This window comes from Leptolyngbya sp. UWPOB_LEPTO1, from assembly GCF_017302695.1.
GTDB classification, from domain to species: Bacteria; Cyanobacteriota; Cyanobacteriia; order Leptolyngbyales; family Leptolyngbyaceae; genus Leptolyngbya; species Leptolyngbya boryana.
In genome coordinates this window covers 1-57,671 of sequence record NZ_JAFLCJ010000025.1, presented here as the reverse complement: position 1 = coordinate 57,671, position 57,671 = coordinate 1, and the positions used below count along the sequence as shown (strand labels likewise).

The window sequence follows — 57,671 nt, the reverse complement described above, 5'->3', positions numbered from 1 at the left end:
ATCAGCGCGGGTTTGAGCACTGTTCGCCCAGTTGCTTAGAATTGTAAAAATTTCTTTGAGTGTGTCTTTCATGATTAGTGATTGCTCCAGGGGTTTTGCTTGGGTCTAGCGCTTCAGAACGTACCGATATTCAGGGCAAACAGAACTTAGCGCGATCACATCTACTGCTAGGTAGAAATCAAGTATTTCAAGCTGCCCTTGCCGATCAAGCTTTTGCATGGTGGTGAGCCGAATACTTGTTAAATTTTCCAAGGAGCCTTCAATTTTTGCAGCTTGGCAAGTCGAATCAATTGCGTCTGCGATCGCGTCTTCCCTGGCAAAGTATTTTGCGTAATAGCGTTTAGCAATTCTGCGAGTTTCAGCGATTTGATATCGATTGGCTTGAAACCCCCTGGTTTCTTGTGCAGAAATTGCGGGGGCTGTTAGACCGATTGCAAGGGCAGTTAAAGAGACAATTGATAGTTTGGTCTTCATTGTGATTAGTACTTTGTTTTAGTTTGTGGCTAGTTAGTCAAGAATTTGAGAGCCAGAATCAATTTACAAACCTTTTACCCTCGATCAGTTCAAAAATCTTCTGAGCACTTGCACCATAGATTTGATGTTGCCCTCCAGAGCACAGAATTAACCCCAGAAATGGTTCCGGTTTTCTCACAGGTAAATAGATGAAAATCTCGCTTTGGTCTAGGTTGATCCAGCGTATTTAAGCCTAATAAAGCCCTCATCTCCATTTACAGGGCATCCTAGAGAGATGTATTAGTTGCTCAACACCTAAAAAGTTACTTTTAGAATTCTGATCACACCTACCCCCCCCTGGAACTTTGAGAACCATTGCGATCTCTCTTGAAGTTCCAGGGGACGCTCTACCAGTTTCTTTTATATCCATGCAAGGCTGCAAACTGCTTTAGGGTAGCTCTTGTTACGCTCCCCCCCTGGGAATTGACCCAACTGTGATAAGCCTTGTGGATATCTTCACAGATAGCAATCAAGTTTTTCGGGTCAGTTGCTAGATCCGGTTGTTCACTAACACCTTCGATATGGTGAACGTGGCACTCTACACCTTGTCCAAATGGTTTCCCAGACAGTGCACAATGAGTCGCCTTATTTCTTACAGACTGCATGGCGCTGATCTTTTTCCGGTCTAATTCTTGCCCTGTCAATTGAGCATCCTTGAAGACTTCAGGGTTATTGGCTAACCAGGCTGAAATATAGGCTCTAGCTGCAAGGTATTGAGTCTTCTTCTTTGGACTCTCCTCACCGAGTTGTTCTAGAAGAATGTCTATCCCAATATGCTTTAGATACTGATCATCATTTTCCTGCCAAATGTACGGCTGAACGAATCTCAGGTGAGCTTTGATGATGTTCAAAGCGTTTTGCTTACTATGTGTTAGTAAAACACCATGCATTTCACTTGTAGGAAAATAGGCTTTTCCATCTCTTAGCTGCATCTTGGCAAAAAGGCTTTTGAATTTGTTTAGTTGCCCCGGACTTAGATCAGTCTCTATTTGAATAACGGAACTCACTTATCCAATCCCCCGTTGGATTTTACGAAGGTTCTGCCAACTTCATAGGCATTGATAAGGTTGTTCATTTGAGCTTCAGAACCCCCGTTGTCAGGGTGATAGCGTTTCGCTAAGCGATAATAACGGCGTTTGAGAACCGATTCAAAGTATGCCCAGTCATCTCTACCTGTATCTTCTGGCTCGTTTTCTAGCGCTTCAGGAGACTCGAAAACTTCATCAGACCCAACCCCCCGTGGATACACTAAGTCAGTTAGTAGTACGTCTAAATCACTTTTCGCTGCCGTTTTGGACAATTCTGATCGCAGTGCTTTAATTTCCGTTTCGAGCTTACGGATTTGTGCGTCTTTCTGAGACTCTGCATTTAATTTGTCACAGAGTTTCTGCCAACTTCCAGCCTTAATCTGGAAATGATCCTTAGCCTCAGAAAATTTCTTATATTTACTCTTCAGGTCTTCAACGGTATACATTTTTATGCCTAAACTCCTACATTTTGGGACAGTGCAATGTCTAAAAGCCAGTCAAAAATAACTAGACTTTGTATCTGAGGGAACAATTTCTGCTCTATCTTTCACAAATAACTACAGAAATTATTCCCATAACAAGGGGATCTCAAGAAGATTCTCTGAAGCTCCAGGGGGTATTATGATTCCCCTAATTCCCTCCCCCTAATTCGCGATCTCTTCTCCGGGGTTTGTGCTGATCGCCACGATCACTGGCGAAACCTCAAAAACGTTCAAAGGTTTCTCGAAACGGCTCCAGAAATCATTACTAAGCAACAGCGGGTCAGGTGTAGGGATTTGAGGGGTGTTATCAGAGGGTGTGATTGCTCCAGGGGTGATGCTGCTAAGGTCAATAATCGAAGCGTTACCCCCTGGAACCCATGAGGGGGTTGAAGGTTGATTTTTGGGTTTGAAAAACTCATCGGCAGCTTTTTGGATCTCAGGGTCGATCGGTGTGGTTGGAAAGAGTTCTTCCCCAGGGGGTAGAGTGGATTCAACTCGGGTCGCTGTACTCCAATCAAACGGTGTGGGAGTTCCTAAAGACTCCCACCAATTACCCGATGGTGGGGGAGTCTCCGGAGCAATTTCTAAAATCGACGGAAGCACTCTACAGAAAGGCTCAAGGTTTTGTTCTGAATCCTCAAAGCCCCCTGAAGTCACGTCAATTGGATTAGGGGATAGTGGGGTTTCTGTAGGAATGTATCCCCCCTGGTAATAATTTGGGATTGTGTTCGAGGGAATGTTTACAGGGTTATAGATTCCTCCAGGGGGTGGTGTGTGGTCTGGGGGAACCATAGCCCGTTGAGAATCTGCCTTCTCAAAAACTCTCCCCTGCAAGTCCATTTGGATCGTCACGAATTCTTTATCAGCTAAGTCAAAAGCTCTAAGACTCCCCCCTGGAGTTAATTGAACCCCTGGGTCATAAAGGCTTTTAGAAGCCAATTGCTGCATGGTGTAGGGCACGTAAACGCCATTTGTGAAACTCTTGTAAGCGCTCCCCAGGGCATAATCCGTAATGTCTTGAAATACAGCAGATCCAGGAATACTGTAAACCCCCTGGGAATCCATAGAGTAATTCTGAAAAGCCCTGGCAATGATCACCCGACCATCCTCATATTCAAACTTATAGTTCTGGGCATTGCGATCGGCTGTAGGAGTTCTTACGAGATCCCTAGAAACCATCCGACCATGTATAGGAGAATCTGAAAGGGTGAAATCAAAGGGGTTTCTGAAGTTACTTACAGTAATCTGTGGATCGATTAGAGATGCACTTCTGGAGTAACCTAAATCCGGTGTGAAACTGCTCATAAGACACTACAAACTCTGTAGAGCAGTTTTAACACCCTGTCAGTGTTTACCCTGAACTGTTGGGAACAGGTTCATACAATCTTCATACTGATAAAGAATCGTTAGGGGGCGTTGTATTCAGTATTCTCTAGAACTTTCAAGCAATGACAAGACACTCTGATAAGGCTGCAGGGGGAGTATCTTTGATTACCCTAGATTCCCATCGAGATCCTCAACCTCCCTGAATTTTTCGGAGCGGCGGGATTTGAACCCTCGATCCCTACTACCCCAAAAACTTTTGATAATTTGTCGCGCTTTCGACAAAGGAGTATACAAATTTGTTTACAGTGTGTTATTGTGAGAACCGCGACTCAGAAATTTGGTAGAAATTTGGTAGAAATGCCTTTCGACCGAACTTTAAGAGCGGTAGAAACAGTTTGCAGGTCTTTCAAGAATTGACCGCAAAGAGTATCGGGGCGTAGCGCAGCTTGGTAGCGCACTACTTTGGGGTAGTAGGGGTCGTGGGTTCAAATCCCGCCGCTCCGATTAGATGAAAGCCAGTCATTGACTGGCTTTCATTGTTTCAAGACATCTAAGAATTAGTGGTATGTGTGCTGGGAGTTTTGTTCGTTCTAGCACGCTTTGATGCGGTTTCCACCGGGATCGTGGTATATGATTTGGTATACCAATTAATCCATGAATTGAGCCGTATACCAGGAATGGCAAAGGACAAGGTTGAAATCAGGATTGAAGACATGCGCGGGAATTTGCGCCTGCGGTGGACGCATGAGCGTAAACGGTATTGTTTAAGTTTGGGTCTTCAAGATAACGCTACAAATCGCGCTCTGGCACAAATGAAAGTAGCGGATATTGAGCAGGATATCAAATACGGAATGTTCGATCCAACGCTGTTTAAGTACCGCTCAGGAAAACATGGCAACACACCAATCAAGGTCTATGAACTTTTTGAGAGACATATTGAGTTCAAGAGCAAAAAACTCGCTAAGCAGTCTCTAGACAAGTATTACGGAACACTCAGCAATCTTAAGACTTACTTCCGAGAACGCTATGCAGGAAATTTAACAGAATCCGACTGTGAGAAATTTAAATCTTGGTTATCAGAGAAACTTGCACCAATCACCTTAAAGCAATATCTAAGTGCAATAAAATCTGCCTGGGAATGGGCGATCGCTCGAAAAATGATTACTGAGAACCCTTGGGTCGAGATCGTTAAAAACCTTCCACGAGGAAAAGTGAAAAAGCCCCAGCCTTTTACGGTTGAGGAGGTTCAGCGAATCATCCAGCATTTCAGAACGCATCCAGAATATAGCTATTATGCAGATTACGCAGAATTTCTTCTTTGTACTGGATGCCGAATTGAGGAAGCGATCGCGTTGACTTGGGGTGATGTGACAGAAGACTGTTCCCAAATCTGGTTTGGCAAAGCCTACAACCGTGGGGATTTACGACAAATTAAGGCAGGGGAAGCAGGGTTTGTCCCGCTCAGTAAGAGTCTTCAGCAAATGCTTTTAAGAAGACGTGCGATCAATGTAAAACCAGAATCGCTCATCTTTCCATCGCCTCGAAAGGGCGGATATATGGATAATGCAAATTTCCGAAACCGAGCTTGGAAAACTGTTCTAAGCGAGTTGACCATTCCCTACCGCAAACCAAACACCTCTCGTCATACCCTCATCAGCTACTGGTTGAAACAAGGTGAAGATCCTGCTACAGTTGCGAAGTACACGCGTACGTCTCTCAAAATGATTTTTGAGCACTATGGTCACTATATTCCGAGCAAGGCGACTTTACCGGATATCTTAGGCGAGATTCTTCCTCCTACCTCTGGTGGGGACGGCTCCGGGGTGTAGTTCCTGAAACCGCTGGATTGCAGTCATATGCAAATCTGGATCCTTCTGGCATTTCGCTGTCAGCCATACTTCAATCATCCGCTTATTGAATGTGACTTTACCTTTGGGAATCGGTTGGAAATAGTGAACACCATTAATCCACATGAATGGGTCACCCTTGAGTCCAATTTGCTCCCACATTGCAGTGGTTCCCCAATCTAGGTATGACAGCAGTTGCTCTTGACTGATAACTTCGATTAACTCAAAAAATTTGTGTTCAGTCGTCATGATTTCGATTCGCCTTGTATTCTGCGTAAAGATTTAGTTCTTTCTCTGCGAGGTGCAGCAGTTTCGCCGTCCCCGGTCTACGTGCAATCGCGTCAATCTTCCGATGACAACGCATCCGCAACTTGTTTAGGTCAATAGACTTCTTGTGTGAATGGCAAATTAGGAAGTTCAAATTATTAGAAATTCGTGCCAAAAATCGATAAATCGATTCATGCAAAAAGTCTAATGTGTTCAGTTTTAGAAGTCTCAGGTAACACTTGGCTCACGCCATACCTCCTGAGGTAATCCAATGGTAAGTAGTGCAGCGATAAATCGCCTGCGGTATTTCCATACGATCGCTTTCCAGATTCTTCTAAATCCGTTCGTTCCTAGGTCTTCAAAGAATTCGGAGACGGCTTCTAAAACCTGTTCGGGGTTGGTTGCCTCGTCGATCGCTATTGGCAAAACTTCTGCGATTACAGCTTCTGCTGGCTCAAGCTGTGATCGATATTTCTCAATATCTTCTACGGGCTCACCAAGAAGTAAATCGCGCCAATATTTCCAACCGCCACGAGCATCGAACCACTTACTAACAAATCCTTGAGTGACTCCTGCAAGCTGAGCGATCAGCGCTTGGGTGAGTTTCTTTCCGTTTCGTGCAACTTCTACGATCGCCTCAAACACTGATTTAGCAATCCGTTGTGACTTCGGAGCTGCTTGATAGGAGATGTCGATCGCTTCGATTTGCTCAGCTTCAAAGGGCATTGAATCTTCGTTCACCCAATAAATCGAGAATTGCTTATGGCGATATTTCGGTCGCTCGCTTCTCTGCCGTCCCGCCAACTGCTTGATTTCGGCATCAACTCGATATTGATAATACTGCTCGAAAGTGAAGTCAGGATTAGGTAGGCAAGCATATTCGTCCTCGATCGCGCCCTGATTCGGCTTAGGTAATCCGTGAACGATTAGTACCGGAGAACCTTCGATTTCATTGGAGCCTCTCGAGTTGGATAAATGGCGGATTTTAGCCTCAAATCTATCTACACTCTTGTAATCAGCAATTTGAATGTTGTGGGTAGCCTCTCTTGCTTTAACGCCTTCATGCAGCATTGCCAAGCGTTCATTTGTGGACTCAGCGCGATTTTTCGTGCAGCGTCCGAAGCCAATCACTTGATAGTGCTTCAAATTGTGGGATTCTTCCTGCTCAAGTTCACAGATAAGTATGTCCTCAATTCCCAGAGAGGCTTTAATGACCTGTTCCTTGACAGTCGCGTCCAAAAACAGATTCAATGATGCTGCTTTAATGAGTTGACTTACACGCTCATCCGGCAGTGTAACCGTGATTTCTCCTTCGTGAATTCTGAAGTTCCCTACCCCTTGCTGTGGAAAGAACAAGATGTTCAGAATGTGCCAGAGAGCTTGTGTAGGAGCCTTCTCAAGACAATTCAGCGCTTCGTCTCGACGCTCACCTTGAAGCTTTCTAGTGTTGCTTTTTGCCCTCTCATAACGCTCTGAGAATTCGGCTTCTGCGGCTGTGGCATCAACGAACTCGACTTGTAATTGCTCTCTTCTCTCCGTCAACTTCCAATATTCTCGGATCTTTGTCTGTAATCCTTGAGTCTGCCTCATTAGGCGAAAAGACGGATCATCAATGCGAGGAATGTCTGTTGGTAACTCATGCGTAAGTACTGCAATTTTGCGATCGCGGTCTTCAATCTTCCGAAATAGTGACTCGATACGATTCTGTGCGGCATCTCGCTCCTTTCTCAGTCCAGAGTTGTCAGATGATTCAGTTTTGATAAGCTCCGAAAGACTTGGGCAAAGAATTGGGCGAAGCTGCTCAAGAATAGTTGCTCGTTCTCCCTCTGAGAGCCGCAGGTCTAATGCTTCTATGAAATGTCTCGCAACTGTCCCCCAATGCTCGGACGGCGTACTCATCTCGCTGGAGAGAAGCTTGCGAATTGAAAGCAGTTGAGTATAAATCTTCGGCGCTTCCGACTCGATCTTCCACCATTCAGTGTTCAGTTCTTGCGCTGTTGTCTTGCGAGTTATAACCTTTAGTTGCGCTGAAATTTCCTCCCAAACCATTGCAATGTGATTGGGAATATTTCCTGGAACCGATTGAGAATTGAGCCGTAAACGGCTTTCTTGCATCGCTTGCCGACGTTGATATCGAAATCCGTAGCCTTCGCCCTCATGGTTAGCACACTGAGAGCCTTTCTCCCCCGGTAAAGGGATATTGAACGGGCATTTCTGACAGATAGCGTTATTTTTTGCCTCCATATCAGCATCAAAACCCTTCTGACTAGCAAGCAGAAATAGATGGGCGTTCTGACAGTTGCCCCTACCAGATCTGTCGAACACAGGTTTCATCACTGGGTATTCCGTCGGAGTTGTTTTCTCCGTTGCCTGCATACCGTGGTTTCTTACAGGCAGTGCCTTGAAGTTTGCTTCGATCGTCTTAGTCGCAGGATTTCTGGATTCGTTTGTCAGATACCAGGTCGATGCTTCGCCTCCAAACTCGAACCGCTCAGGCTCTAGCAATCCCGCGTAGTGGGATTTCCCACTCCCAGTTCCAGATTGATCGAGAACGTGCTTCCAACCCTTTTCAGCAGCCTCGTAAACCAATATGTTGCGATCCCTCATTGTTTCGAGCGTGAACACCGGAAGCTTAACGCCCTGCTGGTATTTTGGCAGGAAACCGGGAACATAGCGCTGCTTCTCTGCAGTGCTCGATGCAATTTCAGGAGCGCGATTGCGAATCTTCTGCCGCTTATCCACGCGGATTTTGTTGCAAAATCCTTTGAAACGATTCAGATTACGTTCTCTTTCTTCTGCTTCCTCAGCACGATCTTGATCTCGATCTGCCCTGAGATACGCTTGGTAGCTAGGATCGTCGATCGGATCGTACTTCTTGAAAGTTTTGTTTGACTTCGGGTATTGCCAACCATGTTTTTCAGCCAGCCAGAAGATAGTTCTATAGGTAATACCGCTCTCATGTCCACGTAGGAAAGATCGCACCTTCTTGTCAACATTCCAGGTTGTCCCTAGGATAGACGGGCTCCAGCTTTCAGCGATCGCAACCGCACCAGTACCGTAGTAAGAGGTTAATCCTGCGATGACATCCCGGCATTCATCATAATTACCAGAGCCTGGCATCCGAGGTGGGATATAGCTCAGCGCATTACGGATAAGTGTGTCGATGTTCCAACCTTCCGATTGAGCCAATGACTCGAATTCGGCTTGTCGCTTCTGCTGCTCAATAATTCGCTGTTGTCTTGCCTGCTTTTCGGCTTCTCCAAGCGAGATAGCACGTTCCATCCAATTTGGCGGTAGCACAGCTTGTGGCTGAATTAAGGGGAATTCCGCTTCTGTAGAGCCGTAGAACACTCGCGAGGCATCTTTACAAGATGGATCGTGCGGCAACTGTTCCATAAGCAAGCGCACCATCGATTCATAGATATCGATATCGCTAACGTACTCAGGAAGTACAAAAATTAGGCGAAATTTATGCCAGACTGGGCGGTGTGAAGCTGTTGTGTAGATGAGGGCACAATGTTTCTGGATGAATGGGTGTGCCAGCGCTTCATCCAACGTCAATTGATGCTCGTAACCCCTGACTGTTTTGCTATCGGCATCCTTGCCGCTCTGCCCATCGGCATCCTTCAGAATCGCGGAATTATCAATGTCGATCAGAATCCAAGAGGAGCCAGCAAAGTTCGACTTGGAGCGCCACTTTCCATTCAGTAGCCCCGCGCATAGAGCATGACCTTGCTGAACTTCGTCGATGACGCGATAGATATCGCCTTCAACATCTCGAAAGTTGCCTGCAAGCTTCTTGTAATCCCAATCTTTGTTTCTTCCAGAGCGGTTGACTGCAAATTTGAACTGCCGTTGTGACTCTAATTGATCCAACGCAGGTGTGACCTGACCTTCAATCTCTAAGGGCTGCTGCCGTGTTTGGTGCTTGCGCTCGTGCTGCAACTGGCAACACCGAGACCCAGTAAGAATCATAATGTCCTCCCTACCGAGAAGTGCGAGTCAATAAAGCCCGCTTGTTCACCGCCCAAACCCTTTTTTGAGGCAGGTTTGAAAGTTGCTGTTTTGTGCTTGCGGTAGTTGCCGCATGATCAATATGAAGAAGTGCTGGTGCTTCCGGTTGCCATCTCGTTATATGGCAAAGGGATTGAGCGAGAACTTGCTCTTGGTTTCTCTTACTGAAAAACCGGGGGGGAGATGCTACACTTAGATTAAATGTTGGCATAGTTTTTTTTGGAATACCCGATTCGGTGCCTTGGGTGGAACTTCGACACTGATCGGTGGGACAGTGAGAGACCCTAGCTCACGCTAAGGTCTTTTGCCGTATAAAGTGTCTGAGGTTAAACAGCCTGAAACTTTTACACAGCTTGGATTACGTCTCATCTTTTATAGGAATGAGTTGTTCTCTTCCTATGTTCAGAATTGCAGAAAAAAAAGGGCGGAACCGAGCGCAGAGTTAACTTAATATTTCTTTACATCCTTTTCGGTGGGATGCGCTCTCGCTGGTTTTGTTTGCGAATTGGCTGGAAGTTCTTGCCTCGCACTTGTTCGCGATTCCAAGCTGTGCAAGCTGAAAGGTAGGGCTTGAAATATTGGCGATCAAAGGTTGTGTCCCGCTCGGCATACTCTCTCGCTGCAGTTTCGACAACGGTATCGAAGCGAAACAGCAACTTGTCTAAGCCCTGGGATGTTTGTGTTTCTAAGGGGCTGTCAAATGCGTTTAACGCATGAATTTCTTCTATTCGGCTGTCATAGAACCGGTTCTTCGGCGTGTGCATATCGAGGCTGTAGAGCCGCTGGCGACAACAAGCAACCTCAGCTAGGAGCCACGGCAGTTCAGGGCTCGGGAAGATGTCTGGCGATAGTTGACGCTCATCGACGAGCTTGCGAATCATCTGATAGCGCAGTTCTGCAATTCTTGCGCGTGGTTCATAGCTTTTCCAACCCTGATCAAGGATGGACTTGAGCGGTTCTGACCTCTTTTCCCAAAAAAGTAACCATCCAGCAATCCCAATCCAATAATTGCTTTCGTGAGCCACTTCGGGTTCGGTAACATCAGAGGGCATATGGTGCCGCAGAGGATGTGGAAGTGTTGCCAGTAACCGATAGGCTTGTCTTCTTGAGAGATAAGCAAGCGACCGCAGTGCTGTCAAACGATTAATTTCAGGTATGGGTGTATGGTGCAACAGCGCAAGAAGAACAGCACGCTCCTTGGTCTGGCACTTTGCCCAATCGGAGCCGAACGCTTGTAATAACGCCTTATAACCTTCAATGCCGACTTCATGCAGGGTTTGGCGCTTGATTTTCCGCTTGTCTTCTGGTGTGATAGTCAGAATGTTTTGCAGAAATTTTCGTGGTTCCGCTTGACTCATATTTGCCTCACTTCTAGCGATTGGGAGAAGTCCAGGAAGGCGAAGTGCTAGCTCTAACAAGTTGAGATTGTGTAAAAAATCTAGCTCCCAGAATCCTGAAATTAATGATGCTAGGAGAGATTGCTGTCATGCTTTGCCTCCAAATCCTCTGGAATGTACTCCAGCAGATCGTAGGGGCTTACTCTCTCATTGATTTTTGAAAGTCGAGTAATTCCAACACAAATCTGCTCAAGCCTGTTTCCGTCAATTCGAGGCATTACCTCAGCTTTCCGTAGACTTGAGACAGCATTATCACTAACACCTAAATAGTCAGCAAGATCTTTAGCTTGGACGCGATGTCTAGCCATTACCTCGCTGAGCCTCCAACGTATCAAGGTTTGGGTCATGTAACTCAATACCTTAACTTTACTACTAGAAGTGTAGCACGGATTATTCACATTTAAGCTGTATTAATACAAATTAAACTTTGATAATTTTCGGCTTCAAGCTTGACTAATACAAGTTAGGCTTGTAAAAATAAGGCGTGAGAAGAAACAAACTTCTCTAAATCAAAAGCCGCCGAACCCCAGATTTTTCAGGTCAGAAGGGTAAGGCGGCGCAACCACTAAGATAGGTTTGAAACAATCATGACACAACTTCTAAGCTCGATCGGACGTGCAAAGGCTAAACAGCTCAAAATTGATGCTTATCGTGTATCTGGTCGGATTGAAGCCGAAACCGATTTAATCTTCTACGGCTCCAATCATCCCCGCCTGAATCGCTGCAATCCTGCGAATCTCTCGCCTATCGAAAAAAAGTCGAAAGGATATCGTGATGGCTTTGCTGGTGTGTCTTCAGCCGCGCTTTCTCAAGATCCGCACTATTCAAGCGGTTGGAATGTAGGATACGCCGATCACCAAATTTACCTTCTCCAGCAGGACGGCTTAAGCATCGTCTTTGGTGATCCCGACCTCGACAAAGTTCTCACAGGCTTGTCCGTTTGGCAGGCAAAAGCAATCGGAGGTGAAACCGTTGAGATTCGCTATTTCGCTACCGAACAGCGCTATGTGCTCTGCACTTCTATTTCACTCCTAGATCGAGAACTCGATTTCTAATTTCCCAAAGTCTTGCTGTGTCTCGGCAGATTCAGGTGCGAATCTGCCTTTCTTCTTCAAATTCAACGGCTGCGGAATTTCAATGAAAAGAGACCTTCAGCCACTCATGCGCCAGCCAATCGAAGGGACGGACAGTCCTCATCAATTCTTTGAAAAATCAAGAACGCGATCGAACTCATCAATTCCGAGCTCGCTGCTGCGTTGGATGAATTGATTCTCAGCTAGGAAGCGCTGAGATCACCAACTGCCACTCTTGCATTCCCAGGAATTGGCGAAATGTGAGGCAATCGCATTCCGCAGTTCCATCCAGATCCGACCCAATGTTCAATGCTCAGCGGAGAGCAATTCTGGGACGGCTGGATTCGCGTGTGCATTGGATGAGTGGATCGAAAATTCGAGACCTGACGCTGCCAACCTTTTTGTGGTTTCTACACGCACGACTGCCCAAATCTTGCAATCCGCTCCTAAAGGGTATGAACAGACCGAACCTCTCGGAAGTGGCAATCCTGATTGCCCTCCGCGACCTGGAACTTCTTGACGCGCAGACCTACTGTGATCGCTGGCACGGACTTGATCACCTATCGGACTTAGACCAACTGCAAGCTAGATCAAAATATGGCTATCGAGCTAAGTGTGTGCGGCTCCTCTCCGCAGTCCTGCGCGTGAAAGAGAGCACCGTCACGACTTGGGGAGAACACTTCGAGCGGATGCCAGACCACTACAAACCTGCTCTACTCTATGCCGATGTGCTCCGCCAGACCCTCAGCGCCTCTAACCAGAGTGGCTGGCTCGATCTATACCTCAATCCGCAGGGTCAACAACATTAGTCGTTGGATTCCCAACGACTTTCTAGTTTAGAGCCGTCCAAAATGCTGGGCAGTTTTTTATTGTGTTGATAGTCCAACGCTTGGACTGTGATTCTAACCCTATCTTTTCCAACCCTTGGAACCCCTGGAAGTATGCCGACTGTTGAAGTGACTGCGATCAATGGCTGCCCGGTTCTGAATGTTACACAAGCCCGTCAGTGTCTCGGAATTCAGAGTCCAACCACCTTTAACGCGGATCGCGAGGTGTTCAACTTGCAGCAGGTTCATCACTTCACTCAAGCTGATCTCGTCCAGTTATTCACGTTGCGGCTCTGGCTACAGGCTCGTCCTGGCGTCAATAGTCGTGAGAGCTTCAAGCGTTTCTATCGTCAGCCCGCCCTCCTGAAAATCAAATTCGAGCAGTGGGGCATCCAGCTCGATGAGCGCATCCAACACTTCAAAGAGAGCCTTGACTCATGATCACCCTCGCTCAACTCGAAGCCGAATATGGTGCGGAAGCACTTCTAGAAGCGGCTTCCAATCTCAAGATCGATCTTCAAGATGCTTACAACCCGGATGAGGAACAGCTTTTAGCGCTTGTCTCTGAGATCCAAAAGCTGACCACTTCTGCCACTTCCAGCACTTCTACTGCTGCTGGAAGCGGTGCAAAATCTGATGACCAGAATCTGGAAGTGCGGCGATCTCAGTCGAAAGCGACAGCAAAACGGCTCAATCAGCAGAAAGAATCGCAAGGGGCGATGGTGCAGGCACAACGAGAAGCAGCCCAGACCATCATTACGACCGAGCGGAAAAACGCCTCGCAACTTGCGAACCTTGCGAATCGCGAGTTCACCAAGTCCTTTCTCGAAACGCGAGCGCAAGGGCTAACCGATTTTGCCACTAGCTATCTCGATACGACCGACATTTTCTCGGAAGTGACTGACCAAGCATTCTTAAACGACGAAGGTGAGCCTGACCCTTTCGAGAATACGGGCAGCTTCAATCTGCGCTCGTTCATCACGCCAGAGTTCAAGGAGCCATCGCCGCTCAGCTCGAACTAAAAGCCGAACGGCGAATGTTTTTTGGCTTTTCTACCGGAGCCACGATTGGCACTGTCGTCGCCCTGCTCACAAACGCCCCAATCTTCGTCTGGATGTTGGGGATGGCTGGGGCACTCATCTATCGAGATGTGAAATCATGCAACAGATCAAGCAGACCCGAATTCACCGCTTCTCGTTTGAAACCTACGCCGCGCTCGGAGCCGCGATCGTAGTTCTAATTGGCGTCATCCTTCAGCGAATGGGCAGTGTTCCCAAGCCATCGCCCAAACCGCAGACTCAACCCTCGATCGAAACGGTTCTCTATCAAGCTGAAGCCAAACGACTTTTAGCCGAAGCCTTTGAACAAAATCAAACCCGTGGCACTGGATGCTATCAGCGCGGAACGGATTGCGTTTTAGCCAAGATGAGGCGCGAAGCGATCGCTCAACTCGAAGCAAATTATGCGAGCAATTCCAGCGAAGCGTTAGCCGCCTATATCCGGCTTAGGGCAATTAATACGATTCCAACGCTGCAACAGTTGCCCGAATTAGACGCGCTCGAGCAATTCATCCACACTCAACGGAGGGCGAAATGATCGACCTCAAAGAATCGCCCGATCAAGTCGAAATCAAGATCGAGCAGCTCCCGAATCGCAATGTTATCTCGTATGTGGGCAGCGAGGCTGGCTTCTATACCGTGGCAGATGCGATCCGCGCGATTCCGCAGCCCAGAGATACGACCGCTGACATGATGGTGAGAACGATCGCGATTCTCTCCACCTTGGTTGGCGTGCTGTATCTCACCTATTTCTCTTTCATTACAACTGGAGACAACCATGAAATCCACCGCGATCGTCCCGTTCAAACAAAATAACTCAGCCCTCACCCGCCGTCCTCAATCCCAACGACGTGGGATTCACTCGAATGTTCTACCGCCTGCCGCAAATGTGGCAGGTGCAATTGATCGATACTTTGGAATCAATCTGAACGCGCTCGCCCAGATGAGTGATCAACAGTGGGCTGAATTTGCAGACCGCGCTCGCGAGATGAAACGACTGCGAGAAGTCCTCCCTATTCTGGATCGTCACTTCCAGGAACTGATCGAAGGTCAGCTCGAATACGAGCAATTTGTACAGAAGTTTCTCAAGCTGGGTGGAGCGGCAGCTCAGAAGATTGATAAAGGTATACTGGATGCCTATCTGTTGTCGCTCGGGTACAACAATCATCTCAAGCTGATGAGCCAGCAATCAGTACAAGGCTCTCAAAAGCTCAATGCTGAGTTTCAATCTGCCTTCAGTCTCAATGAGCTGGATTTTCAGACCTCACTCAAACTCGTGCAACTGCGCCGCCAAAATCGCGCTAAGCAAATCCGCGAGCGAGTCCCCAATTATCTCAAACAACAGCAGATTTCAGAGCAGCAACGGCGCGTGAGCCAACAGCGTAAAGAGCTGCTCACAAACGGGACTCAATCGCAGCGCGGTGGCTTCTTCGGTCGAATTGGTAGTTTCTTCAGCGGATGGTAATCGATGCTTCCTCCCTTCTTTAACGACTACGAATCCCATTACTTTTACCACCCGGATCAGACCGAGGAAGAAGACACGCTGATCGCGGTGCTCGCCATCTGTCAATCGGGCGAGTGTTTCTCACTCCTGCTGTTTCTTGCATTTCTAGCTCGATTGTTTCCAGCCTTGACCATGTTCTATTGGCTCATGTTATCGGTTGCGATTGTCAGCTTTGCGATCGCCTTCCTCTCGAGCCGCCGCTTACGATTCCTCTTCCTATTCCTGGCAACTTTTGCATCCGTTCTGGCGGGTCACTGGGATGGATTACAGCTCTGGATTGAGTCTTTCAAACAATGAACAATCGCCGCACCAAAATTACGATCAGCTTGATTGCTGGCTTTATCTTTACAGGCATTGCGACAACTGGACACTTACACGGCAAGTTTGTGAGTTGCTCGGGTGGGCAGTGTTCTGCTATCCCAGACTATCAAGCCCCTGAGGCTGCCGAAGGATTGGAGTATCAACCGGGATGGGCGATCATCAAAGTTCCTGCTGCCCTGCTCGCGGTCGTTGCTTTTGCTTATGCCTGGGCGCAAGCCGAGCAGCTCAAGCTCGATCGCGACAAGGCAGCAATCCGACGAAAAGCGGAGCTAGGCGCTTACGGTGCAGCAGCTCAGATGCAGGCAGCCGAGCAATACTACGAGGAATTCGCCCCCTACCTGGAAGTGGATGCAGCAGAAGTGTCAGACTCATCCACAAACCCATCGAACGACGATGGCAAAACGATTGCCCAGGTGCAAGGCTCGCCCGAATCAACATCAGCTCCGGTTGCAACCGCAACTCAGCCATTTGCCTGGCGTGAGAACTTTTTGGAGTATCCCGCCTTGATCTATGGCGGAATGGGAGCTGGGAAGAGTTGGACCGTACGAGATATTGTGAGGCTCAAAGTCGAGCACGGTCATCAAGTCGTGGTTCTCGATCCTCATGCCGCTTCACGGGAATGGCAAGGGGTGCAACATATTGGCGCAGGCATGAACTATCGTGCGATCGGTGAATATCTCGATCGCTATCTCCACGAAATCGCAAAGCGTTATCAAGATTTCAATCAGAGCAATTTGAGCGAGGAAACCTGGCAAGCTCAACTCCGGGCTAGAGGCGAAGTGATCAGTGTTGTCTGCGAAGAGATGACGAATTGGGCAGATCGCGTCAATACCATCATGAAGCGCGATATTACAGGAGAATTCTTCAAGTGTGGCATGTCGGATTCGCGCAAGGTTCTGATGCCGCCCTTGTTTGTGGCGCACGATCGCACCCTGAGCTGTTTGGGCGATGCGAAAGGATTGGCGAAGCTGAGAGATGCAGCCTTGATGGAACTCGAACTGATTCCGAAGATCGACCCCAGCACAAAAAAGCCGGTTGCCAGTGGTCAAGGATGGCTGAAACTGCCAGGACACAAGGAGCGCCTCGGGATTCAATTACCTCCTCAGTCTCAAAAGATCACTACCTTTACGGCTCCCCCCACTCTGAGCAATTCATCTGCGGTTGAGGAGAGTGATTTGTGGGAGAGGGCGAAGCAGCGATTGCAGCAGGCTTGGAAGCTTCCGCCTGTCGAGCGGGATGCTCCCGCAGTTTTTACTCCCTCTGATCTGGAACGAACCTCAGCACTGGTGAATGCGCTCCAGCTGCTGATGAAGTTCGATCGCATCGATGCGGCAAAGCAGATCAAATCGATGCTGGAGGATGAACCGAATCATGCATTGTGGATTGCCCTCAAGTCCCTGGGGTTAGGTGTAACAGCTGCCAGTCGAGAGGTGTTTGGGTTCGGGTCGGGCGGCAGTAACTTTCAGAACAAGGCTAAGCCTTGGTATGCGGCGCTAGAGAGACAGTTTGGGCAAATCAAAGAGTGACAGAGATTTAGTTCCTCACTGTTACCACAATAGAAGAAAAACTGGATGGCAGTTTGATTCTTAGATGAGTAGTGCGAGGGCTAAACGAGGTTAAACGAACGATGGGTTCTGTTTTATGGCAAGGGTGCAAGGGTGTTAGCGCCACCTGAGTTGGTGGAGATGATAAGAGCAGAAATTATTGGAATGAATGAGCAATATTTGGAGAGCTAGAGCTATGAACTTTCTAGAAATTCAATTTGCGCTGCGGGGTAAAACATTACCTGCAGATCATGGCTATGCACTGTATGCCGCTGTCAAGAAGCGCCTTCAAGAGACAGATGATGAACTCCTACCGAAGGATCTACCGTCTGAAGTTCGGCTGTGTAGCGTATCAGGGTTGCCGGATCGAGTGGGCATGATTTATCTAAACCGAAGGTCGCGGTTGCGATTGCGTTGTCCCGCCGAGCAGATGCAACTCTGGTACCGATTCTTGCAAAATCAGGTCTTTGATATCCGAGGTCATCTCGTTCGATTGGTGCAGCCAAGAATTACGTTGCCGGAAGCGAGTGATACACTGGCAGCACGATTGGTAACGTTTAAGTTAAATTCGATCGACCATGTTGATGTCCCTCGATATTTTCTGGAGTCTTGCCAGAAAGGATTAGAACGGCTTGAAGTTAAGGGTCAGGTGTTTATTCCCAGCGATGCTAATGGTGATTTATCCCGCCGGACTTTGCAGGTGAAGGATAAGAAAATCGTTGGCTATGGCGTGGTTGTCGAAGGATTAAGCTCAGACGATTCTTTGAAGCTGCAATGGCATGGACTCGGTGGACGGCAACACTTTGGGTGTGGTTGGTTTTATCCAGTCCGGGAGGGATGTGATGCCGCCTAAATCAATCGCCCCGAAACTAGAACCAGATATTTTATTAGCTAAGTCTTCAACTCCTGAGGAAGCTGATTGGCAAGGAGCTTATCATCTAGTCGGTCATACTGCTGCTGTTGTGAAATCAGTCACGACTCTCGTCGATTGTTTGGGAGATCGCCTCATCGCGCAATTCGGATTAACCTGTGGATTGCAGACGCTAAGGGCAACAGTACGATTGACAGCCTACCTACACGATTTTGGAAAAGCCAGTAACCAATTTCAAATGATGGTACGGCATCAACGCGATCCACTGAAACAGCCGCAGCTGATCCGTCACGAAATTGCCTCAGTACTTCTCGCCTGGGAATTTCGAGCCTGGCTCCAGCAATGCCCAAATGCAGATTTCATGATGGCACTGGCAGCCGCAGGAGGGCACCATCTCAAACTGGGTGGAAAGCAAGGTAAGGATACCAGTGAGTTAGGAGAGATCCGAGAAGGGACAGGGGATACCTGTTTGTACTGGTATGTTCATCACCCTTATTTTCGGAAGTTGATTCGCTATGGTGTCAAAACGTTTGCCTTGCCAAAGAGTATTCCGCCTCTCAAATTTTTACCACAATGGGAAGTTGGAGAAATTAAGCGAGAGAAGCGACAGGCGATTTTGGATGCTTTTGTCGATTGGGAACCGGATGCTGTGCTGCTAGCAGTGATTAAAGCTCTCTTGATTGCGGGAGATGCGATAGGTTCTGCCTCAGCGCAAGTCTCGATCAACATTTATGCATGGATTCAACACGAATTAGGAGCAACTCTCACTGAAGCCGATCTGCAAAATGTGATTGATACCCGACGGGGTGGAAATCCACTCCGACAGTTCCAAGTTGACCTCAAAGAGAAGTCCACCCGAGTGACAATGGCACGAGCCGGTTGTGGGACAGGCAAGACGCTAGGAGCCTATAACTGGGCACAAAGGCACGCGATCGGGCGCAAGCTGTTCTTCTGTTATCCCACAACTGGCACCAGTACAGAGGGCTTTCTAGACTATGTGCAAGATGAAGTCGAGTCGGTACTGTTGCACTCTCGCTCCGCAGTGGATTTGGAATTAGCAAGGACCGGAGAAGAAGTCGATAACGGTGACGAAACCGTGAACGAGACTGACCAGAAACTTAGCTCCTTTAAGGCGTGGGGTGCAAAAGTCAGCGTCTGTACGGTCGATACAGTACTAGGATTGCTCCAATGTAATCGCCGTCCGATGTACTGCTTTCCAGCGATCGCGAATGCTGCCTTTGTTTTCGATGAAGTCCACTGCTATGACGATGCGCTGTTTGGGGCACTGCTACGATTTCTCAAGGTTGTCAAAGCCCCTGTCCTACTCATGTCTGCTTCATTTCTACCAGCCCAAGTAGAAGCAATCCGAGCCGCCGTGGGTGAACCTGTTGCGACTATTCAGGGACCAAAGGACATTGAGGAAAAGCCGCGCTATCGCTTTAGTGAGGTGGAACAACCAGACTGGGAGCGGGTCAAGGCAGAACTGGCTCAGGGTGGAAAAGTTCTGTGGGTCTGTAATCAGGTGAATACCGCGATCTCAGTTTACGAGCAGGCTAAGAGTCTGGGTTTGAATGCGTTGCTCTATCACAGTCGATTTCGGTATGGAGATCGAGTCAAGCATCATCGTGCTGTCGTGGATGGCTTTAAACCAGATGCGCCTCCTGTCCTAGCGGTGGCAACTCAGGTCGCAGAAATGTCACTGGACTTGTCAGCAACGCTGCTCGTGACCCAGATTGCTGACCCTGCTGGACTAATTCAACGCTTGGGTCGGCTCAACCGTCGCTATTGCGGTCATGCTCTCGAAGCCATATTCTATCCTGAAGATCCGAAGATGGTTGGGTTTCCGTATAGCCAATCCGAACTCGATGCAGGATTGGAACTGGTGAGATCGTTTGCTGGCGAAGTGAATCAGGCGCAACTAGCGACTTGGCTAGAACAATTGAAAATTCAGAGTAACCCGAAGGATCATTTTGTTCTGCTAGACGGTAAATGGCGTACCTATCCTGCACCACTCCGAGAGGCAGGATACACGGTCACAGTTCTGTTAGAACAGGATCTTGCAATACTAGCGAGACTTAAATCTAGCGACTTACCGCGTTACACCGTGCCTTTACCTACAACAAATGTCAAAGGTTGGTTGCGCCACAAGACAGGTTATCTAATCGCTCCAGCCTGTCGGTGGGGTTATTCATCGGAGCTTGGTGCTTACGAATTGAAGAAGAGGTGAGATCTTGACAGAATTTACGCTTTCAATCTTTAACCCGAATACTTTGCTCCCTCATCGAGCCGGGATTGCAGGTTTGGCACTCGCACTTTTGGTGTTACCAAAGGATGCACCGCTGGATTGGGAGGTGACAGACGATGCAGTAAAGCTGACATGGCAGAGCAGCGATTATGAAGCAGTCAAATGGCTGCTCGACCAGACTTACCGAATTACTCCAAATGGCTATCTTGAAGTTCCAGCCCTCAAACTTGATGAACAGGGAAAGTACACCTTTACCCAAGGAGTACTATCAACCTTTTTGCAACACAGCAAACAGCGAAAATTAGATGTTCCAGTTACTCGAAGTTTTACGATCGATGAAGGGCACCCGGAAATTAGAATTGAGGTGCGTCCACTGTTGAACTGCTACTACACCGAAGACATCAAGGAAGCGTTTAATAGTAAAGGCGCATTCAAGAAAGAAATCTCGCTCAAAGGGCATCACTTGCCTGGATTAGTCGAATGTTTTGCTAATGGGGCATACCAAGAATCTCCAGAAGGTTTCTTGGCACTTCTATTTTTGCCGATCTCCTGTGGCTATTACAAACTTCCGGCTCAGTCTATTGGGGGTAAATTAGCAGCGAGATCAGCGGTCGTCATTCCAAACGTTACTCATTTAAGGCATTGGGTCAGAAGTCGTCAGAACCTATCCGGACGAACCTATCGAGATTTTCGGAGCAGCGGAGCAGGCGAATCAGCCCTCCACTTCCTATTGCAGGAGAAAACGCTCGAAGATGCTCAACAATTTCGCGTTGATTACTGCGAAGTTTATCAGCTTGGGAAGCAAGTCTGGGATGCCAATCAGTCGTATCTCAAACAGGCAGTTTATCGAGTGCAGGTCAATGATGCGGTGCTGAAGTTGTACGAAGTTGTACGTCAACTCTTTCCCGCCCAAGTCAAGCACACTGACAAGGGAGAAACCTGGCTCGCTATCTCAAAAATCCTGCCTTGGATTTGTGACAATCTGGTGGCGACAGAACCCTGGTATCAGGGATTTTTTGAATTTCGTAAACGCAACGGTGTCTATGAACACAGAGGGCTAGTGAAAATGACCGAATATCTCAAGGCTGAAGAACAAGTGTTATTTGATGCGGTGCAGGGCGCTTTTAGTAAGTACCTGTCTGGGCAGCATAAACAAGCTGAAAAACAGGGACGCAAGCTGGACTATGGACAGGTCACCGATAAAGTCATTTACCGGATGCAGCGCCCCAGCACTCAACGGGAATTTGCGACTGCACTGGTTAATTTTCTGAGTCAGTTTCGGAGCAAGGCTGGTAGATCAGTCGGTCCGCAGATCTACCACTGGATTCACCGCGAAGCGAATTGGCGACAAGCTAGGGATCTGACGCTACTCGCGATCGCAACCTACACCAGCAAGAAAGGAGATGCTCTCGATGGTATTGACGTGTCAATCGAGTCCTCTGCTGAAACTGATTCAACCGATGATGCAATGTTTTCGAGCACCGTGTAGTTTTTCAAGTTTGTAATTTTTAGGAGAAGTCATGATGTCGAAGCATTTGTTCGCCACGATCGTCACTGCGACTGCTGTTGCTGCCAACAACCGAGGTGAGGGAGATGGGAGGACCCTATCCACCCTACAAAAAATTACTTGCGGTAATGATCAATACACAACCATCAGCGCAGAAGCCATTCGTTGGGGAATGCGCGAGTATTTTCAAAATAGACATGAGTCTATCACGAATCGTACTTTCAATCCTGATGTCAACAGGTACAGCTTTAAGAATGAGCGGTTCAGTGCCGAGGATTTCATTGATGATGACCTATTGGGTTACATGGATGCCAAAAAGGGGAAGGACAACGAAGATGCGACCACTAAGCGTCGGGGTGCGCTAGAAATCAGCCGTGCCATCAGCCTCGATCCCTACTGGGGTGATATTGCCTTTGGCTCCAAAGGGGGTGAGAAAGGTAAAACTTCCCTTCACAGTATTGAAGTGCATTGCACTGCCTATCAGTACACAATTGCCCTGACTCCTGAAAGTTTGAAAGATCCAAACCGGGCTGCTTTAGCACTGGATGCGGTTGGGGCAGTACGGCATGTGGGTGGCAATCATGCTCGCTTTCTATATGACTTCCGCCCTGAGTCGATCGTCATTCGTGTGACAGACGATCCCAGTCCTTGGATTATGAACAGCTTTAAGCGAGTTGGGGATGCCGTCGGGTGTCCTCTTTTAGTGCGTCTGGTAGAAGTGGGCGACGTGAAAGCCGATGAACTCATTGTAGGTGGTGAAATTGCCGATACGCCCTACGGTGAGCACCTGAGCAAGCTAGGTGTCAAGGTCTATCGCGGAGTCAAAGAAGCGATCTCGGCTGCTAAAGCCCAATTACCTACCGGAGTCACTGTCTAATGTTGCTATATCTTGATTGTCCCTGCACTAGCTTTCCTCGTAGCTTTGCACGGGACTACAAAGAAACATACCGCTACCCACCACCATCCACCATCTATGGGCTGCTGCTGTCGCTGGTGGGCGAAGTAGATAGGATGGCTCATGTGGGTGTGAAGCTCGCGATCGGGGTCATTGGCGATGATCCACCGATTTCGCGCATCGTCCGCAAACAACGTCACCATAAATTTGGGGTCAAGCACTTAGGGACTTATCCAACGAGCCAGTTCTCGAAACCCAATCACCATGAACTGCTGACCGATTTACAGGTGGCAATTCAGATTGACTCTAGCGAGGAATTAGCGGCAGCAAAGTTGATCGATCGAGTTGCAATTGCCTTATCCACACCAGAACAAATTACTCGCTTTGGTGGGTTGTCGCTGGGTGAGTCCTGGGCACTGGTCAATGGTGCGAGGCTTTACCGAGAAACGGATGGTTTGATTCGTTGGCTGGTAAAGGATAATCGCGGGTTAATTGCTTTGCCCGTGTGGATCGATCGCACGACGAGTCAAGGAACGTTTCAGCGGTTCTCGTTGAGTGATGAGTTGATTGATGATTGCCTAGTTTCAATTGTGGAACCTGCTCCATCAATCAAAATGAGTAAAGCTAAGTCAGTACGGAAAGCTAAGGGCTAATTGCTTAGCGCGATCGGTGACGTTGAATCACCCAGCGATTCGATCTGTGATGCCGAAAGGCGTTGAGCACTATAATGTGCTGAGTTACTAAATTACTGTTATGGCAGCGATTCGATCTATGATGCCGAAAGGCGTTGAGCGCCAGGGTAAATTCTGGTTTAAGAGCGCGATCGAGAAATGCGATTTGATCTGTGATGCCGAAAGGCGTTGAGCACTTTTCCGGCGGTAAAGATAGCCTTGCCTGTTTACTTGCGATTTGATCTGTGATGCCGAAAGGCGTTGAGCACATTGCAGCAGCCGAAACCTCAATCGATTTGGGCGATGCGATTTGATCTGTAATGCCGAAAGGCGTTGAGCATAGAGAACATTTTCCATCTGGAAAATGTTCTTCGAGGTGATTCAATCTGTGATGCCGAAAGGCGCTGAGCATATCACCAAGGGTTTTATCGATTGTGCGCAAGCTAGTCTCAGGATGAACGGGATCTTCAGTAAGATTGGCACAGTCCTACTGAGGAATAAGCCAAATTAAGACATTTCTAGCTGCTTTAAGTACTCTTCTAGCTAGGATGGTATTCCATACCACAGCACGTGATCGACGCATTTCTTTGCTAAGTGAAACTGGGTGCGAATATTGCGCTCAATGACTTCAGCTAGGAGGGAGTTGCTTCCTTCGTCGCGCCCGTCGTCCGAATTGAAACGGCTCTGATACATGAAAGTGATGTCCGGCGTTGCTGAATCACAGTATGTTTTCTTCGTTTGAATCGGTTGCAGCCCTCACCCCAACCCTCTCCCAATTTGGGAGAGGGAGCAAGAATTCTAGTTCCCCTTCTCCCAATTTGGGAGAAGGGGTTAGGGGATGAGGGCAGAATTCATGCCATCATTCAGCAACGCCTGATGTCCTATAATGATGTGGGCTTGAACTGAGAAAAAGACCACTCAATATTCTCACATTGCTCTTTAAAGCATCTATTTTTCTAAAGTGTCTGGTGAATACTCCACTAAACAGACTGAATTCGCGTAAAAATCAGAACTTTCCCGATTGTAGATCGCACCAAATCGCTAGGGCACCTTGACAGCAGTAATTTTATACCATTTCATGTTGTTGATATACTAACAATCCAACTAGGGGAAAAAACGCGATCGCGCATTCTGGCAGTTCTCACTAAAACAGACGAACTTACCCGCAGCGAATTAGTAGGAGCGCTCCGGTCTCACTTATGAGCAGGTGAGGCGACAGACCCAAAATCTCAGCATCTCAGGCACGATCGAGTCTCGGTTAGTCGATCGAGAGCGGCGTTACTTCATCAAACGAGTAAAGGTGGCGAACTTGCACTGATTGAGTCAGTCAATCTCGTAGCAATAGAGGGAGGCGACCTAGCAGAACAGAGACCGACATTGGAGGAGCCGACCATCGAGAACGACCTGGGCAAGCAGATTTATCGAGAAGCCGCAGGACTGAAGACTTCCGAGCTACTGATGCGACCCGCGATCGTGCGAGGAGTTGCGAACCGTATAACAAAAGACGATCTACCCGAAGACCTCAAAGCCCAAGTGGAGGGAACCGAGGAGGCAATTCGCCCAATTTTTCACCCCAGCTTGATTGCGGACAAACTACTCGATCGGTAGTGCGTCAGACCTATGGATACTTTCGCTTCAAGGCTCGCTGCTAGTCGGTTCTGTAAATCTAATCCATAAGCTTAGCACATCACTGCTTGCCACATACAGCCTTTTGAAATACTAAATTCCTGCAGAGTTTGTCAAACACGCAAAACACGATCGTAATAGAGTTTATGTTTAGAGCAAGGTTAACCCTCTGCTACCAAATCACCAAACTGCCATGCAAAATTAAACTATTAATCTGCTGGATTACTTGTTCCGCCAAACTTTGATTATGAATTAGCACACCCATCTCTATGTTCAGCGACATTGCATACTCAGTCAAGTTTGCACTGGAAACAAAAAGGTGTTGTCGATCGCTCACAGCACATTTGGCATGAAGTGAGCCATATCTACCCTGCTCATCTACGGGGCGCTTTGCTCTCAACCAAACATAGAGTTGAGAACGCCTAAGAACCTCAGCCCCGAACGTCGTCACCAGCCCAAATGAAATTTTGCCATCGCTCGCTTCAGGAGTTTCTGCGATGATGCGAATGTTAACCCCACGATCTAGTGCTGCCATTAACGCCTGAACAATCTCAGGAATGTTATAAATTGCAAAGCTAACGATTAGCAGATCGTGCTGTGCCTCTCGAATCAATTGCAGCAAGGTTTGATCGGTTCGGCGCAATGGAAGAGATTCTGGATTCGGTCCTGTCCAAACCAGTTCAACGGATAGATCTTGGCGCATCTGAGTCTGACAATAGACTGCTGTAGAAAGCGCGATCGCCATCGCTTTGCCATCCAACTCGCTCGTTTCTGTTTGCCAAATTTCGATCAGGTGATTGAACTCTTGCCGCCATGCCGCTCTGGGTAGCAGTTGGAGAAGGTTATGCTTCATCTTTGACAGTTCGCTCTGATTCATTGTCATGAGGACTTGAATCAGGGCATCCAGTGTTGAAGCCGGAACTTCCTGAACGACGCGGCGAATTTGTTCTAGTAGGTTGGAAGAGAACGTAGTCACCGCTCAATCCCCAGGCTTAAAAAAGGCAAGTTGAGCGAGTTCAGTCTTAACCGTTGAGATGAGTACCGTTCGATCAAGATACTTATTCCCCCGTTCACAGGACGTTTCTGGACTAAAGAGGCAAGCGTGACAAGCCGCCCAATGCAGCGAATTCGGGGATTGCATTGGGCTGTGTTCCGCGCAGAGCGGATCAGAGGCACATAAGCACATCTGCTCTAATGCCTGATCAATGTGGCGACCAAGAGTAGACGGCTCTCCTAAGCTGACAAGCCCTCCTAATGTGCCCTCACTATCGGGAGCAGCGGTATAAATGAGAATCCCTGCTTGGGATCCGTTCTCGTCCTGCGGAGCCTTTGAGTAGATACGCTCTCGAAGACTAGCAGCCGTATAGCCACATTCGATCGCGAATTGTCGCATCAAAGCATGAGCAAAAGAATGCAGCAGAATGTATCGAACTCCCGGATAGTGTGTGTCTGGATTGAGCGATCGTGCAGTGCGCCAACGACGATGAGCCTCAATGGTCTGTTTTTCGTAGGCAATGACTTCGGGTAAAGCTTCCCATCGTGCGATCGCAGATTCCTTGAACTGAATGAATAGCCCTTCTCCCCGAACTTCGGTGGCAGGAACCCACTTCGGCTCTTGACGGCTGAGGGGTGCCCAGTAATCTTGTGGTAACTCTCCAGTCTCAGCAAAATCGCCAGGAGATTCGATGCGTGAAAAACCGACTAATGCCCGAACTTCTCGCAAGCGATCGACCAGCACGACCTTCTCAAGATAGGACTCATAGCCTTTGGGAGCTGCAACAGGCGTGAGCCAAAAATCTGGAGAATTCAGGCTCGTTTCTGCGGATGAGAAGACTTGCCACTCTGGGGTTTTAATATCTTTTGCTTCATCGTTTTCGTCGTCGATCGTTTCAGACCGCTTCTGCTGAACTTGTGCCCAAATCTCCGAATCTGAGTACTTAGCAAATTCCTTCAGTTGCCCAATTGAGCGGAAAGCAGCGAGCACTTCTGGACTGACCGCTTTTTCCAGAACTGTCCAATGTTTTTCGACCAGTTGTGCCAGCTTATCGGCTACGGTTGGAATTGAAAGCGCAGAAAGAGTGATGGGAAACCAGCTATTAGAAGCGCCTAATAGAATGCCGACCATTTGTTGGTCACAACCGCCTTCATCGAAATTCCGCAGGTGAACATGGCGACCGCGACACTGAGGCATATTCTTTTTGCCAGGTTCACCAAAGGCATCAGACATTCGACGAGTTGCGCCACAGCTATCACATTTCACCTCAATATCAGCCGCAGAGCCAGATACCCCATACTCGTTCAGCCGTAAGGTTCCTTTTTTACAATCCGCACCGCGATGAACAAAGTATCGCCAAGGAAAGTCATCTAAATGCCCATGCTTACAGGCAACGAGAAAACGAGCCGGAATCACAGTCGGTGGATATTTACCTTTTGGACAGTTCGCATGGACATAGCGGTTTTGATCTGGGCGAAAGCGATCGGTCTTGAGATCGAACAATCGAGATTGTAGCGGCGCGAGTAGACGACAATTTGGGCAGAGCATCCAGGTGGGGAACGGAGAAACCGGAATGCCAATACGGTGACTTTCATCGTGAAAGCTTGGCATTCCATCGGATTCGGGAGGAAGTGGAGGTGACAGTAAGCGCTTCACAGAGGGTGAGAGCGATCGCTTGACTGCTCCGAGCAATCGTTCCTCTCCTAATTCTTTTGCATGGTTAATATCCCAATCGTCGAGTCCCATGACCATTGTGGAAAGATTGGGTAAATCAATCACGGAGCCGATACCAGCCGAAAAGAGAATCTGGCTGGGTCGGAGTTCACCAACTTTATTACGAGGTTGTGTTTGTGCCATAAGAGAGTTCAATCAGAGGTGGGCATGGGTTGAGGAGTGCGGAAATCATCATCGGGAATGCGATCGTCCAGAATTAGCCCGATCGTCGGTTCCACATTGCGAAGCGAATTCAAACAGGTAAACGGTTGCCAATCCCCCTGTCCAGGCTGCGTGAGTAAACCCTGAGTCACGCCATCTCTCTGGGACTGATAGCCCAGCACGGCTCCGCCCACCAAATTCGTGGATTGTTCTAGCCAGTAATCGAGCTTGGCTTCTAATGCCTGTTTGACTAAATCTCGCGTTTTGGGACCCTCTACATTGGCAGCACGAGTGACGATCGCATTCATTGCTTCTTGAATATGCGGATGATTACGATCAATGCGCCCAGCTTTGTCATTCTTGTTGAGTTCCGTTCCCTTCAAACGCACCAGTGCAACGAGCAATGCCGCGAGACCACGATCAATGGCGCGAGGCGCAAAGGGAGTCACCGATAATGCTTCAACGTGCTTGTAGAACGTCGCGTGATAGTGTTCAAACTGCTCATAGTGAGACAAGTCTCTCGGTCGTGCCCAGTTGTAAACGGTGAACACAATGCCAGGAAACGTTCGTCCAACCCGCGAGGTTGCTTGAATATACTCTGCTGTCGTTTTCGGCTGTCCGGTCACAACCATTGCACCCAAGCGCCGGACATCGACACCGACCGAAATCATGTTCGTTGCGAGCAGGACATCGATCGGTTTACGCGGATCTGCTTTCTTGTCTCGATTTGGATTAAACGGAACTTCTAGCGCATCCAGCACGATTGGGATATCGGTCGAAGCAATTCGAGACGTAAGCTCTTTGACCTCAATGCGAGATCGCTTTGCGAGTCCCCGTTGATCCATCTTGCCAAGACGGGATTGGATGTCATCATCAACAAGCCGGCGGGTTCCGCCCAGTTCTCGCATCGAGTTAAAGTAACCCACCAACGTCATCCAGGGGTCAGCCGCTTCGCCATACTTCTCGTAAAGCGCCTGAGATGCTGCAAGACCTGCTGTATAAACTCGAATTAAGGCAGCTTTTAATCTGCGTCCGGTTGCACAGATACCCAGATATCGCCGTCCAGGATAGTCTTCACTTGGCTCTCGTTGTAGAGAGAAGAAATTATCAGTGACATCTAAGCCTTGCGGTGGAAAGATCTGCACTTGACGCAAGAATAGGTGATGAATTTGATCTCGTGCTTGTCGAATGGTTGCTGTGGAAGCAATCACTTTGGGGCGAACCGTTTTGCCATTCACGGTCCAGGAACATAGTTTATCGACGGCTGTTTCATACAGTCCTACTAAAGTTCCAAGCGGTCCACTGATGAGGTGTAACTCATCTTGAATGATTAAATCGGGAGGACGCAACGGATTATGAGATAGCGTCTTAGCAAGCGGGTGACCATACTTTGCGGGATGGCTCGGAGAATCCTCAATCTCAGGAGACACAAATCCATGCCGTTGACAGTAGCCTTCAACCTGTCCAAACAACATTTGCACCGCACCATTCCAAGGCATCTGAGCAAATTTATCGACCGTTGCAATGAGCAGAGTCGGTAGACGACGGTAGATCTCTTCATCGACAACGAGGATCGGTAAGCCTTCAGTGGGAGATTGTTTTTGAGAAAATAAGCAGCGACCGAGAGTATCACCGCAGTAGATCAGCGTTCGTGCCTGCCCCTTTGCAAAGGATTCAACTTTGATATTTTGTTTCCCAGGGTCAATCTTAGACCCACACCAAGGACAGTTCGTGAGTTGGTGGGGAGAACCGCTGCTTGTGGGCTGATACTGTCCAAGCTTCTGCTTGAGGAATTCTTCACTTTGTTCAGTACGGTTGGGAGTGGTTTTCTGTCCAACCCACAATCCAATCCGAAACGGTTCTTTGCCCCATTTTGCGGGGTCTTCTCGGCGAATCGCTTCACAGGCACAGATTAAAGCCGTGGCGCGTTGAAATTGTTGTAGGGTGAGTAATCGAAGCGTATATCGCATCAAAACAGCAACACCCGATTCACCAAAGCGTCCTTCGATCGTACCTTGCAATCGTCGCAAACCGATCGTGTAAGCAGTCAGCCCCAAGTACGCTTCCGTCTTACCACCGCCTGTAGGGAACCAGAGCAAATCCGCGATCGCTTGGGTTTCATCGGTACGATCTGGATGATTGAGGTCAGTAATGCTAGGCAAGTTGAGTAGGATAAATGCAAGCTGAAAAGGTCGCCAGGAACGATTTTTAGGGATATCAATCGTGCTAAGTTCTAGCGTTTCGCCACGACGGACTTGCTCTGTATAAATCGAATGAACTCGCTGCTTCCACATGGAGCGATTCATGAATTGAAACGCTTCAAAGCTTTGTAGGTCAGATTGCAATAACTCTAGACCGGACTGAATGCGTTCTAAAGCGCGAGTACAGTTCGCAAGTGCATCCGTTGCGATCGTTTCATAGCCTTGCAGTTTGGCTGTTGGATCAGCAATCCGAGTCGCTTGCCCTTCTATCCAATTTGCGTAGGCAGCAACGAGCGGATTGAGTTTCGCAACCAAACCGCTTGGGGTCGCTTCTGCCAGCTCTTTCATATCTAGAACCAGTCCCACAAGTCCAGGAATCTCATCTGGCGTGGGAGCATCCGTTTTAGGAACTTCATAAGCGGGAACGACACGAGTGCAAAGGCGAATTGCGTAATCATCACTTCCTTCTGCTAATTCAGCGTGAACGCCTGTCCCATGCCCAACGGCAAATTCAACTTGATGCCGATAGATCATCTCCATCGCTTGTTCTTCGGCATACTGTACTGGGTCGAGTTTACCGAGCGATCTCTGAGTTGCTTTGCGGATGAAAATTGCACGATGATTGGGGTCAGCAGATTCAACGCTAAGTTCGGGCTGAAATAGCCATGCCTGATCCGGAGAGCGATCGGGTTCTCGCTGTTCATTCACTAGAAATAAACTAATAATCCAATCGGAGCCAACTGCACGAATTTGCCCACGCACATAAACTTCGCGCTCCGGGTCGATCCGCCAAGAGTTCACCGCACCTGCTTTTAGAGCGATGGGAGGAGATTGCCCAACAATCGGATACCTGCGCCATACGGCTTTAGGTGCGCCTGTTGGAGTTTGGAGATACTCGCTCTTGGTGCGATCATATTGTCCCCATCCTGCTTTGATCGTGATGGCTTTAGCAGTGCCACTCACACAGAAGCTCATGCCCAGCGAGGAAGGAAACATAGTTTCGATCGCAGGAGTGATCGTTTCAGTTGTGCCATCCTCGATCGTATTGGTTCCGCCTACCGCCAGTTCGTCGAGCTGCTCAGTACCTTCATCAACGGTTCCAGTCTTCGCGGCAATTAGTTCAAGCTGTTCGAGTTGATCATCCGATTGAGTGGGGCGATTGCGTCGATGTAGGGGAGCCAGTAGCCCGACGAGATAGCGATCGCTGACTCGCGCTTCGTCCACTTCTTCATACTCTCCGCCTGCTGGACCTAACAAGTCGGCTAAGACAGCCTCTTCTAGCTCGGCTCTGATTTGGTAATAAGAAGGGGGCTGTAGAACAGGTGCAGCATCGGAGGATGGGGCTTTGTCATTTTCCGCAGCAGGTGAATCAGCTTCTGATGAGGGAGTTGGGACAAATTGCACATCAATCAAATTGCCTTGTCCCTCACTTTGTTCTTGATTCGTTGCGACGAACTGAGGCTCCAATAAGCTAGACTGCTGCCAAATGGCAGGAGTAATTTTAGGTTCAGTTGGCTTTGATTGTTGAGGCTTAACAGGTTCCGGTTGTTCCTGAAGCACCTGCACAATCTTGCTCGCGATCGTTTCCGATAAAGTGCTATCGCCTAAAACATCTGCATCATCTGATAAATCAAGCCCAGCAAGCAAGGCATGAAGAGACTCGTCAGAAGCTGAAACGACCGCACTCCAATCGAGTTGAGCAGTACGATCGCGCAACTGTTGATTGATCTTTTCCAGATCTAGATTGCCGGGAAGAATTGCTGGAAGCTTGATAATCTTCATGAGTCGCCGAGGTTCCAAAGTTGAGGATCAAAGGATTGTAGAAGGAGTGACGGTTTCTTGGCAGGAACGAGAACGAGTAGGGCACGCATCGCCCTTGTCATCGCAACATACAAGGTACGCCGTTCTCTGACGAGAATCTCAGTGGCGGCTTCGGGAGGAGTGCCTTTTGGGATTGTCGGATAGGGGGTTTCTAGAAAACCTGCTATCGCGACGATCGGGAATTCTAATCCTTTAGCCGCTTTGAGTGGCAGAATTTTCACCCCCTTACAGTTCAGATCTAAGTCTTTGCTCGTCATGAATCGTGCTTCAATGCCCAGATAATTTAACTGTCCAGTAATGTTCTTTCCAGCTTTTTCAGTGGGGACGAGAATCGCGCAGGCTCCAAGTCCCAATCGGAATTCATGAGCAGCCGTGCGGCAAAATTGAGCCAGTAAATTTCCTTCAGAAGCGCGATCGACGATGGCACGAACCGCAGGTGGTGGACCTGTATGAACGTAAAGTCGCTCCTCACCTTCCGGATCGAGTGTGCCGTCTTGCAGATACGAATAGGCTGCTTCTCCAATCTCTTGAGTGGTACGGTGATTAATTTTTAGAATGCCTGTGCGTCCGACAAATTTGAGCGAGTCATGCACATCGCTCCACCGAAAACTGCTGCCATAAATCGATTGGTTGGCATCGGCAGTAATAAACAGGCGATTCGGTGCGCCACAGAGTTGAATCAGGAAGCGTAGCACGGTGGGACTGAGATCTTGGGCTTCATCAATAACCACAGCATCATACATTGGCAGCATTTCGCTAGTCTGTAGCAACTTTAGGGCACGAAGCCTTATCTGCGCCCAAGTTTCCATTCCTTTTGCACTCAAGAGGCGATCGAAGTGTTGCCGCAGGTGCCAAATCGCTTGACGCTGAATTTTATTGAGTGGGATACTGCGACCCGTGCGCGGAGTTGCTTGATAATCCTCTAAGCTGTCAATGCCTCTTGCATCAATGACTTCGGTAAGTTCTTCGAGTAAATATTCGGGCTGGAGGCGTTGTAGGATGAGCCGTTGCGCCTGTTGCTGTAAAACATTACCTTCAAGCGTTACGATCGCGCATGGAATCGATTGCTTAACGAGGGTGATCAGTTCTTTAGTGGTTGCAATTTGGGGCTGACCGCTGAGTTGATTGACGATCAAATAGATCAAGGCATCAGTCGTTTTGACTTCAACAAACTGAGCATCCTCGCCTAAAAGCTGTTGCAACAACTGTTCAGAGAAGTGAACAAGAGCATTCGTGTAAGTGGTAAATAGAATGCGCGGATGACGAGTTCCTTTAGCTTGAAGCTGACGGAGAATTTCACGAGTCCGATAGAGGGCAACGGTACTTTTGCCTGTACCGGGACTGCCCTTCAGTAGGGTTGGACCTGTTGCATTCACTGCCCAAGTGACAAACTTCTCCTGCTCAGAATTGAGTTTGAGCAGAAAACCCAGTAAATCTCCTTCCTTGAAGCGCAGTAAGTCATCAGAACTCCCGGTAACAAAACTGGGTTGCTTCAACACTAGATCAAAATTGGGTGCGGTAATGCAGTCGAATACGCGATCGCGCACCCCATTGGGGACATCCGCTTCGAGAAGATCATCGAAGGTGCGGCAGGCAAGCAGAGGGGGAAAACAAGATTTGGGGACGAGTAAGCGATCAAGCAGTTCTTCAGTTAGCTCGATCGGGAGCAGTGTGACCGTTTCGACAGGTTTGGCGGGAGAAGTCGGAGCTTTTTCGGGAGTGAGCAGATCCTCAAGATTGGAAAAGGCGGTGATATCAATTTCAGTTTCTTCAGCGACTAATTTACTGCCTCGATAAACGTCTTTCCGGGCATCGACTCCAAGCAGCGCCACCCATCCATCTCCGTAGGTATAAATGATACGGTAGTCGCCAGAGCGCAAACGGTAAATATCACCTTTGTAGCCGTGGAGTTTTTTCTTCAGATTGCCATGAGGTTTGGGATCGTCCCGTAAAACTTCGATCTTCTCCAATACTTGTAGAACTCGCTCTTTTGGGATGGCGAGGAGTTGATTGGTAAACGTGGGTTTGTGGATGATCTCGAAAGGCACAGAAAAGCAGGGGGCTGAAACTTTCTCTTATGATAAGTGTAAAAAAGATTACGCGCTCACAGAGTTTTGTGTTTCGTTCTTTACGAGTATTGAAGATTTGATGACGTAGATTAGGCTTGAGCCAATGTCTTAATTTTCGTCAATTAGAGCTTCTAGCTTTACGCCATAATCCGCTAGTCATCGTCATCACCTGGTACCCAAGCGTCAGGAAAGCCCTGCAAGCCGATCATATCTAAATAATCCTCGTCACTAATGCTAAGATCACAATCCTCATCGGACTCGAAGTCTTCCTCAGACTCTCCAGCAATTTCTAAAATAAAGCGATCGCAGAACCAATCGTATATTTTCTGAAAATCGCGATCGCTGTCGAGGTAAATCACGGCAATGAGAACCTCGAACATTTCTCCATAGACTCCGGGTTCGTCTTGAGGTAGCTTGCGGCTTGGCTTGTTCCAAGATGAGCAGAAATTAGGCAACCCTAGACTGATTGCAAATTGAGCAAGAGATTCGCGACTGGTGGTGTATTGCCTTGAGTCATCCAGGTCTTGATTACTGAGTGGCGAGCAATTTGTGAAGTAGTAATCTGCTACAACAGCGTCTAGTAGACGATCGCCTAGAAATGCTAGTCGCCGATATTGCAGTACGATGTCTTGTCGTTCTTGCTCCGAGACAAAGGGTAGTTGAAGGGTTGAGAGATCAGTGAGAGCAAGTCGAAGCAGATCGTCGCGTTTGAAGTCAGGAATCGCTATCGCTTGTTTAGCTTCTGCTAACTTAATTTCTAGCTTGTGCATCATAGAGCGGCTGCAAAAAGTTTTATCACGGCAAAAATCTGAGGACTGCTACCTTGCTTGATGAGCTTTTAGTAATACTCTGGATGCTCGCGCCAATATTGAACGTAACTTAGATAATCGCTATAACTTGCGTAGTCCGGTAGGTTCCAAGCCTTTTCTCTCGCCTTTGACCGACTAGCTTGAGAACGCCAGTATGAAGCTTCGGCTTCTAGTTCGCCTATTCTGTCAGCATTGTGATCCTGCACAAGAATTTGAAGGCTCATATTTTCTTGATTGGTTTCTAGTTCATCAGGAACTAGTTGCAGCTCTTGCTGCTGAATTTGGGATTCTTGCTGTAAAAGTTCATTTCTTACACGCTCAATGTCTTTGTTCAGGCTTTCGATAGTCCTGTCTCGTTGCTGGATTTGAGCTTCTTGTTGTGCAAGCTCACTCCTTACGCGCTCGATGTCTTTGTTTAGGCTTTCGATAGTTTGAATGTATTCTTGATTAGCGTTTTCAAGAGCACGTACAGTTAACTCACTTTCATGCCTTGATCTTTCTAGTTGGTCGTTTTGTTGTTTTAACCGAGCATTTTGCTTCCCCAATTCGACATTTTGGTGTTCTAATTGAGTAATTTGACGATTGGACTGATCTAACTCCTGTTTAAGAGTAGATTCGGTCTGCTTCAGGGTTGCAACCTGTCGTTCGAGCATCTGTACTTTTTCTTCTGCACTTCGGAGCAGCTTTATTCTGGTTTGTGAATACTCATGAAGACGCGATAGCCGCCCATTCTCGGTTCGCAGCGTAGTCTGCTCGTCAAGCAAAGCACTGATTCTTTGCTCAGCCGCCTTATTATTTGCTTGGAGAGCCTCCACATCTTTTGAAAGGGCTTCAAAGTTACCATCGTATGAGTTGATAAGCTCTATTTTTTGTAGGAGAGCTAGACGATCGTTGACCAACAGATTGACTGCTTGGATCATTTGCTGCCAGATGGAAAACTCGATATTAAGGAAATCTGATGAGCCGCCTAACTCTTGAAGCAGAGCCTCTCGATTCTGTTCTAACTCCTGAATCTTGTCTTTAAGAAATACGTTGTCCATACGGGAGCGAAGTAGCTCCAGTTCTGATTTTTCTAGAAAATTACTCAGTTCACCAAAAGTTTTGGCAATGGAACGACGGAAAGTGGCAATAGTGTCTGGTTCAAGCTGATCACTGACGAAAAAGAGGAGCCTAAGTCGAAAATTTGCCATTGTCTTTTTAGCCGCAGCGATCGCTGTCTTGGCTTGTGTGAATAAAACAATTGCTGCGATCGCAAAGACACCAATATACCAGTAGTGAGCGATGAGATCAGACACGGATTAGTCCCTCGTAATGGCTGACAAATGCACGACTTCAGGTTAAACAGCGGAATTTATTTGTTGGCGACACTGAGTTGAGAGCAGTGGGGCATTTCTGAGTTAGGGCTTTTTGTTTAGTTTTCCCTTTTTTCTTCTCTTATTGTGCAAACCTTTGGCAACTTCTTCAGTATCGCGATGCCTTTGGCACGGCAAAACTGCTCGTGGTTCAGTTGCAACAGTCGATGCTTGCACCGCGTTTCGTGATCAAGTACTTTGTATCTTGTCGTTTTACTGATGGCGAAGCGATTGCTTGTTTTGCCTCAGCTAATTTAATGCCCAGTCGATCAATTCCTAGTCAGCGCCCTACCTGTGGAATGCAAGGAATCGCAATTCACGATCGCCTCCCAGATCACTTTCATATCGCCCTGAATGTATCTCAGCCAGAATGCTCTAATTTTTTCTTGTAAGCTTTCTAAATCCCCATCTTCATAGTCTGAAATGTCAAGAATTGGCACAATACCAATATGGTTCCATTTTGATTCATCAATTTTGCATTTGCTTTTCAATCCGCTAATGTTGAGCATTTTTAATTCTTGGTAAATCGCTTCCTTGATTTCCATCCTTCCAGGACCAATCACTAGGTGAAGACAGAGATTTTGAGGCTCATTCCAAAACTCAAAGAGGAAGATCCGATTGCTTCCTGTCCAGCCATAGCAAGTCTTTTGAAATGCCATGCCATCCCACTCCTTTGGAGCGAATCGAATGTATCGTTTGTCAATGGAGTCTAAATCGATATTTTCTGCTTGAGAAGATTCTTGGATAAGTTGTTTTATGTAGTCTTCGACATCCGATCTCATATCAGGGCGATGCTCGTAGATCAGATCGATCGCTTGACGGTGCTGTTTATAGATTTTGCGGCACAGTTCAGCAATGTCGGACTCGCTCATAATGTGTCTCCTGACTAAATCAACGTAATGGCGTATTGCGATGTAAATATCGTCTGTAAGGCTTGATCTTCGCTCGTTACAGACGGTTTCGATGATCTCTGCGATCGCTCCATAATCGAACGGTATCCAGCCAGGACGAGAGGCTGCTGAGCCTTCTTTAGTAAGAAAGACAAACATTTTTTTGCAGCCCGAGAACTCCTTAGTAACCACATCCTCATATGCACCGAGTTGATGGCGGCTTTCTACGGCATCTACTTTGTTTTCGATGACGCAAACGAAGGAGTTGGTGGGGGAATAAATTAAGAGATCGATGTTCTTCCATTCGCGCCGAATCTCGGCATCGGAGAAATCGGAGCCAGCGATATCAAGGCTATCTATATAGGCTTTTTCGACATCGGCGAGGATGGCGATCAGGAGTTTTTTCAGGATGAGATCGCCGAGTCGATGTTTTTCGGAAGGGTTGAGGAGAAATTGGATGAAGTTGGAATGCTTGATTTCCTGGCGAACCATGCCAACGGCTTCAAAAATATTGAACTGAGATATTTTGGCTTCCAGGGCTTCTAGGTCTGGATTGTTGATAATAAATTTCTCAAGAATTGCTCTCTGTTCTTGTTCAAGCGTCGTGTGAATTGGCTCTGTTTCTGGAATTGGTGATGCTTCTTTGGAGTCGCTTTGGGAATTACGGGTTAGTTCAATCATACACATTCACTCTGTTGGAACAGCTTGAGTTGTTGCTCTTCTGGTTCAACATCCGGCTGTTGCTTTTTACTAGTCTTCCCTTTTGCCTTCTGCCCCTTGACTTTTGCCTTTTTCCTACCATGTAAGCCTTGGACGACAGCGATGCCTTTGGCGTATCAAAGCTGCTCGTGATTCAGTTGCAGGAGCCGATGCTTTCAGTGCACTTCGTGTTCGAGGACTTCCCGCCGCGCCGTTTCAATCGTAAAGCGGATGCCTTGCTTGGTTGGATGGAAATCCTGCCTTAAGTCGAGCCGCCAACCATAGGTGTTTAGCGCAAAGCGCGACTCCGCAGGAACCGCAAGATTCATTTCGTAGATTTGCGTATCGGCAGCAGTGGGTTAAGGATCATGAAAAAATTCTTCTAGTTTTTCCACCAGTGGCGGTAGGTCATTCGTGATGATGTCCCAGATGATATCGAGGTTAACGTCGAAGTAAGCATGAGACAAGCGATCGCGAGTTCCAGCCATTTGTCTCCAAGCGACATCAGGAAGTTGATCTCGGATATCTTGAGAAACGTTTTTTGCGGCTTCTCCTAAGATTTCTACTAAACGGACAACTGCCAGTGCCAACAGTTCATCAGTGTCGAGATCGGTTCGCTCACGTCCTTGAGTAAAGGCGATCGCTTTTCTGGCTGCGTCTAGCATATGACGCAAGCGAACTTCATCCCGGTTGTTCATAGTAAACCTCGGCTTCTGCCAGAACACGATCGCGGAAGTAGCGGCTAAGATCTTGGGGAGTGTTGAGGTCAATCGTTCGCCCGAAGAGGTCTGAGAGTTTGTCTTGGATGTCAATGAAGGCAAAGCCGGGGGTGTGCCCTGGTTCAAATTCAACTAAAATATCGATGTCGCTGTCGGAGCGAAAGTCTTCTCGTAGCACGGAGCCAAAGAGGGCAAGTCGGCGAATATGGTACTGTTGGCAGAGTTCAGCGATTTTTTCGGATGGGACTGGAATTCGCGATCGCTGGGTCAGTTCAGGCATGGTGGGGCTGCTCCTTTACAGTAAAGTCAGTTGTTCGTCATTCGTATCAGTTTTTGGTGGTTGCTTTTTACTGGTTTTACCTTTTGCTTTTTTACCTTTTTTATCATGTAAGCCTTGGGCGACTTCTTCAGCATATCGATCGTGATTCAGTTGCAACAGTCGATCGAGGACTTCCCGCCGCGCTGTTTCGCTGATGGTAAAGCGGATGCCTTGCTTGGTTGGATGGAAGTCGTGCCCTAAGTCGAGGTCTTGCCAACCATAGGCAATCGCGACCGCTTGATCCATTTCAATGTGCAGCGATCGGAGTTTCGCAATGTCGTCTGCGGTTTCATTCCGATCATGGAAGCGGTTGTAAGTTTTGGTCAGTCCTTCTTGTCGATCGAGCAGGATGGATTGGCGATGAGTGTAGTAGGTTTCGCCGATCATGTTGAGGGTTGGGAATTGGGTGCTGAGGTCTGAGGGATCGGAGGTGGGGAAGGGGAAGGTTTCAAGACAAGCAGTAGGTATGTATCTCATATCTGTCCGCATTGATGAGGCGAATTTTCTTGCCCATATTTCGTGAATAGAAGATTGCAGCAAGGCAAAATCACTGTCATTTTCATATCCAAATACAACTACTGCGTCACCAAAAACGTAATTTGTTGGACTGAAGACTAACATGTGTTTATCACTAACTCTTGAGCGAACAAGAACTCGTCTGAGAGGCTTGATCATTTCATAGAGTTCAAGTCGAGTGTGAAAGTACTTCCACCACTCATTCACCATTCTTGGATACTTAGAAGCATCTTTTTGAATTCTTTCGGGATATACTCTTTCTTTTAGAATCTCTAGCAAATCTGGATATAATTCTACTTCGTCAAATTTAGCTTCCTTGAAATTGACAATCCATCTTGAGGGAGAGTGATCAATTCTTTGATTGACATCTTCACCGATTAGATAGGGAAATAACTTCTCGGAATTTTTCTGAGATCTTGCAATCAATTGTTCTGTCTCAAAAGGTGTGAGGATAAAACCTATTCCTTGTACGAAGCATCCTTGCAATGCCCTACCAGAATTCGTTACGAGTCTAGAAGGTTCTGACGTTGTATCAAGAGATTCGGCGGACAGCAAAAATGAATCAATGTTTGCCACTTTCTGCCCGTCCAGTATTCTAGAAGCTTGCCAGAAAGTTTTACATATATGAACAATACTAATTTGAACATTTGCGCTACCTGCCCAAGTCAGCTCTGAAATGGCACGATAGATTGTTGCCCCCTTCTCTGTAAGTAATGCAAGACCCACTTCTCGTGTGTCGCCTTGTGCAATCTTATTAGTAGCAATTAGTCCAAAATACCCGTTTGATTTTAGTACCTCTGAACTTCTGATGAAAAAATACGAGCATAGATCAGCGGCTTTTTTACGTCGTGGAAAAGCAGAACCGATATAGTTCCAATATTTTTGCCCTAATCTTTCTGTGATACCTGTACCAGGAATAAATGGGGGATTACTCATAATTACATCGAACCCTCTGCAATAATCTTCCTGCAAAAACACTTCAGGAAACTCTAGCAACCAATGAAACGGTTTTCTCGGTGGCTGATTCGCTGGATTTCCCAGATTGATCATCCGTTCCGTACTCGCTTTCAAGGCTGTAATCTCTAGTGATTCTGCTTCCGTTTCCTTCCGTTCTAGTTCTTGTTTAATTCGATCCGAAACTACCATCAGATCTTCTGCAAGTAGATTCGCTGTTTTTCCCGCATCTGCCAGCGCTCTGCCAATCAAATGATCGCCCACAAACCGAAGACGATCGATCAATCGTTCCGCTTCCTCAAACAGTCGTTCTTTTTCCTCTAAATCCTGAATCACATTCGTACTAAAGCTTTCGAGCTTGTGCCGTTTCTCGATCGCTTCATCCAAAATCGGTTTCCAAGTCTCCGATGCGATCGACAACTGATTCGCCTCTTGATCCGGATTCAAGGTAAGAAACTCAATTTGTTCAGCGCGAGTAATCCCCAACAGCGAATCGCCCCACTTCAGCGCATGATCCAAAAACGTAAACGGTCGCCCCTTCGCCAGCGTCACCAGCCACAGCGACAACTTCGCCATCTCCACCGCCAACGGATTCTTATCGACTCCATACAAACAGCGATCGGCTACAATCCGCTGCGCCACCAGCAACCGCTCCTCTGGCTCCTTCGGAATCGGACATTCTTCTGGACGAGCGATCGACAGCGTACCATCCGGCGCAATCACCACCTGTCCAGGATGTTCTACCTCTGCTTGCTGCCAAGCCTCGACCAATTTCCCCGCCAAATAGCGACAAGTCTGCACCAAAAACGCCCCGCTCCCCATCGCGATATCGCAAATCTTCAATTGCAGCAATTCAGAAGCCGATCGCAGTTTCCATTCTTCTTTCGGTTTCCCCTCTGCCACGCCCTCATACACCAATGGTTCCAGCGTGTACTGCACAATTTCCTCAGTCAAATTGCGCGGTGTATAGTGCGTTCCGCTCTGTCGTCGATCGACTCCTTCGGTAACATACACACTGTCCGCCAAAATCACGATCGGATAATCCAGCGTATCTTTCCGAATTAAGCCAGCAAAGGGAAGGACGCGATCGAACAATCCTGCATCGTTATTGCAAGCCGTCCGTAATCGCTGCGCCTCGCGAGGTTCAATTTCTGCATTCAGCAACTTCTTCAACGCAGCAGGTGATTTCCCCATCTGCTCTTTCAAAAATGCCAGAAGCTTATCCTCACCCTCAGCCCGATACCGCTCCAATTCTGCCAGTTCAATCTCCGGTTCCTGATAGCGCGTCCCCACCAATCCCAACACCGGAGCCGTCGCTCTCACCGCCGTATGATCCAGCAAGCCCTCATAAACGTGCCCAATCTGCTCGATATCCAATGCTCGAAACGACAATCGACGCGGTTCGACCCCTCCCGCCACTCGAATCTGGAGAATTTGCAATGCTTCGAGCAAATGCAGCGCAATCCGATTGTTGATCCGCAACGGATCAGCCTCAGTTTCCGTCCATTCTGTTCCTTTCACTCTGCCTTCTAGAAATGGAAAGCGATCGGGATCGAATAAACTCCCGCCATACGCGGGAAGCTGCAAGGTATCGTGAAAAATTCCGCCATAGACCGCCCGAAACGTTGCCAGCAATCGACACCACGCATCCGATCTCCGCTCTAACACTTCTTCGCCGTACTGATCCGCGTGCGATCGCAGTTGTTCCCTTAAAGTAGACACGGCATAATGCTGGTCATAAATCGGATCGCCGAGCAACAACAATCCCCGCTCCTCTGCACAAAATAGAAACACCAGCCGCATCATCACCGTCAGCGCTGACTCATAAAGCTGAGATTCCGAAATATCCTTCAGCAATGCCCCATTCTGGTCTTGGTCGAGCCGAGCGATCGCGCTCACCAACACCTCAACCGCCCGCCGCACCTGATAGCCCAATTGATCGGTCACTTCCTGCTGATCCGTCAAGCTATCCGCCAGAAGCTTCTCTAAGATCTGAGAATCATCCACTGCAAAGAATCGCCGCACTCCTAACAAGCTCCGAAATGCTCGCAGGGTGAGATGCTCCTCAATCCAGAGGGTGCTGTACCAGGAAATGAACCCGGTCGTTTCGCCCTTAGGTGCATTCACTAACATCCAATGTTCGCCATTCGTCACCAATCCCAGCCGTACATTACAAGCATGAAGCAATTCCATCATTCGCGTTGCTGGGCTAGAAGACGATCGCGACCCCTTCAATGGCTTTTCCAATCCCTGCGCTGCCGGAACCATCTGCACTAATAGTCGAGGCTTCCCAGCGTTCGGTGTTCCAGTCGGCTCAACAACCACCCAATCTGGGCGAATCGTCTCATTCTGCTCTGCAAACGCTACACTTAGCCCAGATGGAATCTGTTGTCCGCTCAGCAACACCTCATCCGGCAATTCCAGTGTTTGTTTCAGCACGAATTCTACCCATGCTCGATGGATTGCGGGTTCTGGCTTCAGTCCAAACTGGTTGTCCTGCCATTCTTCAGATGCTGATCTCAACAGCTTCAAATGCTCCGGATCATGAGCATCTAACCCAGCGGGAAACGTCTTGAGCAACACGGGCAAACTCAAAAACGGACCCGATGCCTCAACCAGGGACAACCATTCAGCGTGATGACGAGCAGTGGACATGAGCGATTTATACAGATTGGGGGACTTGTATCAAGCTAGTTTTCAGCGTTACCTCGAATCGAGATACCTTTGTCTTCAAGTAACAACTGTAACGCTCGTTCGTTGTTGCCGTGGTTAACCAGTTCAAGAATCGTTTTTGTCTTTATATCTCGCAGCTTAGTCCTATACCAGCCAGAGACACCCAAAATCACCATTCCTACCCCTAGGATTGTGTCGTCAAAACTGCCAACAACGGGCAAAAAATCAGGAATCACGTCAGTTGGAGAGAGAACGTAAGCGCCACCAAGAAAGGCATTAAAGATTCCTAAAACATAACCCTCAATGTTTTTAGGATCAAACGTTGCCCAAGCCAAACAATAGGCACACATAAAGATAAATAGCCGAAAGACAATATCGATGTAGCTGATTGTGCTAGTTAGAACTTCAGTAATCGGATTATGTTGAATATGCTTCCAAAATTTCCACCAGGGAATCGATGATTGAGGGTCTATCACTACTGGCTTTGAACCAACTACCAGATCATGCAACCAAGCATTGTGATCCAACAGAAATCCCCAGAAGCCGGATAAGAAATAGATTCCAGCAAACAGAAATAGAAGTGCAACCATTGCCCTACCACCGTCATACTGTTTGAAAGCAAACAAAGTCCACGGAAATCCTTGTAGGGGTTCTAACTTATATCCTCGGTTTGAAGTCGTATCAGCAACCATAATCCAGCACCTACTCTTTCAACTGAAGAAATTTGACATTGCTAGAATTCCCTGAACATTTCGTACAAGCGACTTAGCTAGAGATCTGATGACTCCCGCTTCAGACGTTCTGAATTGCTTTCTTTCAGCACTACCTTTTCCCAGTCTCAACGATTAAAGCCTAAACAAGCTTTTGTGGCACCAAAAATGTCACTGTCAGAGGAAATAGCCGTACCGTTGGATTCTCAAACCGCTTGTGAATTAGAGCCGTTTCCTGCTCCATCTCTTTTGAAATCTGTTCTGCCCTCGCTCTAAGGCTATTCATATTCAGATGCCGATCGCAGCAGCGTCAAATGCTCCGGGTCATGAGCATCTAATCCCGCCGGAAACGTCTTGAGCAGCACAGGCAAACTCAAGAATGGACACGATGCTTCAACTAACGACAACCATTCAGCGTGATGACGAGCAGTAGACATAATTTAGGGGAATTCAATCAGAACTGGACCTTCGGGAATAAATCGAGCTTGATAATTGGTCTTCTTATTTTTACCTCGCAAATTTCCAATGGGAATTGCAGCCTTCAGCCGTTCCAATTCCTGAACTTCCCAAAATCCTGCCCAAGTCGGACTATCTGTAATCGTCGATTTAGGACGATAAATCGATTTCCCTGGATACCGCCCCCGACGCGATCCAACATATCCCACATACAATCCTCGCCAAGTTGCCTCTGGATTCAATGGCTGTTCGCCTTTCGCATGAGACGCATAGATCAAAACCTCGATCGCTTTTCCCGCTCGCAGTATCTCAACTTCCGCAAACAATTCAAACGCCATCGTGCCAAACGCCACCTTCGGTAAATGATCCGCAGGAAGGTCATCTGAATCGAGTTGAGCCGCGATCGCTTCCAATCCAGAAATCAAGTGCATCTCTGGAACCGGGGCAAGGATTGCGAAAGCTTGAGTCTTTTGCATGAGTCCACCATCGAACGAAAAGTCAGCCTTACCAGTCTATTAGGGTCGAATAAGCTTTTGTGGAACCAAAAACGTGACCGCTAGGGGAAACAGCCGCGCGGTCGGATTCTCAAACCGCTTTCGGATCAAAGCCGTTTCTTGCTCGATCTCGATTGGAATTTGTTCCAGCCTCGCTTTCAAGCTATTGACATTCCGCTCAAACTGCTCTCGCTCTGGATTACTAAAGATTTCAAGCTGTTCGACTTGAGGTTCCTGCAACTCAGCTAAAATGCTTTTCTGAAGTTCTGTCAAAACTGCAGTAATGTCAGCAATTTCTTTCTCAGCCCGGTTTTGCAAATCTTGTCGCAGGCTCGTCGATCGATCCGCTTTTCGTACCTCTAATGCCTGCATCAGCGAACTCTCACACTTATCCCACATCTGAGCCAATTTCTGCTGCATCGCTTCGGGAACTGCTTGACCAGAGACATTCCCTAATGCCGCTTGCAACTTCATCACCCCTAACCGATTGAAGCGCCCCTCTTTCAATTCACCACCCGCTACAATTACTTCTTCATGCAGTCGCTGCTGGTCACTGCCCAGAATGACTAAGCGCCCATATGCGACAACTGCGGGAGTCTCCAGCCCTGACTGTGACGAAACGACTCTAGCAGCCACTCGATGCAGTTGCTTTCTGCCTTCTGTAGACCAAACTTCCGCCCGCAGCAAGCGAAGACACATCTGTACCAAGCGGTGATTCAAGTGCGCTAAGACAACATCATCCCGCCCATGTGCTGTGTTGGGATCAAAGACGATCGGGCGAATCTCTTTCGTGTGCGGATGCTCCAAACCCTCTGCACAAGCTGCCCAACTACTCTTAAGTTGAGGTAAATAAAACGCTCGACCTTGCAGCCCCTCGATTTCTGCTTCAATCAACGGAGGCTGATCCGCTAATTCCAACCCAATTCGCACCACCGCTTCAATGTTCTCTGGAGTTAGCCGCAGGTTTTGGCGCGTTTCCTGTAGCTGGTCACGTAGCTTTTCAATCTGATCGCGTACTTTGCGCTCAAACTTCAGCATTCGGCGCACAGGCTCCGATTCCCGCTCTGCTCTTGACGTATCCAGCGTCACCCGTCGTCCCAACATCGCCTCTTCGACCTGAGACGCGATCACCGGACCCACTTTACCCAGGTCTTCCCGAATATTATTGACCTTCAGCGCCGCTCGCATCAGAAACTCTAAGTCTCCCTCCAAATCGCCCGGACGAATCCCACTCGTGGATTGCTCCTGATAGTCTTTACCAACAAAGTGATAGATTCGCACTTCGCTCGATCTCTGTCCATGTCGATCGATCCGTCCATTGCGCTGCTCCATCCGATTCGGGTTCCAGGGAATTTCATAGTGAATCAAGCGCGAACAGAAGTTCTGTAAATCTAAACCTTCCGAAGCCGCATCAGTTGCCAGCAAAATTCGGACTGAAGAAACATCAGGATGCGCTTGGAATGCCGCCTTGACTGCCTCGCGATCGTCGGAATTCATCCCGCCATAGAGCATCATCAAACGGTCGCCCTGGACTAATCCCTCCGATGCCATCAAGTTATAGAGCCACTTCTGCGTCGCTCGATACTCGGTGAAGATAATCACTCGTTCATTGAGCCACTGCCCATTGGGGCAAATGACCGTATTAATCCAGTTGAGCAGTTCAGCGGCTTTGGCATCGGGTTGCCGAGCCGCAGTCTCTGCCCACTGAAGCATTTCTCGAAGTAAATCCTGTTCTTCTGGAGTCAGCGCCCGAAACAAACGACTCGTATTGCTAATCGATTCATCCGTTGCCGCTTCGTACAGCTCGTCATCCGCGAAATCTTCTTCAACTTGTTCGAGTTGCCGGCGCAAAATTCCTTCGGTTGGTTTTGCACTGAGGCGACTGGCTTGACGACGACGAGCGGTTGTTAACGATTCTTGGTGCTGTGTCAACGTGGTCAAGAACGCCTCTGGTGAGGAAAACAGCCGTTTTTTGAGCAGCTTCAGTACGAATTCCGTGGCGTATTTCTCAACATTGTCATCCACGCCTTTTGTTCGGAGTTCTGTATAGCGTTTGAGCGAAGCATGAACCTGCCGTTCTGGTTGTGGATAATCGACTGCGATCGCTTCTAATTTGCGTCCCGGAAACATGGGCGACCCATCCCAATTTTGCATTTCCTGCTTTAACCGCCGCACCATCACGACTTGAAGCTGATTGCGATCCGGCTCGACCCCTCTGGCAAACCGTTGCGTGTCCAGAAGTTCGAGCAGTGCTGTAAAACTCTCTGGATAGCCATTATGGGGCGTTGCCGTCAAAAATAATTTGTGTTCAAAATGTGGAACCAGTAGGCGAATCGTGGCGGTGCGTTGAGAATCGATCGCATACTGCCCACTGCCGGACGGAGCTACATTATGGGCTTCATCAACGATCAATAGATCAAAACGACGGGGATAAATTGATTCGCCCTCTGCGGGCAGCACCTCTCGAAACAGTCGCAGTGGGCGGTCTCGCTTGAGAAAATCGATCGAGGTAATCAGCCGAGGAAAGTGAATCCAGGGATTGACGTGAATTCCTCGCTGCCGCCGCAGATCTTTCATCAAATTGCTGTCTACAATTCGGAAATCCAATCCAAATTTGTCCCGCATCTGGTCACGCCACTGAATTTGCAGCGAAGATGGACAGATAATCAGCATCCGCCGACAGCGATGCCGAATCAGGAGTTCTTGCGCCACTAAACCCGCTTCGATCGTCTTCCCCAATCCCACATCATCCGCAATCAGTAAGTTGACACGCGGCATCTGAATGGCTCGAACCACCGGATCAAGCTGATAATCCTCAATATCAATGCCGCTACGGAAGGGAGCTTGAAGGGTGCGAATGTCAGCGGAAGAGGCAGCACCCCAACGCACAGCATCCAAAAACGCATCCAGCCGGGCTGGATCATCAAAGCCTGTAGGTTTTGGCAATTCTACACGCTCAAAAACCTGCGTTCCAGGCTCCAACTCCCAAATCACTTGAAGTTCTTCGCCCAAGCCATCATCTTCGATCGAGGACAACAAAACGAGATGCTGAGCGGGCGTGACGTTTGAAAGCAGAACACCTGCAGGCAGCGTCGTCTGGCGCACGTCGGTCACTACATACAGGCGCTGCCGCACCTTAACGAGTTGTCCTTGCTCTGGAATGGCTTTAATGGCGCTCATAGAAAATACAGAAGCCCGCGACGAATTGATTCTGCTGCAAGTTACGTGCAAGTCACTTACTTCAGCTATCATACTCGTACTGGTATAAAATGATCGCCAGCCATAAAAGACCAAAGCTGTATAGGAGTGCTACATTCTAAATTGGGAAAAGATCAGGGCAATTACGAGATTAATGGCATCAGCAACGCTTTGATAAGGAAGTGTAGTCTCAAACCGTCGTAGATAAGCTCAGGGCAAGCTTAGTTCTATGGATTAGTAGTTTTAGCTGACACAAGTTGCAAGACTTTTTAGCCGAGGCAAAACCAATTCCTTTAATTTCTAGGCAAGACATCAAACTCTGTATCTCTGGTTGTCCAACAGCGGTAATGTTTTAGATGTGTGGATATATGAGAGAATTGCTGTGCCGAGCTAGCGATAGTTGACCGATGGTGCTAGAACCGATTCATTGTCCCGATTGCCACAGCATTGATGTCGTGAAGCATGGTCGTAGTGCCGCCGGAAAACAACGCTATCGTTGCCGTAACTCTGAGTGTTCGAGACGGTCGTTTATCTTGAATTTTAGCTATCGGGGACGACTGAAGGAAGTCAAGCAACAAATCAGCGACCTGGCACTCAATGGCTGTGGCATCCGGGACACGGCACGCGTGTTAAGAATTAGCACCAGCACGGTGATAGAGACGCTGAAAAAAAGTCACAGCACCTTGAGCAAGTGAATACAGCCTTATTGAGACAGCGACAACCGGATGACCAAGCCATCCTGGTAGTGCAAGTTGAGGCAGCAGAAATGGATGAAATGTGGAGCTTTGTGCAGTCTAAGAAACAGCAACGGTGGTTGTGGCACGCCATTGACCACAAGAGTGGGAAAGTCTTGGCGTATGTACTAGCAACTCATGAAGATGCAGCATTAAAACAGCTTCAGCAACTGTCAGCTCCCTTCTCGATTCAGCAGTTCTACACTGATGGCTGGGAAGCTTACCAGCGATTGTTAGACGAGCAGCAGCACACTATCGGAAAAGGCAACACTCAGCGCATTGAGCGCAAGCATCTCACGTTGAGAACTCGGATCAAGCGATTAGCAAGAAAGACGATCTGTTTCTCTAAGACTGAGGAGATGCACGATGCGGTGATTGGATTGTTCATCAACCGCTATGAATTTGGACGAGCGGTATGACTGCATATCCACACATCTAAAACATTACCAACTCTTCGATAGTATACATACCGTCCCACAGGCGCTAGAAACTTTGTACTTTTAGCTTCATCCTGGGGGATTCTCTTAGCAAAAAATAGTTGCACATCGCGTGAACTATGTAGCTCCAATGTTCTAATTTCAGCCTGCTTTGAGGAGGTCTGTCAAGCTTGAGACGATTTATTTCGATAAATCGAAATTTGAGCCGCTATTAATAAGCTGTGATATGATGAGAAAGATTACGTAAAAGTAAAGCAGTTTAAGACATTGTGCCATCATGTGTGAAGATGTTCACCGATGCTTGAACCTCGAACCAAGCACGGCTTTTAGCTCAAACCCTGATCATTTCACCGCTCGACATTGGGAAAGAACTGTCAAGCAAAAGTTTCTGTCGCTTCGTTAACCTAATGCTTGCTGACTCTCTGTTCTCAGCGCCTAAAGCTTTTTACCTGAACTCTATCTAGTTGTTAATCGGCACAGAGTTTGTTGCTGATCCAGATTACTTGTGTTCAGGTTTTTGATTACTTGATTTGGAGCCACGATTAGAGTCGATCGCGCTCGGATGAAAGTATTTGCATCTTATTTGGGTTATCTCTCTACTGATGGAGACAATTCACTCGAATAAGATATTGAATTAAAAGTGTAGCCGTCGTTACCGTTTTGAAATAGAAATCCCCGAATTATGTTATCAACTCATCCGGTGCAGGATGAAATCTTTTATTCCAGCGCCTTTATGGAGCATATTGTTCCAACAACAAAACAACTTGCGTTTCGACAATGGCATCAAACGTTAGTCCACAGCATCCAGCAGGCTAAGGGATTTGTTCAGGTGGATTTGCATTCACCGCTAGAGTGTAGAAATGGTGTACTTAAGTGGTATTCAGTGATTCACTTCGATTCACCCACTCACCTCAATGATTGGCTAACCTCTAGCGATCGCCAAGAGTTAATGAAATTGGGGCAAGATTTTTTCGAGACTTACCGATTCAAATCGTTTACAACGGGTTTAGAAGGTTGGTTTTCTCGTCAGGATGGAGCGGAGATGTCTAGTCTAGGACCTTCAGCCTGGAAACAAGCGCTTATTGTTGTTTTAGGACTCTATCCAGTTGTGTTTCTACAATCGAAACTGTTTGAATCTTTAGGGATTATGCAGTCTTGGTCTTACGCCAACTCAATGCTAGTCAATCTGATTGTGACGACCATCATTTTGACCTGGTTTGTGATGCCTCAGATCAGTCGTCCACTGGAGTTTTGGCTGCAACCTGCTTATGCGCTCTCTAAAGGTAAAACAGAGTTGATGGGAGTTAGCGCGATCGTCTTGGCGATGGCTGCAATGGTTGTGTCGTTTAACTACTAAATCACTGACGATACTTTACTAAGTATCATTCACCTGAAATTAGATTGATGGAGTGTTTAGAATCATGGATGCTGATGTTCATCGATACTTGAACGCTACTTTAATGGCTACTGTCAATTCTGATTGTTCTGTCGATCGACATTGGGAAAGAACAGTCAAGCAGAAAAAGCTGTTTGACTCGCTTTATTGAAGTAGCGCTGGCTGCTCCTTGCGTTCAGATTTAGAGTCTTGTTCTACTTCTCGTTGCAGTTTCCACCTTTCGTAAAGTCCATCTAGCAGCGGATTTGTTTGCTTCATTCTGAGGTGAACCTTATCTGCATAGGAATTAAGTTTGCTCAAATTGGGTAACGATAGATTGGATTAGGAGTTTCGATCATGGTGATTCTGCAATGTCAGACAAGAAGCTCTATGACAAGGATTTGCCCCTGCTGTTCTCATTTACTACTTCGGCATATCTGTAATCACCGCATCTATTGGTTCTGTAGAAATTGCTGGCAGGAAATACCGGTGTTGGAAAAAGTAACTTCTAAGAGAAGTTTGAAGAACCACAGATAGCGCCGATGTCGCGAAGGACTTTCTAGAACTCGTTTGGTTAGGAGTTTCAATCATGATGTTTTTAGAACGATCGACAGGATGTTCTGTTCGATCGCGGTTTTACCGCAAGTGTTTCACAAATTGGTTGAGCGTTGGCGCGATCGTCGTTCTCATAATGGCGGCTGTTCTCTCGCTTCTGGCATTCATCGACACATCATTTATTCAAATCAATGATGCTCACAAACCGATTTCAAGTGCTTTGTTTTTTAGCGACAGCACGATCGACAATCATGACTTGCCTCGGTTCTACGGCTATCAGATTGCCCTGTTGTATGACTTTGGTAATCGGATTGCCCAATCCTTTGTCTAGCTAATCTGCGAACTCTAGAACGGTGTTCTGAGAGGCAGTCTTGTTGTTTAAATTGCAGTAAAGAAGATGACACAACACGTTTTAATTTTGGGTGGTACTGGACGCATTGGCAGCAAAATTGCAGCAGATTTACTGGCACATACTGAGGCTCAAGTGACGATCGCAGGTCGCAATCCAGACGTGGGAATCAAGCTGAGTCAACAGTTAGGCGATCGCTGCCGTTTTGCGCCAATTGACTTGAACGATTGGATTTGCCTCCTCGACTCGATCTCGCAATCTGATTTAGTGATTCATTGTGCAGGTCCTTTTCATTATCGAAATGCAGTTGTTCTAAAAACTTGCATTGATTCTGGCGTGAACTATCTCGATGTTAGCGATCATCCTTCATTTACTTGTAAAGCGATCGCGCTGCGAGCCAAAGCAGAAACCGCAGGAATTACCGCGATCGTCAACACAGGCGTTTTTCCGGGCATCTCTAACAGTATGGTGCGGCGTGATATTGAGCAGCTAGACGAAGCTCAGAAGGTTCATCTGAGCTATGTAGTAGGGGGTTCTGGAGGTGCAGGACTCACCGTGATGCGCTCGACGTTTTTAGGATTGCAGCGTCAGTTCGAGGCTCAGATCAATGGCAAACGCCAAAAAGTCCAGCCTTACAGCGATCGTGAAGTCATCAATTTTCCGCACTATGGCAGAGTTGGGGTGTATTGGTTCGATATGCCTGAATCTTTTACAATCGCCGATACTTTCCCCATCGAAACGGTGATGACCAAGTTCGGCTCAGTTCCACGCTTTTATAACTATCTTACTTGGAGTGTAGCGCGGCTCTGGCATCCTCGACTGCTCAGATCACAGAGCGTAATTGAGTTTCTATCACGAGTTAGCTATGCGATGACACAGATTAGCGATCGGTTCGGTGGAACCGAGGTTGCCATCCGCTCCGAGGTTACGGGATTTAAATACGGTCAACGAGTGTGCTGTGTTTCAACTCTGGTGCATCCGAACACTGCGGATGCTGCGGGAATCGGAACCGGGACGATCGCAGAATTGTTGCTATCCGGTGAATTGAAAAAACCAGGAGTCTGGGCACCCGAACAAGCGATATCAACTCCAATGTTTGAAGCAGCAATGCAAAGTCGAGGCGTTGAAATTCAACAACAGTTCGTCCCCAACGCTGATTCTCACTTCTCTAAAGTCCCTTCTGCTGTCATTTATTAACTTGCCATGTCGTTTTTCGTTGTATCTGCCCTAACCTGCTTTGCTACCTATATTGCCAAGGTTGCACAAGAAGAAATGGTTGGGATTTTTGCAGCGATCGTTGCAATTTTGAGCTTTGTAATGAGCTTAGTTTTAGCACCTTGGTTGGTTCAAGCCTCAATGCTGATTTTTGTTGTTGTCGCTTGGCGACATCTTCCTATTCGGTAATGTTTCCTGAGGATAGTTAGAATGTTGAATCGTCTCTGTTTTTCAGAATGGTCTGATTCGCGATCGCGGCGATTGCTCCTAACAGCTGGACTTGCGATCGGGATTTGGTGCATTTCTATCTCGGTGCTTTGGTCTGCACTGCGATCTCATTTAGCTTAACCATTACAAAATCGGTATCTTAATCATGAATTCACACTGTACTTCTCAATGCTGCATTCCGAGTTGCATCGTAATTGAGCTAATTTTCCCACCATAGTTCGCCTGTTTAATTCATCAGATCAATTGCTCAACAGTAACTAGGAGAAATTCCATGAAAGCTCGATCAATCAAAATTCAACAACAAATTGAACCAATTTTGCTGACACCAGAGGAAGCAAGAAAACAGCGAGGAAAGCTCCTCATCATTGATGTGCAAAACCCGAAATTCATCACCGGGACGGTTCCGGGAGCGCAACGACTCAACGTCGATGTAGCGCTGAAAGACATCCCTAGAAGTCAACCTATTTTGGTCACTTGCCTATCGGGAGGGCGAAGTCTGTCTGCTGCTCAACAATTAATTCAGCGCGGTTACGGCAAAGTTTACGTTCTTAAAGGAGGACTTGCGGCATGGAAAAGGGCGGGATATACAACCTGGTTGACTAAAATTCCTGCCTAAATTCTGACAGTCTGGTTACTCAAGTATAAGGTGAAATCAACTCAATGCTGGATCAAATTTTCAATTCTCCCTTCAATATCGGCATCGAAACGCTGTTTTTGCTGATTGTCCTGGTTGCGATGGAGGCTGTCCTATCCGCAGATAATGCGATCGCGCTGGCAGCATTGACCCAAACCTTGCAAAACCCAGCACTAGAGCGACGTGCTTTAAACATTGGTTTAGGGCTTGCTTACGTCCTCCGAATGCTGCTAATTGCCAGTGCAACCTGGATTATTCAGTTCTGGCAATTTGAACTTGCAGGAGCGCTGTATCTGCTTTGGTTAGCTTGGCAGTATTTCACAATAGAGCCATCAAACAGTCGCAATCCGACTCAAGCGCGATCACTCTGGCAAATCATTCCGTTGCTTGCCTTAACGGATCTAGCATTCTCTTTGGACAGCGTGACGACTGCGATCGCAATTTCTCAGGAACTCTGGCTGATTATTCTGGGAGGAACGATCGGCGTGATTGCACTGCGGTTTTTAGCCGGATTGTTCATTCATTGGCTGGAAGAGTTCACGCATCTCGAAGATGCAGGGTATCTTGCAGTTGCGCTAGTAGGACTGCGGTTGCTACTTCGGGTCGTCAGTCCTGACTTAGTGCCGCCAGAATGGGCAATGGTCAGCCTGATTGGACTGTTGTTTGCTTGGGGATTTTCTCGTCGCATTCAGAAACCCTTGCAGAATTCACCGGAGATTCGAGAAACCGCAATCGAATCTCTGCAAAAATCCTGATGTTTTCCGTTCTAGTCTCGTAAACACTGCAAACTAGAACATGATTGTTTCACTGCTGTTTTATTGTTAGGAAATCATGAGCAACACGAGTAACTTTCGCAAAGCGGTTCAAGATGCCAAATCTCAAGCGCTGATTGGACCTAATGTTATTGCTAATGCCCTGCCTTGGTTGGGCGGTGGACTGGTTCTAACTGCTGTCGGTACATTTGGGGGCTTGCAGGTCATTCAGAACAACCCTCAGATTTTCATGCCGACATTTATCGGAGCGATCGTACTGGAACTGATTCTGTTCTTTGTCGCTTCTAGTGTGGCTGAAAAGGGCAACAACGGCGTTGCGCTACCGCTCCTAGCTACCTATAGCTTGCTGTCGGGCTATATCTTGAGTGGACTGGTGTTTCTGGCATTGCAAACCGAGGGAGTCGGAATCAACGGTGTGGGATTTGCCGCTCTCGGTTGTGGGGTGACGTTTATTGGCGCAAAATCGATCGGCTCAAATCTCTCTGAGCAAGACGGCATGGCGCTCACCAAAACGGTACAACTGGGCATCATTGCTTTGTGTATCGTGTTGATCGGTCAACTACTGCTTTCTCTGTTTGGGATCTACATCCCTAGTTTTCTAGAAGTTGCCATTTCTGCGATCGGGGTTCTTTTGTTTGTCGGAGCGGCGGTAGTCGATTTCTTTGTGTTGCCGCGCAGCTACCGAGATGAGCAGTATCTTCCAGCGGCACTATCAATGTATCTCACCTACATCAATCTGTTTGTATTTATCCTGCGGTTTCTGATTGCGCTTAATAGCCGTGACTAAAGTTGGATTGGCTTGATGAAGCAAAGCGCGATCGCATTACATGATCGCGCTTTGAGCATGAATAATCCGGAAAATCTAACGCTCAAGGATCTCGGACAAAAAGTATAGCAGGGAACTTGTCCACTTTCGGTGATCTACATAGTCAACAAGAATTAATTATTTCAAAACTGCTCTAATAAACTTCCTGCGTAAAACTGAATGCTACTCTCATTAGGGAATGTTACCTTGTTAGTACTAGCCCAATGACTCGTGACCATGCTCCACTGCCACCCTTGACTTTGATCGGAAAGCACAAGATAGTACTACCAACAGCGGGAAGCTGATTCAAATTTGTTAATTTCTCAATTTGACTATATTTTCGTTTTATCCCTGCAAAATGAGCCGACCACAAACGTTTTGAGTCTTGAGAAGTTGCCCACTCCTTACCAATAATCGGGTAAGGACGATCTAAACTCCAAGCATCAGTACCAATCACTCGAACACCTCGATCAACTAGATAAAGAACTGCTTCCTCGCCTAATCCGCACCCATAGCTAAAAAACTCCTCTGTGCCCCACACAGCATCTGCTCCAGTACAAAAAAGCACTATTTCGCCGGGTGCAATGGTATGGCTTAATTTCTCTAAACGTTTCTCTATTTCATCGGGTGTGATCAAATATCCTGTGGGTAGATCCGATACGTCTAGAACGATCGCTTGCCCCACGAACCAATGCAGTGGAGTTTCATCAATCGTCCAAGCAGGTTCTCCCTCCGAAGTTGGAGCGTAATGCCAGGGTGCATCTACGTGAGTACTAGCGTGCGTTGAAGCTTCGACGATTTCGCCTGCAAAACCCAGTCCATTCGGAAGAGCTGCGGATGGAATGCCATACATAAATTCCCACATCTCAGCACAATCCTGATGCGAGATATGCTGTATCCGGGGCGGAGTGGGTTCACTCGCAGTGGGTTCAAGAGGACGACTAAGATCGATAAGTTGAACACGCTGCCCCAGAAGTTCGACTGTTTCTTGATTGATCAAAGTGTGTTTCTCCTTGCATAAGTACCATTTGTCTCACCCTTTATCGTCACACAGATAACTTTAGCCCTCATTTGTCACTTTGGCAGGTGCACAAGCTGAAAGCTGTGCTGCATCCGCATTTTGCTCTTTTGTCATTTTCGAGCCCTCAAAATAGGAAACCCGCGCCACAGATGGATTTTAGAGTTCACTCTAGCGAGAGTGACAAATAAGGGTTAAGCCGGATTAAGCCAGGTCTGGCTGTCCTAAGTAATTTTCTAGCCAAGATGGCATGCCGTACCACAGCACTCGATCAACGCATTTCTTTGCTGAGTGAAACTGGGTGCGGATCGCTCGTGCTACTGTGATTCGGTCTTGCGTCGTCTCCTCACTGCCGATGTAGGTGGCATACACCATAAACAGACACCACCGATTGCCGTTTCCATCTTGCCCTTGATAGCGCTTCACCTGGAGAGAAGCATAGTCAGCCGGATACAGCCTTCGATCTGCCTCGAAAGCGAAAATCGCCTGCTCTGCCTCCAAGCAGCCTTGCTCAAAGTCTTCTTCCCAGCTTTTGACAAAGCGCTTGTAGGAGCCAGGAAGTACCGCGTTGTATTTGACACTGAGCTTACCAAGCGGGCTTCTAGCACCCGTGCTGTTTCTCCAGGGGCGGTGTTGCTGTACCCATTCCCGTGCTGCTTGTTTCTGGACTGCACTTGCGGGTGCTTTACCGCCCTTGCTCTGAGCCGACTTGGGGAAGGGCATACTTACTTCTTTAATTTCTTAGAGGATACGAAAATTCTGTCGCCTTTTGTGTCTGGATTGTTTTTTTGTGCTCTTTTCACTCTACGGATACACAATTTAATGCTTTCGATCTCGTATCGAGACTGTGCAGCTTGAGTAAAGGCACAACAATCTAGCTCAACTTACCTAACTGCTCGCTCACTTCGATCAGCAAATGAATGATGTCATCAATTAAATATAGTGCGAGCGCTGCGAAGCATGATCGTCCCGACCTTTCTGAAATTTCTCGAATCACTCGATCGACTCCCACCTCTACTCAACGGATTGGGGAGTATCAAAGTTCAGCCATCAAAATCGAATCGTCAAATCAAACAATAGCAACCCCACCCTGACGACAAGAATCTTAAGAAAAAATGAATCGGTTCGCGCTCAGGTTATACAACTTGGTCAGGTTGACACTCGTTACACTTTAAGAAGCATTGTTCGCCCCATCGATCGAATTCAATCACTCATGACTGACAGCATTCCTCGCTCACTCAATGGTCCTGCTAAAGCTCCCCAGTAGCAACGTCGCCTCTGGGGACTACGCTTTCTGTTTCGTCCACTCGAAACTGTGGAAACTCGTCGCCAAGCTTACGGCGATGATTACCGCGTGTCTCAGCCTGACGCAAAAACTGCAATGGTCTGAGTTGGAACCAAAAAACTGGACAGGTGAATAAGCTAGACCCCTCAACCTTATGGTAGGAGTAGATTATGAGCCAAAACAAACGCAAACAACACAGTGCCCAATTCAAAGCCAAAGTCGCACTCGAAGCGATTAAAGGTGAAAAGACGATCGCGGAAATCGCGAGTCATTACAGCGTGCATCCGACGATGATTCACAACTGGAAACGACAGCTTTTGGACGGTGCGAGCGAGTTGTTTGAACGCGGTGCGAAATCGAGTGCAGTGGAACCAGAAACGAGCGCTCAAATTGACGAGTTATATCGGCAAATTGGCAAGTTGCAAGTGGAGCGAGATTTTTTAGCCAACAGGTCGGCACGATTGGGCTTGCCGACCGAAAAGCCCTGGTAGATTCAGA

At 47.7% G+C, this 57,671-nt stretch carries 54 protein-coding genes and 1 tRNA gene (1 of these 55 running past the window's edge); 29 read left to right on the top strand and 26 right to left on the bottom strand.

Annotation, left to right across the window (positions count from 1 at the left end; translation table 11 throughout):
- The 5 genes from J0L70_RS26785 to J0L70_RS26765 form a co-directional block, all read right to left on the bottom strand.
- Window positions 1-72, bottom strand: partial view of a hypothetical protein gene (locus J0L70_RS26785; protein WP_287456514.1) — the beginning only. 525 nt of this gene lie to the left of the window's left edge; the window shows 72 of its 597 coding nt (coding positions 1-72); its start codon is at window positions 70-72; its stop codon lies beyond the left edge, outside the window.
- Between the two features lie 33 nt (window positions 73-105).
- Complete coding sequence (locus tag J0L70_RS26780) at window positions 106-474, bottom strand: hypothetical protein (protein ID WP_287456513.1); 369 nt, start codon at window positions 472-474, stop codon at window positions 106-108.
- A 386-nt stretch (window positions 475-860) separates the two neighbouring features.
- Entirely contained in the window at window positions 861-1,520 is a 660-nt protein-coding gene (locus tag J0L70_RS26775; RefSeq protein WP_287456512.1) for an HNH endonuclease, read from the bottom strand.
- On the bottom strand, window positions 1,517-1,987 hold the full coding sequence (locus J0L70_RS26770) for a J domain-containing protein (protein WP_287456511.1): 471 nt from the start codon (window positions 1,985-1,987) through the stop codon (window positions 1,517-1,519). Before J0L70_RS26770 ends, J0L70_RS26775 begins: the two co-directional genes overlap by 4 nt.
- Before the next feature lie 198 nt (window positions 1,988-2,185).
- Window positions 2,186-3,328 (bottom strand): hypothetical protein, encoded by a 1,143-nt coding sequence (locus J0L70_RS26765; RefSeq protein ID WP_287456510.1) that lies wholly within the window; start codon window positions 3,326-3,328, stop codon window positions 2,186-2,188.
- A gap of 451 nt (window positions 3,329-3,779) precedes the next feature.
- Between J0L70_RS26765 and J0L70_RS26760 the strand changes: the two genes are divergently transcribed.
- Window positions 3,780-3,853 (top strand) — tRNA-Pro (locus tag J0L70_RS26760).
- A 77-nt stretch (window positions 3,854-3,930) separates the two neighbouring features.
- Window positions 3,931-5,178: a tyrosine-type recombinase/integrase gene (locus J0L70_RS26755; RefSeq protein WP_287456509.1), complete on the top strand. Its 1,248-nt coding sequence runs from the start codon at window positions 3,931-3,933 to the stop codon at window positions 5,176-5,178.
- On the opposite strand, the gene J0L70_RS26750 is transcribed toward J0L70_RS26755, so the two are convergent.
- The 4 genes from J0L70_RS26750 to J0L70_RS32030 all read right to left on the bottom strand — a co-directional run bounded on the left by J0L70_RS26750 (window position 5,128) and on the right by J0L70_RS32030 (window position 11,221).
- On the bottom strand, window positions 5,128-5,445 hold the full coding sequence (locus J0L70_RS26750) for a hypothetical protein (protein WP_287456508.1): 318 nt from the start codon (window positions 5,443-5,445) through the stop codon (window positions 5,128-5,130). The two genes, J0L70_RS26755 and J0L70_RS26750, sit on opposite strands and share 51 nt — an antisense overlap.
- Window positions 5,446-5,691: 246 nt before the next feature.
- Complete coding sequence (locus tag J0L70_RS26745) at window positions 5,692-9,438, bottom strand: PriCT-2 domain-containing protein (protein ID WP_287456507.1); 3,747 nt, start codon at window positions 9,436-9,438, stop codon at window positions 5,692-5,694.
- Between the two features lie 497 nt (window positions 9,439-9,935).
- Window positions 9,936-10,835 carry a hypothetical protein gene (locus J0L70_RS26740; RefSeq protein ID WP_287456506.1) on the bottom strand — a complete coding sequence of 300 codons (900 nt, stop codon included), beginning with the start codon at window positions 10,833-10,835 and terminating at the stop codon, window positions 9,936-9,938.
- A 110-nt stretch (window positions 10,836-10,945) separates the two neighbouring features.
- Complete coding sequence (locus tag J0L70_RS32030) at window positions 10,946-11,221, bottom strand: helix-turn-helix domain-containing protein (protein WP_353736665.1); 276 nt, start codon at window positions 11,219-11,221, stop codon at window positions 10,946-10,948.
- 240 nt (window positions 11,222-11,461) lie between these two features.
- Between J0L70_RS32030 and J0L70_RS26735 the strand changes: the two genes are divergently transcribed.
- The 15 genes from J0L70_RS26735 to cas5 all read left to right on the top strand — a co-directional run bounded on the left by J0L70_RS26735 (window position 11,462) and on the right by cas5 (window position 23,372).
- Window positions 11,462-11,929 carry a hypothetical protein gene (locus J0L70_RS26735; RefSeq protein WP_287456505.1) on the top strand — a complete coding sequence of 156 codons (468 nt, stop codon included), beginning with the start codon at window positions 11,462-11,464 and terminating at the stop codon, window positions 11,927-11,929.
- Window positions 11,930-12,402: 473 nt separating this feature from the next.
- Window positions 12,403-12,756 (top strand): hypothetical protein, encoded by a 354-nt coding sequence (locus J0L70_RS26730; protein WP_287456504.1) that lies wholly within the window; start codon window positions 12,403-12,405, stop codon window positions 12,754-12,756.
- A 132-nt stretch (window positions 12,757-12,888) separates the two neighbouring features.
- A complete protein-coding gene (locus tag J0L70_RS26725) occupies window positions 12,889-13,215 on the top strand; it encodes a hypothetical protein (RefSeq protein WP_287456503.1) in 327 nt (108 codons plus the stop codon).
- Entirely contained in the window at window positions 13,212-13,796 is a 585-nt protein-coding gene (locus J0L70_RS26720; protein ID WP_287456502.1) for a hypothetical protein, read from the top strand. Before J0L70_RS26725 ends, J0L70_RS26720 begins: the two co-directional genes overlap by 4 nt.
- 136 nt (window positions 13,797-13,932) lie before the next feature.
- Window positions 13,933-14,370, top strand: a complete 438-nt coding sequence (locus J0L70_RS26715; protein ID WP_287456501.1) for a hypothetical protein — start codon at window positions 13,933-13,935, stop codon at window positions 14,368-14,370.
- On the top strand, window positions 14,367-14,648 hold the full coding sequence (locus tag J0L70_RS26710) for a hypothetical protein (protein ID WP_287456500.1): 282 nt from the start codon (window positions 14,367-14,369) through the stop codon (window positions 14,646-14,648). Before J0L70_RS26715 ends, J0L70_RS26710 begins: the two co-directional genes overlap by 4 nt.
- Window positions 14,611-15,297 carry a hypothetical protein gene (locus J0L70_RS26705; RefSeq protein WP_287456499.1) on the top strand — a complete coding sequence of 229 codons (687 nt, stop codon included), beginning with the start codon at window positions 14,611-14,613 and terminating at the stop codon, window positions 15,295-15,297. Before J0L70_RS26710 ends, J0L70_RS26705 begins: the two co-directional genes overlap by 38 nt.
- A gap of 3 nt (window positions 15,298-15,300) precedes the next feature.
- The gene (locus J0L70_RS26700; RefSeq protein WP_287456498.1) at window positions 15,301-15,633 is read left to right on the top strand and encodes a hypothetical protein; all 333 of its coding nucleotides are present in this window, start codon (window positions 15,301-15,303) and stop codon (window positions 15,631-15,633) included.
- On the top strand, window positions 15,630-17,183 hold the full coding sequence (locus tag J0L70_RS26695) for a hypothetical protein (RefSeq protein WP_287456497.1): 1,554 nt from the start codon (window positions 15,630-15,632) through the stop codon (window positions 17,181-17,183). Before J0L70_RS26700 ends, J0L70_RS26695 begins: the two co-directional genes overlap by 4 nt.
- A 132-nt stretch (window positions 17,184-17,315) precedes the next feature.
- The gene (locus tag J0L70_RS32160) at window positions 17,316-17,393 is read left to right on the top strand and encodes a hypothetical protein (protein ID WP_502711033.1); all 78 of its coding nucleotides are present in this window, start codon (window positions 17,316-17,318) and stop codon (window positions 17,391-17,393) included.
- Between the two features lie 4 nt (window positions 17,394-17,397).
- Window positions 17,398-18,054, top strand: a complete 657-nt coding sequence (gene cas6, locus J0L70_RS26690) for a type I-MYXAN CRISPR-associated protein Cas6/Cmx6 (protein ID WP_287456496.1) — start codon at window positions 17,398-17,400, stop codon at window positions 18,052-18,054.
- Complete coding sequence (cas3, locus tag J0L70_RS26685) at window positions 18,044-20,299, top strand: CRISPR-associated helicase Cas3' (RefSeq protein ID WP_287456495.1); 2,256 nt, start codon at window positions 18,044-18,046, stop codon at window positions 20,297-20,299. Before cas6 ends, cas3 begins: the two co-directional genes overlap by 11 nt.
- Before the next feature lie 4 nt (window positions 20,300-20,303).
- A complete protein-coding gene (gene cas8a1 / locus J0L70_RS26680) occupies window positions 20,304-21,806 on the top strand; it encodes a type I-MYXAN CRISPR-associated Cas8a1/Cmx1 (protein WP_287456494.1) in 1,503 nt (500 codons plus the stop codon).
- A 31-nt stretch (window positions 21,807-21,837) separates the two neighbouring features.
- A complete protein-coding gene (cas7i, locus tag J0L70_RS26675) occupies window positions 21,838-22,701 on the top strand; it encodes a type I-B CRISPR-associated protein Cas7/Cst2/DevR (RefSeq protein WP_287456493.1) in 864 nt (287 codons plus the stop codon).
- Entirely contained in the window at window positions 22,701-23,372 is a 672-nt protein-coding gene (cas5, locus tag J0L70_RS26670; RefSeq protein ID WP_287456492.1) for a type I-MYXAN CRISPR-associated protein Cas5/Cmx5/DevS, read from the top strand. The genes cas7i and cas5 overlap by 1 nt, the downstream gene beginning before the upstream one ends.
- Before the next feature lie 4 nt (window positions 23,373-23,376).
- Here cas5 and J0L70_RS26665 read toward each other — a convergent pair whose 3' ends face one another.
- Window positions 23,377-23,802 (bottom strand): hypothetical protein, encoded by a 426-nt coding sequence (locus J0L70_RS26665; protein ID WP_287456491.1) that lies wholly within the window; start codon window positions 23,800-23,802, stop codon window positions 23,377-23,379.
- Window positions 23,803-24,767: 965 nt separating this feature from the next.
- Between J0L70_RS26665 and J0L70_RS26660 the strand changes: the two genes are divergently transcribed.
- Window positions 24,768-24,998 carry a hypothetical protein gene (locus J0L70_RS26660; protein WP_287456490.1) on the top strand — a complete coding sequence of 77 codons (231 nt, stop codon included), beginning with the start codon at window positions 24,768-24,770 and terminating at the stop codon, window positions 24,996-24,998.
- Between the two features lie 190 nt (window positions 24,999-25,188).
- Here J0L70_RS26660 and drmC read toward each other — a convergent pair whose 3' ends face one another.
- The 7 genes from drmC to J0L70_RS26625 all read right to left on the bottom strand — a co-directional run bounded on the left by drmC (window position 25,189) and on the right by J0L70_RS26625 (window position 37,708).
- On the bottom strand, window positions 25,189-25,992 hold the full coding sequence (gene drmC / locus J0L70_RS26655; protein ID WP_287456489.1) for a DISARM system phospholipase D-like protein DrmC: 804 nt from the start codon (window positions 25,990-25,992) through the stop codon (window positions 25,189-25,191).
- Window positions 25,993-25,995: 3 nt separating this feature from the next.
- Window positions 25,996-27,867, bottom strand: coding sequence for an MrfA Zn-binding domain-containing protein (gene drmB, locus J0L70_RS26650; protein WP_287456488.1), 1,872 nt, complete (start codon window positions 27,865-27,867; stop codon window positions 25,996-25,998).
- Window positions 27,868-27,875: 8 nt separating this feature from the next.
- Window positions 27,876-31,868 (bottom strand): DISARM system helicase DrmA, encoded by a 3,993-nt coding sequence (gene drmA / locus J0L70_RS26645; protein ID WP_287456487.1) that lies wholly within the window; start codon window positions 31,866-31,868, stop codon window positions 27,876-27,878.
- The gene (locus J0L70_RS26640) at window positions 31,865-33,955 is read right to left on the bottom strand and encodes a UvrD-helicase domain-containing protein (protein WP_287456486.1); all 2,091 of its coding nucleotides are present in this window, start codon (window positions 33,953-33,955) and stop codon (window positions 31,865-31,867) included. Before J0L70_RS26640 ends, drmA begins: the two co-directional genes overlap by 4 nt.
- A 173-nt stretch (window positions 33,956-34,128) precedes the next feature.
- The gene (locus tag J0L70_RS26635) at window positions 34,129-34,749 is read right to left on the bottom strand and encodes a ribonuclease III domain-containing protein (RefSeq protein ID WP_287456485.1); all 621 of its coding nucleotides are present in this window, start codon (window positions 34,747-34,749) and stop codon (window positions 34,129-34,131) included.
- Window positions 34,750-34,814: 65 nt separating this feature from the next.
- On the bottom strand, window positions 34,815-36,080 hold the full coding sequence (locus J0L70_RS26630; protein ID WP_287456484.1) for a coiled-coil domain-containing protein: 1,266 nt from the start codon (window positions 36,078-36,080) through the stop codon (window positions 34,815-34,817).
- A gap of 326 nt (window positions 36,081-36,406) precedes the next feature.
- On the bottom strand, window positions 36,407-37,708 hold the full coding sequence (locus J0L70_RS26625) for a PDDEXK-like family protein (RefSeq protein ID WP_287456483.1): 1,302 nt from the start codon (window positions 37,706-37,708) through the stop codon (window positions 36,407-36,409).
- Window positions 37,709-37,836: 128 nt separating this feature from the next.
- Between J0L70_RS26625 and J0L70_RS26620 the strand changes: the two genes are divergently transcribed.
- Entirely contained in the window at window positions 37,837-37,992 is a 156-nt protein-coding gene (locus J0L70_RS26620; RefSeq protein ID WP_287456482.1) for a hypothetical protein, read from the top strand.
- 93 nt (window positions 37,993-38,085) lie between these two features.
- Here J0L70_RS26620 and J0L70_RS26615 read toward each other — a convergent pair whose 3' ends face one another.
- The 7 genes from J0L70_RS26615 to drmD all read right to left on the bottom strand — a co-directional run bounded on the left by J0L70_RS26615 (window position 38,086) and on the right by drmD (window position 47,747).
- Window positions 38,086-38,424, bottom strand: a complete 339-nt coding sequence (locus J0L70_RS26615; RefSeq protein WP_287456481.1) for a HepT-like ribonuclease domain-containing protein — start codon at window positions 38,422-38,424, stop codon at window positions 38,086-38,088.
- The gene (locus tag J0L70_RS26610) at window positions 38,408-38,725 is read right to left on the bottom strand and encodes a nucleotidyltransferase family protein (protein WP_287456480.1); all 318 of its coding nucleotides are present in this window, start codon (window positions 38,723-38,725) and stop codon (window positions 38,408-38,410) included. Before J0L70_RS26610 ends, J0L70_RS26615 begins: the two co-directional genes overlap by 17 nt.
- Before the next feature lie 15 nt (window positions 38,726-38,740).
- Window positions 38,741-42,889: an Eco57I restriction-modification methylase domain-containing protein gene (locus J0L70_RS26605; protein ID WP_287456479.1), complete on the bottom strand. Its 4,149-nt coding sequence runs from the start codon at window positions 42,887-42,889 to the stop codon at window positions 38,741-38,743.
- A 35-nt stretch (window positions 42,890-42,924) separates the two neighbouring features.
- A complete protein-coding gene (locus tag J0L70_RS26600; protein ID WP_287456478.1) occupies window positions 42,925-43,599 on the bottom strand; it encodes a DUF1232 domain-containing protein in 675 nt (224 codons plus the stop codon).
- A gap of 296 nt (window positions 43,600-43,895) precedes the next feature.
- Window positions 43,896-44,054 (bottom strand): hypothetical protein, encoded by a 159-nt coding sequence (locus J0L70_RS26595; RefSeq protein ID WP_287456477.1) that lies wholly within the window; start codon window positions 44,052-44,054, stop codon window positions 43,896-43,898.
- Between the two features lie 3 nt (window positions 44,055-44,057).
- Entirely contained in the window at window positions 44,058-44,549 is a 492-nt protein-coding gene (locus J0L70_RS26590) for a hypothetical protein (protein ID WP_287456476.1), read from the bottom strand.
- Window positions 44,550-44,588: 39 nt separating this feature from the next.
- The gene (gene drmD, locus J0L70_RS26585; protein ID WP_287456475.1) at window positions 44,589-47,747 is read right to left on the bottom strand and encodes a DISARM system SNF2-like helicase DrmD; all 3,159 of its coding nucleotides are present in this window, start codon (window positions 47,745-47,747) and stop codon (window positions 44,589-44,591) included.
- Between the two features lie 425 nt (window positions 47,748-48,172).
- On the opposite strand from drmD, the gene J0L70_RS32155 reads away from it, so the two are divergent.
- The 9 genes from J0L70_RS32155 to J0L70_RS26535 all read left to right on the top strand — a co-directional run bounded on the left by J0L70_RS32155 (window position 48,173) and on the right by J0L70_RS26535 (window position 54,852).
- A protein-coding gene (locus J0L70_RS32155) for an IS1 family transposase (RefSeq protein ID WP_502711032.1) occupies window positions 48,173-48,918 on the top strand; the annotation gives its coding sequence in 2 pieces (ribosomal slippage) (window positions 48,173-48,428 and window positions 48,428-48,918; 747 coding nt in all).
- Window positions 48,919-49,618: 700 nt separating this feature from the next.
- Window positions 49,619-50,293: a putative antibiotic biosynthesis monooxygenase gene (locus J0L70_RS26570; protein ID WP_268241794.1), complete on the top strand. Its 675-nt coding sequence runs from the start codon at window positions 49,619-49,621 to the stop codon at window positions 50,291-50,293.
- Window positions 50,294-50,900: 607 nt separating this feature from the next.
- Window positions 50,901-51,197 carry a hypothetical protein gene (locus J0L70_RS26565; RefSeq protein WP_287456472.1) on the top strand — a complete coding sequence of 99 codons (297 nt, stop codon included), beginning with the start codon at window positions 50,901-50,903 and terminating at the stop codon, window positions 51,195-51,197.
- A 66-nt stretch (window positions 51,198-51,263) separates the two neighbouring features.
- Window positions 51,264-52,412: a saccharopine dehydrogenase family protein gene (locus J0L70_RS26560; RefSeq protein ID WP_287456471.1), complete on the top strand. Its 1,149-nt coding sequence runs from the start codon at window positions 51,264-51,266 to the stop codon at window positions 52,410-52,412.
- Between the two features lie 6 nt (window positions 52,413-52,418).
- On the top strand, window positions 52,419-52,619 hold the full coding sequence (locus J0L70_RS26555; protein ID WP_268241791.1) for a hypothetical protein: 201 nt from the start codon (window positions 52,419-52,421) through the stop codon (window positions 52,617-52,619).
- Window positions 52,620-52,640: 21 nt separating this feature from the next.
- Window positions 52,641-52,778, top strand: a complete 138-nt coding sequence (locus J0L70_RS26550; protein WP_268241790.1) for a hypothetical protein — start codon at window positions 52,641-52,643, stop codon at window positions 52,776-52,778.
- Between the two features lie 151 nt (window positions 52,779-52,929).
- Window positions 52,930-53,274 (top strand): rhodanese-like domain-containing protein, encoded by a 345-nt coding sequence (locus J0L70_RS26545; protein ID WP_287456470.1) that lies wholly within the window; start codon window positions 52,930-52,932, stop codon window positions 53,272-53,274.
- Between the two features lie 44 nt (window positions 53,275-53,318).
- Entirely contained in the window at window positions 53,319-54,047 is a 729-nt protein-coding gene (locus tag J0L70_RS26540; protein ID WP_287456469.1) for a TerC family protein, read from the top strand.
- Between the two features lie 76 nt (window positions 54,048-54,123).
- Window positions 54,124-54,852: a Bax inhibitor-1/YccA family protein gene (locus tag J0L70_RS26535; protein ID WP_287456468.1), complete on the top strand. Its 729-nt coding sequence runs from the start codon at window positions 54,124-54,126 to the stop codon at window positions 54,850-54,852.
- Between the two features lie 220 nt (window positions 54,853-55,072).
- Here the strand turns inward: J0L70_RS26535 and J0L70_RS26530 are convergent, their stop codons facing one another.
- Window positions 55,073-55,870 carry a cyclase family protein gene (locus J0L70_RS26530; protein WP_268184741.1) on the bottom strand — a complete coding sequence of 266 codons (798 nt, stop codon included), beginning with the start codon at window positions 55,868-55,870 and terminating at the stop codon, window positions 55,073-55,075.
- Between the two features lie 222 nt (window positions 55,871-56,092).
- A complete protein-coding gene (locus tag J0L70_RS26525) occupies window positions 56,093-56,611 on the bottom strand; it encodes a hypothetical protein (RefSeq protein WP_287456467.1) in 519 nt (172 codons plus the stop codon).
- 732 nt (window positions 56,612-57,343) lie between these two features.
- Here J0L70_RS26525 and J0L70_RS26520 point away from each other — a divergent pair.
- A complete protein-coding gene (locus tag J0L70_RS26520) occupies window positions 57,344-57,664 on the top strand; it encodes a transposase (RefSeq protein WP_287453852.1) in 321 nt (106 codons plus the stop codon).
- The last annotated feature ends 7 nt before the right edge of the window (window positions 57,665-57,671 follow it).

What these genes read in the sequence shown, in the direction of transcription:
- J0L70_RS26780 (WP_287456513.1), bottom strand. Translation starts at nt 474, where the DNA reads ATGAAGACCAAACTATCAATTGTCTCTTTAACTGCCCTTGCAATCGGT.
- cas6 (WP_287456496.1), top strand. Translation starts at nt 17,398, where the DNA reads ATGAACTTTCTAGAAATTCAATTTGCGCTGCGGGGTAAAACATTACCT.
- J0L70_RS26570 (WP_268241794.1), top strand. Translation starts at nt 49,619, where the DNA reads ATGTTATCAACTCATCCGGTGCAGGATGAAATCTTTTATTCCAGCGCC.
- drmA (WP_287456487.1), bottom strand. Translation starts at nt 31,868, where the DNA reads ATGAAGATTATCAAGCTTCCAGCAATTCTTCCCGGCAATCTAGATCTG.
- J0L70_RS26615 (WP_287456481.1), bottom strand. Translation starts at nt 38,424, where the DNA reads ATGAACAACCGGGATGAAGTTCGCTTGCGTCATATGCTAGACGCAGCC.
- J0L70_RS26710 (WP_287456500.1), top strand. Translation starts at nt 14,367, where the DNA reads ATGATCGACCTCAAAGAATCGCCCGATCAAGTCGAAATCAAGATCGAG.
- J0L70_RS26545 (WP_287456470.1), top strand. Translation starts at nt 52,930, where the DNA reads ATGAAAGCTCGATCAATCAAAATTCAACAACAAATTGAACCAATTTTG.
- drmB (WP_287456488.1), bottom strand. Translation starts at nt 27,867, where the DNA reads ATGGCACAAACACAACCTCGTAATAAAGTTGGTGAACTCCGACCCAGC.
- J0L70_RS26665 (WP_287456491.1), bottom strand. Translation starts at nt 23,802, where the DNA reads ATGCTCAGCGCCTTTCGGCATCACAGATTGAATCACCTCGAAGAACAT.
- J0L70_RS26595 (WP_287456477.1), bottom strand. Translation starts at nt 44,054, where the DNA reads ATGTCTACTGCTCGTCATCACGCTGAATGGTTGTCGTTAGTTGAAGCA.
- J0L70_RS26560 (WP_287456471.1), top strand. Translation starts at nt 51,264, where the DNA reads ATGACACAACACGTTTTAATTTTGGGTGGTACTGGACGCATTGGCAGC.
- J0L70_RS26720 (WP_287456502.1), top strand. Translation starts at nt 13,212, where the DNA reads ATGATCACCCTCGCTCAACTCGAAGCCGAATATGGTGCGGAAGCACTT.
- J0L70_RS26750 (WP_287456508.1), bottom strand. Translation starts at nt 5,445, where the DNA reads ATGACGACTGAACACAAATTTTTTGAGTTAATCGAAGTTATCAGTCAA.
- J0L70_RS26535 (WP_287456468.1), top strand. Translation starts at nt 54,124, where the DNA reads ATGAGCAACACGAGTAACTTTCGCAAAGCGGTTCAAGATGCCAAATCT.
- J0L70_RS26735 (WP_287456505.1), top strand. Translation starts at nt 11,462, where the DNA reads ATGACACAACTTCTAAGCTCGATCGGACGTGCAAAGGCTAAACAGCTC.
- drmD (WP_287456475.1), bottom strand. Translation starts at nt 47,747, where the DNA reads ATGAGCGCCATTAAAGCCATTCCAGAGCAAGGACAACTCGTTAAGGTG.
- J0L70_RS26770 (WP_287456511.1), bottom strand. Translation starts at nt 1,987, where the DNA reads ATGTATACCGTTGAAGACCTGAAGAGTAAATATAAGAAATTTTCTGAG.
- J0L70_RS26700 (WP_287456498.1), top strand. Translation starts at nt 15,301, where the DNA reads ATGCTTCCTCCCTTCTTTAACGACTACGAATCCCATTACTTTTACCAC.
- J0L70_RS26600 (WP_287456478.1), bottom strand. Translation starts at nt 43,599, where the DNA reads ATGGTTGCTGATACGACTTCAAACCGAGGATATAAGTTAGAACCCCTA.
- J0L70_RS26695 (WP_287456497.1), top strand. Translation starts at nt 15,630, where the DNA reads ATGAACAATCGCCGCACCAAAATTACGATCAGCTTGATTGCTGGCTTT.
- cas5 (WP_287456492.1), top strand. Translation starts at nt 22,701, where the DNA reads ATGTTGCTATATCTTGATTGTCCCTGCACTAGCTTTCCTCGTAGCTTT.
- J0L70_RS26745 (WP_287456507.1), bottom strand. Translation starts at nt 9,438, where the DNA reads ATGATTCTTACTGGGTCTCGGTGTTGCCAGTTGCAGCACGAGCGCAAG.
- J0L70_RS26550 (WP_268241790.1), top strand. Translation starts at nt 52,641, where the DNA reads ATGTTGAATCGTCTCTGTTTTTCAGAATGGTCTGATTCGCGATCGCGG.
- J0L70_RS26555 (WP_268241791.1), top strand. Translation starts at nt 52,419, where the DNA reads ATGTCGTTTTTCGTTGTATCTGCCCTAACCTGCTTTGCTACCTATATT.
- J0L70_RS26565 (WP_287456472.1), top strand. Translation starts at nt 50,901, where the DNA reads ATGATGTTTTTAGAACGATCGACAGGATGTTCTGTTCGATCGCGGTTT.
- J0L70_RS26765 (WP_287456510.1), bottom strand. Translation starts at nt 3,328, where the DNA reads ATGAGCAGTTTCACACCGGATTTAGGTTACTCCAGAAGTGCATCTCTA.
- J0L70_RS26520 (WP_287453852.1), top strand. Translation starts at nt 57,344, where the DNA reads ATGAGCCAAAACAAACGCAAACAACACAGTGCCCAATTCAAAGCCAAA.
- J0L70_RS26725 (WP_287456503.1), top strand. Translation starts at nt 12,889, where the DNA reads ATGCCGACTGTTGAAGTGACTGCGATCAATGGCTGCCCGGTTCTGAAT.
- J0L70_RS26540 (WP_287456469.1), top strand. Translation starts at nt 53,319, where the DNA reads ATGCTGGATCAAATTTTCAATTCTCCCTTCAATATCGGCATCGAAACG.
- cas3 (WP_287456495.1), top strand. Translation starts at nt 18,044, where the DNA reads ATGCCGCCTAAATCAATCGCCCCGAAACTAGAACCAGATATTTTATTA.
- cas7i (WP_287456493.1), top strand. Translation starts at nt 21,838, where the DNA reads ATGATGTCGAAGCATTTGTTCGCCACGATCGTCACTGCGACTGCTGTT.
- J0L70_RS26590 (WP_287456476.1), bottom strand. Translation starts at nt 44,549, where the DNA reads ATGCAAAAGACTCAAGCTTTCGCAATCCTTGCCCCGGTTCCAGAGATG.
- J0L70_RS26605 (WP_287456479.1), bottom strand. Translation starts at nt 42,889, where the DNA reads ATGTCCACTGCTCGTCATCACGCTGAATGGTTGTCCCTGGTTGAGGCA.
- J0L70_RS26525 (WP_287456467.1), bottom strand. Translation starts at nt 56,611, where the DNA reads ATGCCCTTCCCCAAGTCGGCTCAGAGCAAGGGCGGTAAAGCACCCGCA.
- J0L70_RS26705 (WP_287456499.1), top strand. Translation starts at nt 14,611, where the DNA reads ATGAAATCCACCGCGATCGTCCCGTTCAAACAAAATAACTCAGCCCTC.
- J0L70_RS26740 (WP_287456506.1), bottom strand. Translation starts at nt 10,835, where the DNA reads ATGAGTCAAGCGGAACCACGAAAATTTCTGCAAAACATTCTGACTATC.
- J0L70_RS32030 (WP_353736665.1), bottom strand. Translation starts at nt 11,221, where the DNA reads ATGACCCAAACCTTGATACGTTGGAGGCTCAGCGAGGTAATGGCTAGA.
- J0L70_RS26715 (WP_287456501.1), top strand. Translation starts at nt 13,933, where the DNA reads ATGCAACAGATCAAGCAGACCCGAATTCACCGCTTCTCGTTTGAAACC.
- J0L70_RS26635 (WP_287456485.1), bottom strand. Translation starts at nt 34,749, where the DNA reads ATGATGCACAAGCTAGAAATTAAGTTAGCAGAAGCTAAACAAGCGATA.
- J0L70_RS26610 (WP_287456480.1), bottom strand. Translation starts at nt 38,725, where the DNA reads ATGCCTGAACTGACCCAGCGATCGCGAATTCCAGTCCCATCCGAAAAA.
- J0L70_RS26730 (WP_287456504.1), top strand. Translation starts at nt 12,403, where the DNA reads ATGAACAGACCGAACCTCTCGGAAGTGGCAATCCTGATTGCCCTCCGC.
- J0L70_RS26625 (WP_287456483.1), bottom strand. Translation starts at nt 37,708, where the DNA reads ATGATTGAACTAACCCGTAATTCCCAAAGCGACTCCAAAGAAGCATCA.